The following is a 54,136-nucleotide window of genomic DNA, read 5'->3' as shown; positions in this document are numbered from 1 at the left end:
ACCATTGCGACATCGTCGAGACCGGCAACGACAGCTGGCGCTTCAAAAGCCGCGACGACGATCACGCAACCCGCGCTCGCACCGTCTCCGCAACCCCGACCAGCTCCGACGGTGCGAGCGCTACCGCCAAAACCCGCCGCTCGAAGGGGTCAAAATTGGACGCCGATACAGGGTCAAATTTGAACGCCGATTGACAGACCAGCAAGCCGGAGATCTCGTATCCACGGGTACCAGCGATGTTGTGAGTGGTGCTTTTGCCGAAGCCGGTCACCTTCGTTACGCTGGTGATGTAAACGTCGAAACAGTCCCGCTCTGCAAAGGAAGCTTGCGTCTTTTCATCCCAACAAGGCAGTTGTTCTTTGACCGTTTTGCCGGATCGCTGCTGTTGACTCAAAGGTGCTATTCAACGTCTAGCGTGATGTCCGGCTTCTGTCCGTTCTTCGGGATGCTAACCGGGGAAGTCGCGGAACTCCTTGACGAGATTAAACGGAATTTTCCACCCGGCGCCTCCGTCGCGCATCAGCATCTTGATGTCCTCCGTCCTGTTTTCTTTTCCGGTTTTTGGATCGGTCTCCAGTGTGTGGCCGTTGCTGTCCCAAGGTTTGGTCGCGCTCTTCGAGTAGTAGCCGAGAAAATGCCCGGCTTCATGGGCAGACGTGTTAGGCCCGCGTTGCGAGCTGATAAAGGCAAGGTCCAACGATCGAGCAAACGAGCCATTGGGGAAGGAGCCATTGGACAGAAGCTTGTCGACACAGAAAATGGTTAAGTGGGCGCCCCGGACTTTGTGTTTGGCGAAGAAGCCCTTCAGTTTTTCGACATCGATCATATCGGGAAAGGTCGCCAGGCTCGCATCCTTCATGCCAGTCGCGTTGGCGAGCTCCTGTTTGACGGCAGCCTGCGCGTCGTCGATGAAGAGCCAGTCGCTTGGCACTCGCTCGAAGCGGATGTTGGCCTGCGGCTTCCATATATTGTTCATCGTCAGCAATTCATCTTGCTCGCTGCAAGGCTTCTTGGCGTGAAACATCGGAGCGCCGCCACTGCCCGGAACCATGACATTGCGGTACGCCACCTTGATCTTGATTTCCGGCAGCACAACGACATGGAGCTTGGCTTCGATCTTCCGGTCGGCCGACCGGGCCACCACCTCCAGACCGGGAAAGCCAATCGGCTTGATTCGGCCATTGATTTCGAAAAACCGTGCATCGCCATTGAATGTGGCGGGAAGTGATGCCGCCCTGAGCTGCGGATCGATATCGGGTGTGGAGAATGCATTTCTGGCCTGCATGACGCGTCTAAGGGTATCGGCGCCATCGATCTCCTTGATTGCGAGGGCATGGGCGTTAGGATCGACTTCGAGCTTTCTTCCGGGATCGATCAGGGCCACGATGTTCGAGCCGCCGAACGGCACCACCACGCCTGGCGGGCTGCGGCGCTCATCGATGCCGGAGCGGCGGAAAACCTCCTGGAAAGCGGCCATGTCCGGTTCTCCTGTTCTAGTTCGGCGCGTCAACCCGAAGTTTTGCGCGCGGGCGGTTTGAATCAAAGCGCCGGCTCAGTCGAAAGTGTATGGTGTCGGGTCCGTCTGGGTCGTCAGGCCCGACAGGAAGAGCTACAGCACGAAGTAGGTGCGAAAATCGGCTAACCAGCTCGTTTTCACTTACCTTTGCATACCCTCAAAGCCCTGCGGGCGCTCGTGGCTTCGAAACCGGCAATAGGAATCCCACCTTGCCAGGTCCCGCCGATAACCGTTGAGTCCTATTGTGAAAATATCTTGTCCACAGCACCCAAATCGCGCTTCACGTGGTCAGCCTCGCGCCTCGGCACGGATTGGTCGCATCCGAACTGGGGCGGGTTCAAATGCCGGAATGTTCAATGAAGTTGCCAGCGGTCCAGCTCAATTCTGGTCAGAGTCACACGTCAACGGTGCCTGGGCTAAGGCGGTTTGAACCTGCCGACCGGAAACTCCGATCACCGTCCTAGTCGCCGTCCTTCTCGCGAACGACTCGAAATCCATTCGCCTGATAGCGAACATTGAAATCATATCTAAACCGTGCGGCTGAGCGCAGATATTTCGGGTCATTATTAAACGAGCCGCCCCGAAGCACCCGCTCGGGACAACCCGGTTTGACCGCAGCGGATCCATCAGTGGGCGTCCCTCGATAGCCCTCGGTCCAGCAATCCTCGACCCACTCTGCGGCATTGCCGGCCATGTCATAAATATCGAACGCATTTGGTTTGAATGATCCAACCTGCATGGTGGCATGGTGCGGTTCACTGGTGCAGCCCGCACAATTTGCGCGGTCCTTCTCCACTGACCGGCCCCAAGAGTAGGGTGAACTGGTGCCGCCTCGGGCGGCGTACTCCCATTCACTTTCCGTTGGCAGTCGGTAGGTCTTCCCGGTCTTTTGCGACAGCCATGCGGCATAGGTTTTTGCGTCGTTCCAATCGACATCAGTGACGGGCCGGCGGCCGCCTCCCGCTCCGGCATCGGCCGGCCGATAGGTGCAGCCTCTGTCCGTGACACAGGCGTCCCACTCATCGTATGTGACTTCGTACTTACCTATGTAGAACGGCTTGCGGATCGACACCTGATGCACAGGGCCTTCAAAAGGGAAGACCTCAGTCGAACCCATGTTGAAATTGCCTGAAGGTATCAGCACCATCTCCGGGCATTGGGAACAGTCACGAATTGTAGACCTCGGTGGCGGCGAGACCGGCGGCGCGGGCGTGTTGGTCACAGTCGGTGTTTGCGGCTTTGCCGGGCTGGCTACCGCGCCAAGGCGTTGCAGGCCTGCCCGCGCCTCGGAGGCATACGGACCGTTCGGATAGGCATCGAGATAGGCCTGAAAATCGGCCGCGTTGTTGCTGCTCTTGATCGTATCCCAGAAACCTCGTTCCACCGTATCCGGCGGGTTGCCCAATCTCGCGACGGCGCGCGACGCCGTGTCTGTTGGTTCGTTGCGGCCTGTAACGACAAAGTCAGCGGCCTCGAGCGACGCTTCCCAGGGGAGTTGCTTGTTGCGGCTTCCCTTCGCGACCGCAGCCCGGGTTTGGCCAAATGCTTCCTTGAAGGTTCGACCGGGGGCCTTGGCGGCTTTCACGAACTCGTCAGCAAACAGGCTGAGCGCTCCCTTTTGATCCTCCACGACCTGCCCGGGGAGTGCCGGGTAAGCTTGAGTGATGCCCTGGATAGGACTGACGTTGGCGAGCCCAATTGCCTTGACCGATGTCTTTTGCTGCCATGGATTTCTCCTCGCCGCATCAAGGATGACGGCTGAACCTCTGGGCCGGGCAACGATCAGCGGATCGAGAATGAGATCGCCATCCACCGCATTGGAGTGAATATCGAGGTCCGATGCAATGGTACCGTCGATCGGGATGAGGAAATTGCGGCCTTCATACTGGATGGCATGACCGGCGAAGTAGACGACGGCGGTGGCACCGCGTTCCAGTTTTTGGCTGAATTGTTGGATTACCGCATCCATATCGGCATGTCGCGCATCCTGCGCATAAACCACGTCAAAACCACCAGCCTTCAAAAGCTCAGCGATCGCTTTCGCGTCGGAAACCGCCGTACGGACAGGCGACTGCGGATAAGATCCATTTCCGACAACGAGAGCGACCCTCTTGTCGGCCTGCGCAGCACTCGCGTTCTGGCCCCGGGCGGCCGAAAGAAAAAAGAGCTGTGGGATGAACGCGCCAGCCGCAAAGGCGCACAAAACAACTAGCACCTTTAAAGTGCGGCCCATGCCTGACAGTTTCATCGCTTCATCAGCCCTGAACCTGGATCAACGCAAAATGCCCCAGACTTGGATCAGCGCAAAAACTCCGGTTCATATGCGGTCTGCTCAGCCTGAAGCAAACGAACGGGCGCAGTGTGCAAATATGCTGGTGAAGCTAACACGCTGGCTGAATGGAAACAAGAAGTTGCGAGATTCGGCGATTGCTCCTAGTCTCAGATTACCGGTGCCGCTCGGCAAGCCATTTGGCGGAACTCCGTTCGTGAAATTCGTTTGCACACTTTGCTTGATTGCTTGTTCCATGTGCCTGTCTCTGCTTCTTTCGCCAGAGGCGCACGCTGACGGGCGTGTCGCGCTAGTCATAGGCAATGCGGCATATGCCAATGCCACATTGCTCCGCAACAGCCGCAACGATGCTGACGACATCTCCGATCAATTGCGTCGCCTCGGGTTCGAGGTCATCGACGGTCGCGATCTCGATGGCCGTGGCATGCGCGCTGCATTGGCGCGTTTTGCGCAGAAGCTGCGGGGCACTGATGCTGCGTTGTTCTATTATTCGGGCCATGGGCTTCAGATTGAAGGTCAGAACTACCTTGTCCCTGTCGATGCCCAAGTCGATCCCGATTCAATCGTGACATTCGACCTCGTGAAGCTTGACGACGTTGTCGAAGCGCTCGGATATAGCTCGGGAACGCGACTTATGGTTCTGGATGCTTGCCGGACCAATCCGTTTGCGAAGGCTATAGCCCAACGCAGCGGCAATCGCGGCGGGGAAATCACCCGAGGACTTGCCCGGATCGACCGGACTCAGGGCATGTTGATCGCCTATGCGACCCAGGCCAACGCGGTGGCGGCTGATGGTACCGGCCGCAACAGTCCGTTTACAAACGCGCTGGTTCGCGAGATGCAGGAACCGGGGATCGAAGTCGGCGCGCTATTCCGGCATGTCGCCGTCAGTGTCAATCGTGAGACGCGCGGGCAACAAACACCGGAGCTCTCGGTCTCCTTGCTGGGGGATTTCTATTTGAATCCCCAAGAGAGCGATCTGGACGCATGGAAGAAGATGGGACCGCTGTCTTCCGCGAGCGTTGCGACATTGAAGGCATTCATCACGAAGTTTCCGTCGAGCAGCCTTGTCGACGCGGCCCGCGCCCGGATCGACACCATCGAGAATGCCAACGAGCGCGACCGACTGGTCAACGAATACAACGAGAAGGAGCGGCAGCTTCGGGTTGATCTGGAGCAGGCCGAAGCCGGCTTCCGAAAAGCCAGCGAGGAGTTGGCCCAATTGCGTAAGCGCGACGAGGTCAGGCAAGCCGACGACGAAAAGCGATTGAGTTCGAGCGCTCCCGCGCAACCGTCCAGGCCTTCGCCTCCCGAACCTGGCGCCGAGGAAAAAGATCGGCGTGATCAGCTCGCGAATGAAGTGGCGGCACTCGAGGCAAACAGGATCAGATTGGCCGAGCAACGCGCCACACTGGAGCGCGCGATGGCGGAGAAATTGTCGAAGGCGCAATCCGATCGTGAGCGCGCCGAGCAACGCCTTGCGATCGAGACTGCCCGGCTGCCGTCGGTCGCGGCTGACTCGAGGGCAGCCCCTGCACCGACTCGGCAGAAATCGACGCCCCGTTGCCAGGAGATTAATGCACGTGCGCAAGTGGGTGACATATCGGAATCCGATCGCATTGCCCTTCGCCAATGTCGCTAGTTCATTTTAGCCAAGGTTGAACAGACATGATTGATGGCGCTCCAATCGTCACCTGCTTCGCGATCGGCTTCCTGATGACGTCCATCCAGGCGTGCTATGCGCAGGCGACCTCGCCAACGCCTTCGCCGCCACAAGCCTCTTCGGCTCCGCCGCCACCGCCCACGCCGATCCCTTTCGACGACGCGCTGTTGCGGGCCGCCAACGATCTCTTTTCCAAGGCTACGGTGCCCGCGGGGTCGGACAAGGTTGAACTCGTCATCGATCCGTTGATTGACGCTGCGACCGGCGCGCAATCAGCTGCAACCCGGCTGATGCAGGAGCGCATCAAGGACCTCGTAGCCAAGTCATATCCCCGCTTCGCCGTGTTGCCATTTTCCAGCGAGGCCCTGAGCCGCGCTCCTGTTGTCCTGATCGGGACCTTTACGGCCATAAACAATGCCGGTGCACCTGACGGTGCTCGGGACACCTATAGGATCTGTCTTGCATTGGCAGACCTTCGCAGCAGGAGCATCGTATCGAAGGGCGTTGCGAGGGCAAGACCCGACGGCGTTAAAGCCGAACCCACGCCGGCATTCGCCGAGGCTCCGATCTGGACCAATGATCCGGCGATCGCCGTCTACATCAAGACCTGCCAGGGGACGAAGCTGGGCGACCCGATCGATCCCCTATATGTCGAGAGGATCGCCACGTCGGCTTATGTGAGCGACGCAATCCTCGAATACGACGACAAACGCTATCGAGAGGCGCTGGCGTTCTACCGGACGGCCCGGCAAATGTCGGGCGGCGACCAACTTCGTGTTCATTCTGGTATTTATCTGTCCAGCTGGAAGCTTAATCGCCGGACCGATGCCACCGAGGCATTTGGCAGTCTCGTCAAGTATGGCCTGACGGCCAATAAATTGTCTGTACGGCTTCTGTTCAAGCCGGGCACGACGCAGTTCCTCGATGACCAGAATATCACCGGTCCATACCCGATGTGGCTAAGTCAGATCGCGTCGCAGGCGATGCAGAACGATTCCTGCATCGATGTCGTTGGGCACACATCAAATACCGGACCGGCGCAAATCAATGAACGCCTGTCGGTGCTAAGGGCGCAGTTCATCAAGGATCTCCTGCAAAGTGCTTCTCCCAGCCTGGCTGACCGGCTGAAGGCGGTCGGCGCCGGATCTCGAGAATCGATCGTCGGGACGGGCCGCGATGACGCGAGCGATGCGATCGACCGCCGCGTCGATTTCAACGTACACCGATGCTGAATGCGCATTGAAGTCTCGACGCTGCCGCGCACTCTCAACTGTTGTCTTGTTTGGCCACGTTCATTTCCTTCATCCAGAGCGCACCGCGCTCCAAATTATCGGACTTAGGGGGTCTCTCATGGTATCGAAAGCCTTGGTCGCAATGACGACGTCCCTCCTTATTTTAGCGGGAGCGTTCGGCTCAGCGCATGCACAGCCAAAGCCCGCCGGCGGTCCTACAACCTCGCCTGCTGGTGCTGCGGTCTATTTCGTGGACATCAAGGACGGGCAGACCGTCCCGACGAAATTCACCGTTCATTTTGGTTTGAAGGGAATGGGCGTAGCGCCGGCCGGATCCGACAAGGGAAACTCCGGTCACCATCATCTCTTGATTGATGCCGAGCTGCCGCCGATGGACAGTCCCATTCCGAGCGACTTCAATCATCTGCATTTCGGTGCAGGTCAGACCGAAGCCGAAGTTACGCTCACGCCGGGAGACCACACACTACAGCTGCTGTTGGGCGACAAGAATCATGTGCCGACGTCACCGCCGCTGTTCTCTGATCGTATCCATGTTCACGTCGTCGATCAGGCTGCAGCCCCGTCGGCCCAGGCCATGCCGCATTCGGGACGTCACCCGTCGCCCTCAGGAGCGAAGGTCTATTTCGTCTATCCCGTGGACGGGGCGTACGTCACGCCAACGCCTGTTGTCCGTTTCGGCCTGGTCGGCATGGGCGTTGCTCCCGCCGGCTTCGAAAAGGCGAATACGGGGCACCACCATTTGCTGATCGATACCAGCCTGCCGCCATTTGATCAGCCGATCCCCAATGATTTCAACCATCTTCATTTTGGTGCGGGTCAAACCGAAGCCAAAATCAATCTGCCGCTGGGTCGTCACAAGCTGCAGCTGATCCTGGCCGACGAAAATCACATACCACACGATCCCCCGGTTTTTTCGCAGCTTATCAATGTTGTGGTGACCGCCAACGGTCGTAAGCCGCCGACGCGGAAACATCACCGAATATCGCACTATCATTAGGCACGAGACGGAGGCACGCGAACGCGCGCAGCCCACCGCAGTGGTCTCGCGTCTCGCTTTGAGTTGAGATCGATCGCCTCAGGCGACCAACAGGCCCAGCTTGCCGACCATCACAAGCGAACGTTCAACGCTCTCTCGAGTTGAAAGCAGCGGCGGCTCTACTGGCTTTCCGTCCTTGTCCTTTTGTTCGATCCGGATGCTGGAGCCAAATGCTTCGGTCATCTCGGCCGTGATCTGGTCGATCGTGTGAAGGCCGTCGAGCAATTGCAGGAAATGCCGGGTTCGATCGTCATCCAACTGCACTGTTTGGTGGAGCAGGTTGGTGACGTGCGGACTTGTCTGCGACTGTTTGCGGGCCAGTAAGCTCGCTTGCGGCCGGTCGGTAAGTTCCTTCAGCAGGAATGGCGGCGATACCAGGAAGGAGACCTCGCCGCTGCAGCACAGGATGTACATCGCCTCCGTCAGGACCCGTTCGTCATCGTCGGCGTGACGGCCATCCAGCAGCGCGCGCGCACCGTGCAGCAACTCGCCGAATGACAATGCGCGCGGCCACGCCCGGCCGAGGCACAGATGCGCTGCCTTCAGGAGGGGATTGGTCACCGTAATCCTGCTGCCGTTCTGGATCTCGAATTCCATTGCAGAATCGTCTGTCACACAGGCTTCGGGATCGACGGCGCTGGTCGTGCTCAAGAGGTGGTACCGCCTGACGAAATCTGTGTCGATCTGCCGGTCGAGGGAAACATTGTCGTGGCAAAACAAGGTGCGCCGGAAGCCGTTGCCGTCGATGAAATCCTGATACTGGTCGCGTGCCATGAACTCGCTTTCTGGGAAACGCTGCAGCGTGGCACGGACCTCCTCGGAGTAGCCGGCGAGATAGCGGCGCGAAAAATCGGAATCGCCCAGATACTGCAGGCCACGCTGGGCGGCATCCTCTGCGACTTCGTGCAACAGGAAGGCGGTCGCGCCATCGTCGAGATCGTCGTGAAACAACAATTCGTCGGGAGACTTGAGAACGCGGTTGTACTGATCCCGCATGATCGCGCCGTGAACCGTGTTGGCCTTCGAGCCTTCGCTCAGGAACTTCAGGATCGCGCGAGCCTGTCCGACCTTCTCCTTCATGCCGGTGAGGCGGCGGGTGTGATACCGCATCATGTCGCGGGCCATGTCGCGGAGGTGCGAGAACGGATGCGCATTGTAACTGACGTAGCAGATCCCGCGCGGTGACAGGTTCTGCTTAAAGATCGTCATCATCTTCTCACGCACGGCCGGTGGCACCCATGAGTACACGCCGTGCGCGATGATGTAATCGAACTGTCCGAAGCTTGGATCGACATTCATGATGTCGCAATGGAGGAGCTTGATGTTGTTCAGGCCAAGTGTCGCGATATTTTTCTGGCCGCGCTCGATCGTCACGCCGCTCAGGTCGACACCGACGAACTCGCTGTCCGGATATTGAAAGGCCATTGGCAGAAGATTGCCGCCGACGCCGCAGCCGAGTTCCAGTACTCGGCAGCACTCGACCGGCGCAGGTTGCATGCCGTAGACGGTGGCAATCGTTGCAAGATGGTTGGGGTGGGTGAGCCCGTAGACGTGGCCGGGATAGTAGACCTCGTCGTACCGTGTTGGGCCGGTCGTCGAAGGGCGATGCTCAGTGTGAACATTCATCGTGCTCAGTTCCACGAATATGCGAACTTGTCGTTCGCGATTGAGACGCGCGTCTGCTTGATCTCTTCCTTGGCAAGCGATTTTCTCAGGAACTCGCGCGACAGCTCCGGCAGCAATGTGTTGGTGATGATGTTGTCGATCATGCGCCCGCCGGAATCCGGATCGTTGCAGCTTGACACGATGTGCTCAACGACGGTGTCGTCGTAGCTGAAGGCCGCGTTGTGATTATCGCGTAGCCGACGGCCGATGCGGTCCAGCTGCAGCCGGACAATGCCGCCGAGCATCTCGTCCGAGAGCGGGAAGTAGGGGATCGAGACGATACGCCCGAGCAAAGCGGCCGGAAATACCTTCAGTAGTTCCGGCCTGAGCATCTTCCCGAGCTCTTCCGGTTCATTGCGGTACTTTGGATCGCGGGACAGCCCCATGATCAGATCGGTACCGACATTGGTCGTCAGGATGATCAAGGTGTTCTTGAAGTCAATCCGTCGTCCGTTGCCGTCCTCCATGACTCCCTTGTCGAACACCTGGAAGAAAATCTCATGGACGTCGGGATGGGCCTTCTCCACCTCGTCGAGCAGGATGACGCTGTATGGCTTGCGCCGGACCGCCTCGGTGAGGCGGCCGCCTTCTCCGTAGCCAACGTAACCGGGAGGTGCTCCCTTCAGGGTCGAGACGGTGTGCGCCTCCTGGAACTCCGACATGTTGATCGTGATCATATTCTGCTCGCCGCCGTAGAGCGTCTCGGCAAGCGCCAACGCGGTCTCGGTCTTTCCGACGCCGGATGGTCCGGCCAGCATGAAAACGCCGATCGGCTTCGACGGGTTGTCGAGCTTGGCGCGGCTGGTCTCGATACGTCTGGCGATCATCGTCAGCCCGTGGGACTGGCCGACGACGCGGCGGTTGAGGATCTCCGGTAACTTGAGCACGGTTTCGATCTCGTCCCGCATCATCCGACCAACCGGGATGCCGGTCCAGTCGGACACGACGGACGCTACCGACTGCTGGTCCACATGGGCATAGACCATCCGTTTTTCCGGATTGATCCCCTCGAGCGTCTCGAACTTGCCGCGCAGCTCCGCTCGTTTTGCATCTGAATCTTGATCTTCCTTGGGCTCGGACAGGATGTCACGAATGCTGCGGATGTCCTTGACGAGCTCCTGCTCCTTGGCCCAGTCGGCCTCCAGCGCGGTTAGCTTTTCTTTCAACGCGGCGATATCGCTGTCGATCGTAGCGAAGCGCTCGCCGTCCTCGATGCCCAGATCGCGGTCGCTGACCAGCGCGGATTTCTCAGCTTCGCGAGCCGTGATCGCGACACGCGTGTCCTCGATCAGGGCCGGCGTGGCGCTCTGGCTGATCGCCACGCGGGCCGAGGCGGTATCGAGCAGGCTGACGGCCTTGTCCGGCAGCTGTCGGGAGGGAATGTAGCGGTGCGAGAGGTTGACGGCTGCAATGATTGCGGCGTCGGAAATGCGGACGCCGTGGTGCTTTTCCATTGGGCCAAGAAGGCCGCGCAGCATCACGCAACAGGTCTCGACATCCGGTTCGTCGATCTGGATCGGCTGGAAGCGTCGCGCGAGCGCCGGGTCCTTCTCGATGTACTGGCGATACTCTGCCCAGGTGGTAGCTGCGATCGTGCGCAGCGTGCCACGGGCGAGTGGAGGTTTCAGGAGGTTTGCCGCATCGCCGGTGCCGGCTGCACCGCCGGCGCCAATCAATGTATGGGCTTCGTCGATGAAAAGGATGACCGGGGTGGGCGAGCTCTGCACCTCGTCGATCACCGAGCGCAGCCGCTGCTCGAACTCGCCCTTCATCGAGGCGCCAGCCTGCATCAAGCCGATGTCGAGGGCGCAGAGCCGGACATTGCGCAGCGGCGGCGGCACGTCCCCGGCGGCAATGCGTTGCGCGAATCCTTCCACCACCGCCGTCTTGCCGACGCCGGCTTCGCCGGTAAGGATCGGATTGTTTTGCCGCCTTCGCATCAGAACGTCTATCAACTGGCGAATCTCTTCGTCCCGACCCAGGATCGGGTCCATCTCACCCGATTTGGCCTTCGCTGTGAGATCCTGCGAGAAACGGTCAAGCGGTGTCGTGCCTTTCGGGCTGGTCTGATCCACGCCGTCCGTGCCAGCGCCTAAAAGACCCGAGCCGTCCATGGGCCGCATGGTCTCCTCGTCGGAGCCGGCCCAGATGGCGCGACGCTCGGCGGCCAATGCTTCGACGTTGACCTTGGCGAATTCCTGGGAGAGGTTGTTCAGCGCGCGACGGATGTCGTTCGACTTCAGCCCAGCCACGAGCAGGTGGCCGGTGCGGATCTGAGTTTCGCCGAAAAAGAGCGTGGCGTAGTGCCAGCCACGATCGAGGAGATCGATGACCGGATTGGCGATACCCGGCATGTCTGTTTCGTTCTTCCGAAAGCCGTTGATCGCGCCGGCAAGTTCCGACAGCAACCGCCCCCGGTCGAGCTTGTAATGGTCCACCGAGAGGCTTACGTCTGTGCGCTCCTGCTGCAGGATATGAAACAGCCAGTGCGCAAGCTCGACGTTGCGGTTCCCGGCGCTCTTGGCATGGCGAAGAGCCTGTATGAAGGCGTCGTAGCCGGCGCGGTTCAGTTTGCCCGTTACGGCTTCAATACTGATGTCGGTCACGGCGGCCCCCCTCCTGCTCAATTGCTCCGCCGATGTTTGACACCCAACGGAAATTGGCGCGAATCCCATGACATTGGGACAATCGGCGCGGTCGATAGGTTCAAATTGCCGAGGCATCGGCTGCGGCGTTCCGGCGGGCTCGCAGGCGCTCCCCGAGCTGAAAGCGGGCATCGCGGCGATATTCTTCAGTGGAGGTCCAGTTCGGGGAGACCCAGGTGGTCCATCCAAGCCGACCGCTCTGCCCTAGTCTGACGGGGACGACCTCTCCTGCTGGAATCGCGAGCTCGACCTCCCACTCCAATTCGTCGCCAATGTAGAAGAAAACGGCGTCGGCCAGCGGCTCCGACAAATTGCGCGCTTCGGTCGGTAGGAACTGCTCGTACTGGACAAAATTCTTGACGAAGACCCGAACCCTGATCTTGTCTTCGATGCTGAACACGCGTGAGCCGAGAAGCGCGTCCCGACCGAGGCTGGCGTGCGCCTCGCCGAGCCGGCTGCAGTGACTTGGATCGAACGCAAGCCAAGTGCCGACAAACTCGTCGATCTCGACCTTGACGTCGAACAGTCCCTGCAAGAACCGCGTCAGCCGTGACGCACATTTCGCCCTCGGGGCGACCAGTCCGACGAAGCTGAGCTTCGCCATGTCGGGTACGGTGTCCCGATTGGCGAAAACGTCTGAGCCGAGGCCGGCGAAGGAGCCGACATAGGCGATGAAGCGATCATCCGCGGGACGGTCGTGCTGCGCGATCGGCCGGGCGTCGGCCCAGGCACGAAAGAAGAGCTGCAGGAACCGGCCGTTGAGCAGGTCAAGAAAGCGCGGGAAGGCGTCGTCCCGCATCAGCCACCAGCTCAGACTTTCATCGGTCGTGGCAAGTGGCAGCGCACCTTGCGGACCCAGGAGGCCGAGAAACTTGACGAGGATTCTGAGCCGGCCATTCTGGTCGTCCACTACGGCAAGATTAGAGGCAGGGAACTCGAGGTAGGGCACTTGGCCGAGATCGACGTACTCTTCGCGGCGGGCGGCGCTGTCACCGATCCGAGGTCGATCCGGATTGGCTCGCTCGAGCTGACGCAGGGTATTGAAGAAATCGAACCGCCAGGGTTCGGCCTTCATCTGGTCGATCAGCGTCATAGCGGTCTCCGCGTGCCCATGCGCGGTGGCCACCGCATGATCTCGCCACGCTCCGGCGTCGAGACGATCGTTTGGGTGAAGGTGTTGAAGCCTGAATAGTCGGCGAAGAAGCGCTCCAGCACAGCTCCGAGCAGGAACACGCCGCTCCCCTCGAACGCCTTCTCGTCAAGTGTGACAGTGATCTCCAGGCCGCGCGCGGCACCGCTCCCGGTGCGCTCCCGCACCCGTCGCACGACGGGCCGGCTTTCGATGCTGCGCACGCCCCGGATCTTGCGTTCGGTGGCGTCGTCGTACTGGTCGGCAAACAGGGACAGCATCTCGCGCAGCGCTCCTGCGTTCTTGCCGCCGTTGCGCTCGACGAGGCCGAGATAGTTCAGGCTCAGCATGTTGATCAGCCGCCAACTGACGATCCCGCTGTTGGCGATTTCGCTGCGACTGCGCAACTGGGCGACCACCGGCTCGCGCGGCCGGGTTGGACCAGCAACGCACACCAGGTCGAGGGACGTGTCGTCCAGCAGGTGGAAGTCGGCGCCGCTCGCGCCGACCGGCAGGTGCTCAGTGAGGTGCCGATTGGAACACAGCGCTCGGACGCTGAGCTCGGCGGCCGAGTTCTGCCCGTTCAATTCGCCGGGCTCGAGCAGCGATAGAAACATGTCCGTCCCGGTGTAATCGGAAGATGAGCCGTACGTCTTCTCTTCCACCGTGCGGCGCCGGGGCAGGCGGCGGACGGTGAAGTAAAGCCCCTGTGCGCTGGTTTGGTCGACGCTTGCCGAATACAGCGGGCGTACCAGCCGCTTGTCCTTCTCCGCCGGGAAATGCGCGTAGACTTCGAGGACCTGGTGCGGCTCGTATTCGAGATAGCGACTGCGATCCGGCACCACGTGATATTCGTGGGTGTTCGACTTGACGGGGATTCGATCACTCGTCTTCTCGAACAGGTTGATCGCCGGTGCGGTGTAGAGCCTGAAGCTATCGGAACGCACCGCGGCGGCGAGCCGCGAATTGTGTTCATCGAAGGCGAAGACGATATCGATCGACTTGCTGCGCAGGCGCGGCATCACGCTGCGGAGTCCGGTCAAGTGAACGCCAAGGAACTTGCGCGGAAACATGAAATATTCCCGGAGCAGCTCTGAGCCGCGAAAGACGCGGTTGTCGTGCGGAAACAGCGACTCGGTTTCGTCGAAACCGATCTGCTGCACGCAGTCGTGCGGTGCGCGCGTCACCACCGGATCGCCGAAATCGTCGAGATGTCGGAAGTAGACGCCCTTGCAATTCGATATCAGTTGTTCGTAGAGCGCTATGCCATCTGATTCCGCACCGACGAGATAGATCGGGAGCTCGCTCATGCGGCAGCCCGCAAACCACGTTTCCGGCTTTGTCCGAGCCTCTGCATCCGACAGTTCCTCGTCAACCTGGGCCGCGGTGCGGTGGGTCAACGACAGCCTGAGTCCGGCGATCACGTCGCCGCCGACCGGGATTCCGAGTGCCTGCAGCGCGCCCGCGGTCGAGAAGTATTCGGCGCCTGTGATGTCGAACGGCCAGAGCGTGATATCGCGGCAAAGTCGAAATCGGCAGGCGAGGCTTCGCTCTCTCTCGCGGTAGGTGGCGTCGAAATAGGCGCCGCGCGCGATCTTTTTGCCGTCGCGCAGCGCCGGGTCGGCATAGGGCGGTTCTGCTGCGACCAGCATGGCCGACGGGGTAGGGGCAAGGTAGTTCGGAACCAGCTGTTCGAGCAGATTCGAGGTGAATTCCGGAAATTCGTGCTTTAGCTTCAACTGGACACGGGCGGCAAGAAACGCCGCGCCTTCCAGTAGCCCGGTGATCATCGGATCCGAGCGGTCTCTGATCAGGCCGCCCAGGCGTTCAGCGATGCCGGGATACTCCTCGGCGAAATCTCCTGCCTGCTCGTACAGCAGGGACAATTCGCGATTGTAGAAGTCCAGGAATTCGCGATTCATGCTAAAGTCGGTTGATCTGGATATCGCCGCTGTCGAGCTCGACGTCGGCGACGAATTCCACGGGAACGTTGAGCGGTTCAGCTTTCAGATCGGCGTGAACGATGAAGCGCAGCTTGAGCTGCTCGGGTCCGATCGAGGCGTCGCGGCGGACCCGGATTGTCTTGCGATCGAGCCTTGGTTCATAATTGAGCAGTGTGGTGCGCAGCGAGTCGCTGAGCTCGTCGTCCGTGACCTCGTCGATCGAACGATTGGCGATGTCGGGAAAGCCATAGTTCAGAATCGACGTTCGTACGCAATCCCGGCCGCTCATGTCTAGCGTGGATTCGAGAGCGATCGTATTGAGGAGGGTTTCGACGTCATGGGAGACCTCGCGCCGGAGGAGTGCCTCCGAGATCGGATGGCGTCCTGTGCTGCGCCGGCCTGCGATAATCCGTTCACCAGACTGACCGCGCAGATCGAGCTTCTTGCGCGCATCACGCGCTTCATGCGCCGCGCGAAAGGCGAGCATCAGCGGCGGAGAGAGCCGATCCTTTTTTGGCGTAAGCGTCAATCCGGTCCCCATGACGTTCGGCGCCTATGCCGCTTCGAAGGCGGCAATCGGCGTCGCACTTGACGTATCGTGGCCAGGCATCCGGCCGTAACCGGGGCCATTCGAAGGATGCAATTTGGGATATCGCCGCATGGCGCCGGTGACCGCTATTGGCAACCGGCGCCAGGCGAGGGGCCGAAGATCATGCCCATTCCTTGTTGGCAGGAACGTCCCAGCCGAAGGTCGGCGAGGCGCCGGCGGCACCCTTGTCCGTCTGGGTCTTGTAGGTCATCTTGACCTTGGCGAAGTTCAGACTCACGTTTTCAGTTAGGCGCTCTTCGCCGTGCGATCCGCCGGTCGACACGCTGGAGACCAGGACGTGCTTCATCTCGATCTTGAGATACTCCAGCGGGTTCTCCCCAGCCTTGCGCACAGTCAGGATCGCCGTTTCGATGTGCTTTCCGTTCGCGCAGACCTTAAACAATTCCGGGGTGGCCTTGTCCACGAAGTGCGTGAAGTGGAGATCCTGGACGTTGACCTTGCCGGCGCCGCCTCCGGATCCGCTGTGGAATGTACCGGCCTGGCTTTCGCCGAACGACCAGCTCAATACATCAATCTCGTCCTTGTGCTTGTCATCCAGCGACTCGCCCTTGATGGGATCGAGTTTCAAGAAAATATCGACAGCCATAGCTTAGTCCTCTCAAAAATCTGCAATTGACCGTTGCGATGACGTGGCGTCAGGAGCTCGGGCCTGGTAGGCGCGAGACGAGACTGAGGCCGACGTCCATCGCTTCGAGTTGGAAGTGTGGACGGAGAAAGAAGCGTGCGTTGTAATATCCCGGGTTCTCCTCGTTTGCTATGACCTCGACCTTCGCTGCGGCCAGCGGCTTGCGCGCTTTCTGAGCTTCTGACGATAGGGCTGGGTTGGCATCAACGTACTCGTTGATCCAGGTTTGCAGCCAGACCGTCAGCTCATCCTTTTCCTTCATGGATCCGATCTTGTCGCGAACCATGCACTTCAGATAGTGCGCAAAGCGGGACACTGCGAACATGTAGGGCAGACGTGACGACAGGTTGTCAGACGCGGTTGCATCCACGCCTTTCTCGCCGAAATACTTCTTCGGCTTGTAGAGCGACTGCGCACCGATGAAAGCCGCCTTGTCAGTGTTCTTGCGATGGATCAGCGGGATCAAACCCGCCTTGGCGAGTTCATGCTCGCGACGATCGCTGATCGCGATCTCGGTTGGACATTTCAGGTCCACGCCGCCGTCGTCGGTCGGGAACGTGTGCGTGGGCAGGTTGATGACCTCGCCGCCGGACTGAACACCGCGGATGCGGGTGCACCAGCCGAACTCCTTGAAGGCGCGATTGATGTTGACAGCCATCGCGTAGGAGGCGTTGATCCAACCGTACTTGTCGCCGGTATGCCCGTCGGTTTCTTCCTCGAAGGCGAATTCTTCCACCGGCTCCGACTTGGCGCCGTAGGGAAGGCGACCCAGCACTCGCGGCATGCAAAGGCCGAGATAGCGCGAGTCATCCTGGTCGCGGAGACCTTTCCAGGCCGCGTATTCCGGCGTGTCGAACACCTTGCCGATGTCGCGGGGATTGGACAACTCGGTCCATGAATCCATGCCCATCAGCGTGGGCTCGGCTCCGGCGAAGAAGGGAGCGTGCGCGGCGCCGGCGACCTTGCTGAGATCACGCATCAACTGCACGTCGGTCGGCAGATGACTGAAATAGTAGTCGCCGATCAAGCAGCCGAACGGCTCGCCGCCTAACTGGCCGAATTCGTACTCGTAGACCTGCTTGAACAACGGGCTCTGGTCCCAGCGGGCGTCTGGATATAGCCGCAGGTTGCGATAGAGCTCGGTCTTGGAGACATTCATCACGCGAATCTTGAGATTGGCGTCCGTCTCGGAATTAAAGACGAGGTAATGCAGGCCGCGCCAGGCGCTTTCGATCGCTTGGAACTCGGGCGCATGAAGAATCTCGTTCATCTGCGCGGTGAGCTTCTGGTCGATCCGCGCGATCATCTCCTCGATGGTGTCGAGGACATCCGACTTGATGACGCTCGTGTCCTTCAACGCCTCCTGAACGAGCGTGGATACCGCATTCTCGACTTCGGTCGCAGCGCGTTCCGTGCGGGGCTTGAAGCTCTGCTTGAGTAGGTTCGCAAACTCGTCGGCCTCGGCGGTCCCGACCTGAGTGACGTTCGCCTTTTGACCAGCTTCTTTTGCCATGGTCCCCAGTCCTTCTCTTTATTTCTATTTCTCGGCGTCGGGTTCGGTCGGTTGGCTCGCTGTCCGTTCTTTCAGCGCGGCCATCAGCTGCGGATCGCTAAGGAGCTTCTTCAGCTGATCCTCGGCAGCCACCTTGCCGTCCATGTAGCGGAGCAGGTTGGCGAGCTGTTCGCGGGCCTCCAGCAGCTTGGCCGTGGCTGGAACCTGTCGGGCGACCGCTACGGGTGAGAAGTCGGCCATCTTGTTGAAGCGCAGGGTGACGGAAATCTTCTCGTCGGCCGCTTCGCTTAGGCGGTTGGCCACGCGGGCTGTCACCCCGGGCTGGATGGCCGCCATGCGGTTGTCGAAATTGTCCATGTCGAATTCGAGGAACTTGCGCTCCTCGACCTTGGGTTTCTCCACGCCAGCGTTGTTGCCGGAAAGGTCGGAAAGGACGCCCATCACGAACGGCAACTCGATTAGCCGCTCAGCGTCGTGGGGATCTTCGTAAGTGATGTGAACGCGCGGTGCGCGGTTACGACGGATGAATTTTTGACCGCTGTCGGTAGCCATGGTTCCCCTCTTTGCGAAATCATCGAGAAGCCGGTTTGCCGCGACGCAGGTTACAAGAGCAGCTCAACTTGCGGTCGGCAAAATCTGTATGTCCTGTTAGTGACGTCGAGCGAAATGCGGGTTCAATACGATTTGTCGATTGTCTTGAGCGCGCCCTCGGGCAGGACGTCATTCAAAAGGCTGAGAAAGTCTCGCTGTGCTAGTTCGCGCGCGCGGTCGACCAAAAAGGGAATAGGGCTCGACGGTTCTGCGGTCCGGAAAAATGCGGCCACTTTTGCCAGCATGCCCAAGGCCTGTGCTCTATTTTCTGCAGAGAAAACAGTATCTTGAACTTCGCTCTCGATCCCGGACGAGGATGGGGTGGCAAGCTCCGCCATCCGTTCGATGGGCAGGTCGAAGAACTTGTCTCGCCCGATATTGATCGCGGCGCTCTCTACGTGGGCGGGCACCAGCATTCGCATCACTTCGATAAAAGATTTACCAACCATCTCCTGCGCCTGACGCACCAGCAGCAGGGCGGGATTCGACGGTTCCATTCGGGCGAAATAGTCCGCGGCGGCGGCAAGTGCCGCGGTGGCCTGCCCCGACGACGTCAGCGCACCGGTTGCCTCAATCGGGTCTTGCGTGTCGGATAGTTCAGCGTCGTCTGACGGCGCAGCCACAACGGCGCTCGGGTCACGCTCCGCGACGAGACCCGCAAGCCAGGCGGCCATGCCATTGACGACGCCGGAGACCCTGTCGAGGCTGATGGGTTGCCCCGAGTTCAACTTTTCGTGCCAGATCGTCTTGATGCCTGCAATTTCGGCAGCGACTGCCGAACAACGTGCACTCACCGCCCTCAGGGTCTCGAGATCTGTGTCGTCAATGATCCGCTCGATCATTGCAAGATCGGGACCGTCAGTGTCGGCGCCACCAGCGGGAATTTCTCCCTGGGCAACCTGATAGGCACGGTAGTTGAGGGTCCCCTGTCTGCGATTTTCGATCAGCGGCAGGAATTGGAGGGGATTGATCACGGTCGGAAACACGTCGATTGCTTCGATCGTGACTGCGCGAAGAGCGTAGTCGCCGTCTTCGGCCCTCGGATGTACAGCTTCCCACTGCTCCCTAAGCAACGTGGTCGTCGCCTTCAGGCAATTGAGAAAGCCGTCAAGATCCCGGTTGAGGATGGAGAACTTGGCCAGCAGCATGTTCAAACGCAGATCGCGGGTGCGCGCCAGAAGAGGTCGTGCGGCCGCAAACTGGCCCGCGACGTCGATGGCCTTCGGATCGAAGCGCCCGCGATCTCCATTGGCGTTGACTACCTCGAAGTACGACATCGGAAGCAGCGATTCCGCACCTGCGAAGAAGTTGAGGTACTGAACGTCCCCACTTGCGTCGAGATCGGGCCCGCAGGGATCGTCCGCGGCTACGGGCTGGGTCAAGGAGGCGACGTCGAGCATGATCGTCCATCTGCTGGGCCCCCGCCGAACCCCGTGACGTACCCAGGAGCGCGGGAGGGACTATGATCCGACTGTCTTATGGGTCAGATGCTTGGCGGTCCCGGTTCATTCCCGGTGATCATGACAGTTTCGCGTGAACCAGCAAGCTCTTGGAGGCGACTACTTGAAGGCCTGGGTGGTTCTGTGTACGGCTGCTGTGGCGCGTCAGGATGCCAACCCCGGGCGGACTTACCGGCCTGCCAGCAGCGGCCAGATGTCCGTGGTTCTTGCATGACCGCCTGATCTGCTCTTTGGAGCCGATCATGCGGCCGACGAGGGAGTTTAACGCCCACATGGGCCAGCTTACCCAAGATACCCGCCTCTGCGAGCTCAAGACGCCACTCGGCAAGGACGTTCTGGTTTTCGTTGGATACGAGGCTTCGGAAGGTCTCAGCGAACTCTTTGAGTATCGTATCGAATGTCTCAGTGAGGACGCCGATCTCGACTTCGACCGCGCAATCGGTCAGCAGTGCACGCTGAAGATGAAGCTTCATGAGAAGGAGCGCGAGTTCAGCGGCATTCTCACCGAAGCGCAATGGCTTGGGGTGAAGAACGACTATTTCAGCTACAGAATCGTGCTTCGGCCCTGGTTATGGCTGCTATCGCGAACCACCGATTGCCGGATATTCCAGGACAAGAAGGCGCCCGACATCATCAAGGAGGTCTTCGACGATCGCGGCTTCACCGATTACGAATCGAAGCTGACCGAGGAAGGTTCCTGTCCGAAGCTCGAATATTGCGTTCAGTACCGCGAGACCGATCTGAATTTCGTTTGCCGATTGATGGAGCAGCACGGCATCTACTACTTCTTCAAGCACGAGGGCGGCAAGCACACGCTGGTACTGGCGGACTCAAAATCGTCGCACAGTCCGATCAACGGACTCGCCTCGATCCCATACATACCGCTGACAGGTGCCGACCGGCGAGGCGAGCAACACATCTACGAATGGGTCTCGGAGCGCAGGTTTCGGACCGGCAAGGTCGAGCTCAACGATTACAATTACCAGAAGCCCAACGCGCAAATGATCAGCGACGCCAAGGGCAACGAGCATTACTCCCGATCAGAAATGGAATTTTACGACTATCCGGGAAAGTTCAAGGAAAAATCCGACGGCGAGCGCTACGCGAAGATCCAGCTTCAGTCCGAGCAAGCCATGGACCGGCGGCGCCGCGGCAACGGTGATGCAGTCAACCTGTTCCCCGGTGGATTGACTAAACTCGAGAAGCATCACAAGGACTCGCAGAACGTCGAATATCTGGTGGTACGAGCCACCCATTCGTTCTCGATCGAATCTTACCGCACGGGTGGTCCCAGCGACGCCGGTCAGCACGTCTATTTCGGGAGCTACGAGTTCTTGCCGAGCGACCGTCCGTTCCGGGCGCCGATGTTGACGCCGAAGCCAAGGATTAATGGTGTCCAGACCGCCAAGGTGGTGACCAAGGACGACAATTCGAGCGAGGAGATCGACGTCGAAAACCTCGGCGAAATCTATGTACGATTTTTTTGGGACCGGAAGAAAAAGCGGTCTTGCCGGTTGCGCGTTGCTCAGGTCTGGTCCGGCAAGAAATGGGGCGGTCAGATCATTCCGCGCGTCGGACAGGAAGTAGTCGTCGAATTTCTGGAAGGCGATCCGGACCGGCCCCTGATCATCGGCACCGTCTATAACGACGAGTACAAGCTGCCCTATGACCTGCCGTCCAAGAAGACGATCGCGGGATTGAAGTCCGATTCGACCAAGGGCGGCGGCGGCTACAATGAGTGGAATTTCGAGGACAAGAAGGGCTCCGAGAAGATCACGGTGCATGCCGAGAAAGACCATGACGTGACGGTCCGCGACACCGAGACGCGGACCATCGGCGAAGCCGCGCTCGGCGGCGACACCCGCAAGACGACCCTCGTCAACGGCAACGACAAGCTCGATATCGAGTTGGGCGGTCAGCATATCACTATGGCGATGGATCAGTCGGTCACCGCAGGCCTAACCATCACGCTCATGGCCAACGTCAACATCACGCTGCAGGTCGGCCCCAGCCAGATCATCCTGACGCCTGGGGGCATCGTCATCAACGCGCCGACCATCGCGATGACGGCGCAGGGAGCCATGGCGCTAACAGCCGGGGGCCCGCTGGGTGCCCACGGCCTGCCAACCCTTGTCGGTTGAGTGCTATGAGCCAAGTTAGGTTCGGTGCGGTGCGGGATCTCTTTCAGGCCTACCCAATGGCGCGACATGACGTCGGCAGGGCCGAGCCCGACAAGCCTTCACTCGATTTCCTGCAGGACGCCACCGATGCGTGCAATTGGAACGGGGCCATCTCCTTCTGCGCCTATCTGCTTCCCCGGCGCGTCGCCGTTGCCTGGGGATGCCGCTCGCTACGGCGGATGTTCGACCATTTCGATGCCAACGACGCCAGGTCGCTGAACTACGTCGAGGCCTGGGTCAGGCAGCCCGACGAGCAGTCCCGGAACAAGGCGTTGGCCGTCGGCAACGCCAACGATCCGGAACAGCCGGCGACATGGCTTGCGCTGGCGGCCGGATGGTCTGGCGGAAGCGTGGTCCCGGCGGAATTTGCGCCGGTCGAGGCCAAGCCCGATCAAGCTGCACGCGCGGTACGCGCGGCCCTGCTGATCGCCCTTTGCCGGCTCCCCCGCGAGTCCCGGGACCGGATAATGACGGGATGCCTAGAGGATGGTATTCAGTTGGCACGCGGCGAACCGCGCCCGCCGCGCTAACGAGACGAAGAGATGGTGCTTCGCTTCAAAATCGAGAACGAGTCGAACCTTCCGGACGGTGGCCCTGTATCGTTTACGGTCACCGGCAGGCGCTCGGTCGATATTGGCCGTGACCGTCATCTTGACTGGACGTTGCCTGATCCGGCTCGGACGATCTCCGGAAAGCATTGCGAGGTGCATTTTCGCGATGGCGGCTATTGGCTGCATGACGTCTCGACGAACGGCACCTTTCTCAATGGCGCCGACCAGCGTATGCGGGCACCGCACCGGCTGCGTGACGGAGACCGGCTCACCATTGGCCACTACATCATCGAGGTTTCACTGGAGGGTGAGGCGGGCGGGCATCCGCAGGACCGCGAGGCACAGCAGCACGTTCCTCTCGTCCAGCAACATGCCGATTATCAGGAATTGTGGGCGGCCGATCGCGACGTACCGCCGCCCATCGATCCGCAACAATTGAAGAAGCCGCGCGAGGCGGCGCGACCCGTCAATCCGGAGTTTCTGGATTGGGCGGCGAGCGTCCCGTCGCCGGGCGTGGATCCCTTTCGACGACCACCGCCGACGTCGCCGTTCCAGTCTTCCGCGCAGGACGACATGAGCTGGGCCGACGGCCCGGTCGCCGCACCGAAAGCCCCCATCGAACCGCCGCCCGCGATGCCGACGCCGCGCCGGCCCTCCGTGTGGGCCGATGCTGAAGCGGCGCCCGTCCAGCCGCCGCCACCGCCATATGTCGAGCCGTCGCGACCGGCGCAGGCGATGGACGAAACGCCGGCGCCCGCCATGACGGCCGGCGGTGCCGACTTCGCGCGGCTGGTGGCACGCGCCGCCGGATTGCCCGACAATTTCTTTGCCAACACGACCGATGCCGAGCTCGCCGGACAGCTGGGTAGCATCTTGCGCATGACCGTGGACAATTTGATGGCGCTGCTGCAAGCGCGAACTCAGGCCAAGCAGTTGACGCGCAGCACCAGCCAGACCACCGTTCAGGCGATTGAGAACAACCCGCTGAAATTCTCGCCGACCTCGGAAGATGCAATGCGGATTTTGTTCGGGCCGAAGACGCGGAGCTATCTCGACGCGCAACGCGCCTTTGCGCAGGGTTTCAGCGACCTCAAATCACATCAGTTGAAGACGTACATGGCGATGCAGCACGCGGTTCACGAGCTCATCACCGGCATCGATCCGACCCTCATCGCGCGCGAGCTCGAGCTTCAGCGCGGGGCCAAATCCTGGCTCGGTTCGAACAAGAGCAAATTGTGGGATGAGTTCATGACGCGCTGGAAGGCGCATCTCGGCCGCGACAACAGCGCGCCGATCGATACCTTTATGCTGTATTTCTCCGACTATTACGACCGCTCCGACAAAAGCGGTGCAAAGTGAACTAGCGGCGGCCGTCCGGTCGCCGACATTGCTAATGTGGATGTAGGAATGTCTTGGTACAGCAAGGTTTTCTGGTCGGAAGGTCTGTTTCTGCGGCCGCACCATTTGCAGCAGAATGATCGCTATGTCGAGCACTTGCTGGAAAAGCGCGTTCGCTACACGACGCCATACCCTTGGGGATTTGCCCAGCTCGAGATCAACACGGACCTCACTGAACAGAGTAAATTTGCGGTGCGCAACGCCTCCGGCGTCATGCCAGATGGCACGCCATTCGACATCCCAGCGGACAGCCCGATCCCGGACGCGATAGAGGTGCCGGATTCGGCTGCCGGCCAGATCGTTTGGCTGATGATGCCCGTCGCCGCACCGAACACGCGCGAAGTGGACGAAGATCGGACCGACAGCGCCAGCCGCTATGTTCGCACTTCGGAGACTTTCATCGACTCGACCTCCACGTTGCGCATCGAGGAAGAGATCGACATCGCCTATCCGCGGTTGTCATTCGAATTGCGCAAGACCAGCAAGCCAGGATACATGGGCCTCGGCATCGCGCGCATTCTGGAGGTGCGTGACAAGAACGTGCTGTTCGATGACAAGTTCGTGCCGCCGATGCTGGTCTGCGCCACACATCCGATCATCGACGGCTGGCTCAATCGCATCATCGGCTGGGTCGAGACCAAGCTCGATGAGCTCGCACGCTACGCGGTCGATCCATCGTCCGGTGGCGGATTGCAGAGCGTGGACTATCTGGTGCTGCAGGTCCTCAACCGCACCATTCCCGTGCTGACCCATTTTCAGCGCTCCGGAAGTATTCATCCCGAACGGCTGTACGAGGAGTTGCTGAGGTTCGCCGGTGAGCTTGCGACGTTTGCCACGCCGGAACGCCGCGCACGCAACTATCGGGCATACGATCATGATGACCTCGAAAACATTTTCACCCCCCTGGTAAGCGACATCCAGGACTTCCTGAGCGCGCGGCTCGGCCGGCGGGCGATCCGCCTTGAGATCATCGAGCGTGCACAGAATGCATTCGTGTCGCCGATCCGCGATCGGGCGCTATTCCGGAATGCGACCTTGGTGCTCGAAGTTGCGGCACGGCGGCCGCTCGTGGAAATCCAGAACGATTTCCCGCATCTGTTCAAGGTCGGCCCGAACACCAAGATGAACGAGATCGTGCACGCCAACTTGCCGGGGTTGACGTTGGTGCACTTGCCGACCCCGCCGCCGCACATCCGGGCCATCACCGATCACGTCTATTTCTATCTCGATCGCAAGTCGCCGCTGTGGCCCGAGTTCAGCACGGCGGCCTCGATCGGGATGCACTTCTCCGGCGACTGGCCGGAGCTTGAACTGTACCTTTGGGCGATCCTGGAAGATAGGCCATGAGCGACAGGGACAAGCCGGTCAATCCTTTCGGTCGGGGCGAGCGGACGATCATCCGTCCCAATCCCGGCGGGAAATTGCCGCCGGCGCCTGCCGCCCAGCCGCTGGCGGGAGAAGGGCCTGCGGCACGCCCTGCCTATTCGCCGTCGCCCGTGCCGTCTCCCGGCGCCGCGCCGTCGTCATCGTTTTCCCCGGTTCCGCAGGGCCCGAGCTACGCCGCTGCACCAACCACCCATCCGTCGGAGGAATGGATATCGACGCCGACGCAACCCTCCGCTCAGCAAGCGATGCTGCCGCCCGGACCGCCTCTGCGCGTCGACGATCTGGTCGCGCCGAACGCCAATCCGGTGATGCGCGCCGCAGGGCCCTTGTTGCAACTGCTGGGCCGCTTGCGGGTGGCGCTCATGCGCGCATCATTCGCAAGTCTGATGGAACAAGTAGCCGATGCCATAAAATTCTTCGAGAAGGACATCCGTTCGGCGGGCATCTCCGAGCACCAGGCCAATACGGCAAAATATATCCTGTGCGCCACCGCCGACGATATCGTGCAGCATATCCCGACCGAGGAGCGCCACGTCTGGACGCAATACTCGATGTTGAGCCGGTTCTTCGGCGAGCGGGTGGGCGGTGTCCGCTTCTTCGAGATCCTTGACCATTTGAAGGTTGATCCGCTGGTCAATTATCCGGTGCTCGAATTGCAGCATGCCTGCCTCGCGCTCGGCTTCCAGGGCATTCACCGCACATCGACGGGTGGGCTCGCCAACCTCCAGGTGATCCAGCGCAACCTGTATGAAACGCTGCGCCGGGTCCGTCCCAAGACGATGAGCGACCTGTCGCCGAACTGGCGGGGGCAGGCGCTGGCGGCTCGCCGGCAGCGCCTGCGTGTTCCGGTTTGGCTGGTAGCGGCCGTGGCCGCCGCGCTGCTGACGGGCTCTTATTTCGTCTTGCGCACACTGCTGGCCGGCCGGTCAGAGAATGCCGCCGAGGTGGCGCTGGCCCTGCATCCAACTGATCCGATCGAGCTCAAACGCAAGGTGATTGCGCCGCCGCCGCCACCACCACCGCCTCCGCCACCACAGCCGGACCGTATCACCCAGTTGCAGCGCATCCGCAACGCGCTCGCCAAGGAGAATACCGCCTGCGCCATGACCGCGGACCAGACCGCGAGCTTCATCGTGATCAGGGTCTGTGACCTCGCACTGTTCTCGTCGGGCCAGGCCACCATCCTCGACGGCTTCAAGCCGATTGCGGTCCGGGTCGCTGCAACCCTCGACAAGGAGCCGGGGCGAATCCGGGTTGTCGGCCATACCGACAGTTCGCCGATCCGCACCGTGCGCTTCCCGTCGAACTTCGAATTGTCGGTCGAGCGCTCCAAGGCGGTCGCCGCGGCGCTGAAGCCCGGCCTGACCGATGGTTCGCGTGTCGACGTCGAGGGCAAGGGCGCGGACGCGCCGATCGCTCCCAACACGACACCTGAAGGACGCGCCAAGAACCGGCGTGTCGAAATATTTATTGAACGCAGCGAATAGCTGCCACCACAGCTCACGCCGTTTGCGACAGGTACCGGTCAATGCTCGCCAAGGATATTATCCGCATCATTCTTTACGGAGTTGGGCTCAGCTCGCTCGGCTGCGTGATCTATTTCGCCGGTCCCTTCATCGCATTTGGCGACTGGCACCCACTCGAGAACCACATTATCCGCCAGATCGCAATTCTGCTGCTCACCACGGCGGCGGCTGGCATCGGCGGCTTCAGCTACTTCAAGCGACGCAAGAACGCCGAGAAGATCGCCGACGGGATCAGCGCGTCCGATCAGCCTGTCAGCGACGAACCGGTGCTCAAAGAGCGCATGAAGGATGCGCTCGCGACGCTGAAGACCGCAAGCGGAAACAAGTCGGGCTACCTCTACGATCTGCCCTGGTACGTCATCATCGGGCCACCCGGCGCCGGCAAGACCACAGCGCTGGTGAATTCCGGGCTCAAATTTCCGCTTGCACGCGGGGCAACGCCGGCGGCGATCGCGGGGGTCGGCGGTACACGCTACTGCGATTGGTGGTTTACCGAAGAGGCCGTGCTGATCGACACCGCCGGCCGCTACACGACCCAGGACTCCAACAGCAAGGCTGACAAGGAAAGCTGGCTGGCTTTTCTCGACATCCTGAAAAAGAGCAGGTCGCGCCAGCCGATCAACGGCGTTCTCGTCGCCATCAGTGTCGAGGATGTGCTGATGCTGCCGAAGCAGGAACTCGTGCTTCACGCCGACGCCGTCAGGATGCGCCTGCTCGAATTGCATCAGAGGCTCAAGGTCAGCTTCCCGGTCTATGCCCTCTTCACCAAGACCGATCTGGTCGCCGGCTTCACCGAATATTTCGCCTATCTCGGCGAGGCCGGTCGCCGTCAGGTCTGGGGCGCCACGTTCCAGACCGCCGACAAGACCCAGAATCTGGTGGGGCAGATTCCGGTCGAGTTTGACCGTCTGCTGGAGCGCCTGAGCGAGGAGACGCTTGATCGTCTGCAGGACGAACCGACGCCGCAACACCGCGTCCAATTGTTTGGTTTCCCCGCGCAGATGGCGCGCCTCAAGCCCCAGATCCACGACTTCCTCAACCAGATATTCGAGCCGACGCGCTATCACGTCAATGCGAACCTGCGCGGGTTCTACTTCACCTCGGGTACCCAGCAGGGGACGCCGATCGACCAGTTGATCGGGTCGCTTGCGCGGACGTTCGGCGCCGAGGAGGTCGGTTCCGGATCCTATTCAGGAACGGGCAAGAGCTACTTCCTTGCGGATCTCATTTCCAAAGTCATCATCGGTGAGGCTGACTGGGTCTCGACTGATCGTGCTGCGGTCCGCCGCGCGCTGATCATCAAGACCGCGGCGCTGTCCTTGATCAGCCTTGTCTCGATCGGGCTGATCGCGGCGTGGTTGACGAGCTACAAGCGCAATTCCGACCTGATCGAGCAGAGCCTGCAGGCGGACAGCGAATATGCAGCCGCCGGGGCGCCGCTCATCAAGCAGACGCTGATCGACGATCACGATCTCGACAAGGTGTTGCCGCTGCTCTATCGACTGCGCAACGCGCCCGCAGGCTACGGATTGCGCAACGAGGCGGTGCCCCTGTCGGCCCGCTACGGCCTCAGCCAGCATCAACGCCTGCTGTCGCCCTCCAAGGCCGCCTATCACGCCGCGCTCGAACGCATGTTCCGGCCGCGCCTGCTGTATCGCCTGGAGGAGCAGCTCAATGCGCGCATCAACGAGCCCGCGTTCGTTTACGAGGCGCTCAAGGTCTACCTGATGCTCGGCGGCCTGCAGTCGCCAGACCGCGAGCTGATCCGCTCCTGGATGCAGCGCGACTGGCAGGACAACCTCTATCCCGGCGCAACCAACGCGGAGGGAAGGCGCCTGCTCGATGAGAATCTCACCGCGATGTTCGACCTCGAGACGGAGCAGCCGCCGCTTGTCCAGCTCGACGGCCGGCTGATCAAGCAGGCGCAGAACTCGCTCGCGCGCCTCAGCGTGTCGCAGCGCGCGTACGAGTTCCTGAAATCCGAGGCGCGGTCATCAACCGCAGGCGACTGGATCGCCGCCCGGCGCGGTGGTCCTGATATGGCCATCGTGTTCGAAACTACGACGGGGCAGCCTCTGGACGCTGTGCGGGTGCCCCAGTTCTTTACGTATAGCGGCTTCGAGCAAAACTTCGTCGCGAAACTGCCGGGATTGTCGGAGCGCATGAAGAAGGAGCGCTGGGTGCTGGGCGATGCCGGCCAGCAATCGGCCATCGACCAGCAGTACGACAACCTCGCCGGCGACCTCTTGAATATTTATTCCAACGAATTTGTCACGACGTGGCGAACCGCACTGGGCAGCTTGCGTCTGAAAAAACTGCTCGCCGACAAGCCAAAATACGAGGTGCTGCGGGCTCTTTCCGCGCCAACCTCACCGATGCGGCAAATCCTGGAATCGGTGCGCGCCGAGACGGTGCTGACCAAGGAGCGGCCGAAGCCGGCGAACGCAGCGGCGCCTGCGGCGGCCGCGCCGGCACCGGCTCTTTTCACCAACGCCCAGGATGGACCGCCCGGGGCGACAATCGAAGCGCAGTTCAAGCCCTATCATGCGGTGCTGGAAGGCGACAGCACGCACCGTCCGATCGACTCGACCATCGCCAACCTGAACGATATCGCGCAGAACCTGACGCTGATGATCGAGAATCCACAATTGACCGCGCAGGCGACCGCTTCGCTTCAGACCCAGGTAGCAGCCCTGCGCAATAATGCCTCCCGCATGCCGCCGCCGTTCTCCGACATGTTGCGCGCGGCGGCTGCGGAGTTTGAAGGCAACATCGCGGCATCGACGGCCGGACAGATTCTGCAGACCTTGCGCGATCAGGTCACGCCGGTCTGCCAGCAGACGGTGAGCAATCGCTACCCGTTCGTCCGCGGTAGCAATCAAGAGGTTCCGCTCGCCGACTTTGCCAAGGTGTTCAGTCCGAACGGCGTCATGGACAAGTTTTTCACCCAGTACCTCGCGCCTTACGCCGACACCTCGAAATCGGACTGGGCTTGGCGAAAGGAAAGTCCCGTCGGACGATCGTTCTCTCCCGACACGCTGAAGCAGTTCCAGAATGCGGCCTATATCCGTGATGCTTTCTTCCAGACCGGCGGCAGCGTGCCTGCAGTATCGTTCGCGATCCGGCCGCCGGGCGCATCCGGACCCGGCGTGACGGTGAAGACGGAGATCGGCGGTACTACAATCGCGAGCCCGATCACGCCAGGCGCGCCGACCGCCTCGCCGATGTTCGGTGGTGCGCAACCTCCGCCGCCGCCACCGCAACCGCAAAGCAACCCACCGACAACCGTGCTCTGGCCGGGCCCATCGCCGCGAACCGCGATTTCGGTGAGCAACGATACCGGAGCGCCATCCATTCTCGAGCGCATCGGCCCCTGGTCGTTGTTCCGGATGCTGGAGGCGGGCTCTTTGGCTGTGAAGGCGGAAAGCGCCAGTGCGACTTTCATCGTTGCCGGACGGGAGCTCAACTATCAGATTTCGACCGGATCGTTGCGCAATCCCCTCAACCTGTCCGTGCTCCGCGAGTTTCGTTGCCCGACCGGAATATGACCATGCGTTGCGGACTATTCGGCAAGATCGGCGCCAAACGCGATTTCATCGCGATTGCAACGCCGCGCAGCTTCCTGGAAGCCTGGGAGCCGTGGGTGCAGGCTGGGCTGTCTGCAAGTCGCCATCAGCTTGGCTCGGGCTGGCAGCAGGCCTTCCTCACTGCGCCGGTGTGGCGCTTCTGGCTCGGCGCTGCGATCTGCGGCACCACGGTGACAGGGGCAATCATGCCTTCGCTCGATGGGGTGGGACGATACTATCCGTTGACGCTGCATGCGGTGAGCGACGAGATCGCCTTGTTGCCGCCGCCGGGCACCGACCCGCAGGATGAATGGTTCGCCAAGGCGGAGGCCTTTCTGCTCTCGACCCTGGACCGCGCCGCAACGTTCGAGCAGATCTCGCATTCGCTGGATCGTCTTGCGCTGCCGCGACTACAGCCATCGCTCTCCAATGGGTCGGACGTGACCGCATTGGGCGCAACGGGGGTGGCAGCGCTTTCAGACGTCGGCGCGTTCGCCCAGTCGTTCACCACGCTTGCTGCCGCAAATCCGCAGATTCATGCCGCTGCCAGTTTCTGGTGGACCGCCGGTGGGGAAGGCTTTCCGTCAATGGCGCTGGCTTGTCGCGGATTGCCGGATCCGTTTCACTATTCCACACTGCTGACCGGCGATCTCGGCCGTACAGACTCCGGGGCCGGGTGACGCGCGATGGTACAAGTCGCATCCCTGTTCGATGTTGGCAGCGTCACCCATGCAGGACGGGTGCGGACGCGTAACGAAGATTCCTGCCTGGTCCGGACCGATGTCGGCATGTGGGCGGTCGCAGACGGCATGGGGGGCCACGAGGCCGGCGATCTCGCGAGCCGCATCGTGGTGCAGTCGCTCGATGCAATAGGCATGACAGATTCCGCCGCCGACTTTCTGGCGGAGTGCGAGGAGCGGCTGTTCCGTGCGAACCAGCAGATACTGACGCTCAGCCGGGAACGGCAGGGCGCAACCGTCGGCACCACGGCGGCGGTTCTGCTCGTGCGCGACGGCTATTATGCCTGTATATGGGCAGGCGACAGCCGGGTGTACCTGATCAACCGCAGCGGCATCAACCAGGTGTCTCATGATCACAGCGAGCTGGAGGAACTGATTGCCGGCGGTGCGGTGTCGCGCGAGGACGTCAAGGACTGGCCGAGCAATGCGATCACCCGGGCAGTCGGCGTCGCCGACGATCCGGAGTTCGAAGTCGTGACAGGTCCGGCCGAGCCGGAAGATGTCTTTGTGATCTGCAGCGACGGCCTGACCAGGCATGTGCAGGACGACGAGATCCTGCAGTATGCAGCCATGCAGCGCGCGCAGGCGGCTTGCGATGATCTGCTTGCTTTGGCTCTGGATCGAGGAGGGCTCGACAACGTGACGATCGTAGTGGTGCGGCTGCTGACGCCTCGATCCTCGGAGCCGACGAGAACGCCGCTGGATCGGGAGCCGCAAGCATGAACTCCAACGATCCGTTCCGGTCGAACTATCGCAGTGTGCCGCCCGGCACCCGGCTCAACGGCATCTACGAGATCGAAGCGGTGATCGGTGCGGGCGGGATGGGCGAGGTCTACAAGTGCCGTGAGATCCAGACCGGATCGCCGGTTGCCGTGAAGATGCTGTTGCCCGACATGGTCGAAAACGAGGCGGCGCTTGCGCTGTTCCGGCGCGAGGCGGCGGCACTCCACAATCTTCCGCACGATGCGATCGTTCGCTATTTCCTGTTCACGGTAGAGCCTGTGCTGCAGCGGCCATATCTCGCGATGGAGTTCGTGAACGGCCGCTCGCTGTCGAACATGTTTGACGAAGGACCGTTGACCTTCGAGGCGCTGGTGAAGCTGATGCAGCGTGTCGCGTCCGGGCTGGATGCCGCCCACGAGCATGGCATCATCCATCGCGACGTCTCTCCGGACAACATCATCGTCCCGCTCGATGATGTGAGGCGCGCCAAGATCATAGATTTCGGTATCGCGCGATCGACCCAGATGGGTGAAAAGACCATTATCGGCTCAGGCTTTGCCGGCAAGGACAATTACGCGTCGCCGGAACAGGTCGGGCTGTACGGCAATGAGGTGACCGCCAAATCCGACGTCTACAGCTTTGGCCTCGTGCTGTTTCATGCGCTGACGGGACAGAAGCTCGACATGGGCGGGAGCCAGTTTCAGCTGGTTGAGAAGCGCCGGCGCGTACCCGATCTCGGTGCGGTAGACATGCGCATCAGGCCTTTGCTGGAGCAGATGCTGCAGCCCGATCCGGCGTTGCGTCCAACCATGGCGGAAGTCGCCAGCTGGACGCCGACCGGTTTGGCTCGCACATCCACCGCACCGTTGTCCGGCTTCGATCCGCTGGCGCGGCCCGAAAGTGCCGCGCAGGTGCGACAGGACGTGGCGCCATCGACCGCTCCAGGGCGGCGCGCCCCCTGGCTCGGTGTGAGCGTGGCGGCGGTGTTGCTTGTGCTCGGCGGGGGCGGGTATGCTTTATTCGAGCTGGTCCGGTCGGCGCCCGGCGTGCCGACTTTGCCGCCGCCTCCGAAGCTTGCGGGAACGATGTCGCCGACGAAGGCTGAACCCCCGCCAAAGCCCGAACGTCAGGAGACGGCGAAGCTGTCGCCACCGCCGACGGGGACACCCACTCAGCCCAGCGATGGGCCGGCTCGAGCCGACCGCATCCGCAAATACGTGGCCCAATATTCCGGCGGCGACTGCTTCTTCATCTTGCCAGTTGCGGTTAGTCAAACCGCCGCGGTGATCGAAGGCTTCGGTGCTTCGACGGCTCCGTTTGATACGTTCGACAAAGCGTTCAGGCGGGAGCAGGGATTTGAGGCGTCGGTCGGTGTCAGGCAGGTGACCGAGGAACAGTGCCCTGCCGTCAAGTTCCTGAGCCAGCTCGGGAGCGATCAGACGCGGGTGCCGCGCATCACCTTGTCGGCGACGGAGCTAAAGGGAGGCGAAACCCTCAATGGCACCATCGAGAACTTCGCGAACCGCGTAGTGGAGCTGCTCATGGTTTCGGACCGCGGCGAGGTGCAGAGCTTGTCCTACCTTTTGAGGCCGGGGATCGACTCGCTTTCGTTCACACTCCCGACACCGCGCGCGAACGGTCCGCAACTGCTGCTGGCTGTGGCCACGCCGCAGGTTCTTGACTCGTTGCGCCAGCCGCGACCGACAGCCGCTGATACATTCTTCCTGCAGGCGTTGAGCGATTCCCAGCGCAACCATGTGGCGATCACCGCGGCGGCACGCTACGTGTTGCTCACGAACTGATCAGCGCGCCCAGAGCATGATCCGGGAAAAGTTTGAAGCAGTTCCGCTGGGATCATGCTCAATCGACAAGCTAAAGCGCGATGGCAGTTCGTCCCAATATGATCGCGGATTAGAATTTTCCGATCACCAGGATCTTCAGGTCGGTAACCGGTTTGAAGTCGCTTGCCGTATATTCAGGCGTGCCCCCCGCAGACGATGCCTTGAGCCGACCTTGACAGAAGCTGACCAGGCGGTCGCTGCCGCCGGCGTCGATGGTCAGCTTGAACGATCGGATCGGACCTGCCCAGTTAGCGCCGGTCTTCAGCACGTATGATATGCGCCGCTCCTGCAGCTTGGCGCTATTTGCCTGGCCGTCGCCTGCGCGCTTATCAAGCTCGGCGAGGAATGCATCCGTGACGCAATATTGCTTCCGATAACGCGCGACCTCCGGGCTAAGCGCGCTGGTGCGGCGCAGGCTCGCGCGCAGGATCGTGTCTGCGCTGGAGCCGACGCTCGGCCGGTACTGATGTTCAACGACGACGGTGCGCGCGGGCGGGAACACCTGCTGACGCACGGCGGAGGTCCTGGTGACCCAGCCGGGTGCATATTGCTGCCGACCGTTGTCGCTCATGCCGGCAGGCATCAAGAGCCCGTCGTCCACCAGCCGCGTCCGGATTGTTGCGGGCAGGTCGGCTACCCGGATCTCCTGGCTGCCGATGGGCAGCAGCGGCAGCTTGAACTGGCGGAGCTGCGCGCTGACGTCCTTGTCGCCGATCATGGCGCGCTGATCGATGGTCAGCGGCGCCGGGCTGCCGTCGACCTTGGTCTCGAAGTCGACGAAGTTCACCGGGTCGTTCGACGGCAGAGCAATATTGTCGGCTTCCGACAGGTCGATGTCGGGCAGCGGAAAGGCCACAGTCAGCGTAACCGGCTTATTGGTGATGTTGGCGAACTGATACCGAACGCTGACCTTGTCGAGAGCGATACGCAGATCCTCGCTCTCCATGGCCACATCGTTGGTGCGAACGAACTGCAGCCCGCCAATCGACAATTCGGCAGCCGAGTCGTTGGCCCGTGCCGGCCAAGCGGTTGCAACCATCAACGCGGCCATCAGGGCCAGCGGCCGGAACGAAGGCCGGGGCGGCGGTTCATTCACCATGCTACTCTCCATATGGCGTGGCAACATCTGCCGGTTCCGCCCGGCAATGGATCAGTCGAGGGCCTGGTAAAGCTCGCCCCATTCGGACTTCCAGACGCCGTCCGGATCCCACACCACGATCGCGAGCTTGACGTCATTGGCAAGCCGGATCGCGCCGCGAAAGGCATCCTGGGCAGGCAACGGGGCGCTGACCTGGTCATTTGACAGCCGCCCGCCGCTTGCAGCGGCCGGCATCACGACCGATCCAGTGGCGCTGTCATTGTCACGTTTCAGGACCAGCGTGATGGCGTCGGGCTGGACTTCCTTGACCTGTTCAAATCTATTCCTTGTCATGGATTTGCACCGCAAGCTGAAGAATTCGGACTATCACCGTCCAGTGATAGAATTGAACGGGATCGAGATTGGTCACCACTAATTGACGCGCCGCATTCACGGCATCTCGGATTAGTCGGTCCGGCGCGACGATCGGTTCGGGGTACACTGAGGCGAATATGTTTCGTCCATTTTGCTGGACTTGGGTCTTCATCGCCGGTGCCGGCATTTTCGCCGCCGTGGCGCACGCCGAGGATACGGTCGTGCGCAGCTTCGCCGGCGGTTCGGCGCCCTCGATGGTAGGCATCGTTCCCGCCAGCGAGGACGTGGAACTGGGGGGCCCCCAAGCGCTCAGCGCCGACGGGCAGGGCAACCTGTTCGTGCTCGACCAGATCAACGGCCGCATTCTCGAGTTCGATCCCAAACAACCGAACTCCGCCCCAGACGTCCTGAAGATGCCGAAGGATGTCCAGCCGACCGACCTTGTAGTTCACAACGACGACATCATGGTTTGGGACGGCGGCGTGCGCACGTTGAAGGCAGCGGCTCACCAGTCCACGCGTGGGCTCGGCGACGAGATCCAGCTCGAGGAGGTCTCAAGCCGCGGCGTGGACGATCAGGTCGCCGCCTCCGCCTTCGCCCAGATGGGATCGCAGCCGCCAGGCAGCGCAACCGACCTACTCGACCAGAACACGCGCGCGGCCGTCATCGGGCAGGGGCGGCAGCCCGATCGGCAATACATCGCGTCCCGCAGCAAGGGCTCGGTGATCGCCGACATCCTCCCGGACAAGGGCAATTCCAGCGTACGGATCGAGATCCAGACCATGGTCACGAACGAGAGCATTGGCGCGCTCGGTCTGCGGGTGCGCGACCAGCTCGGCACGGTCGAATTTCTCGAGATTGACAACAGCGACCGCTTCTATGTGCTGGCCGAGGACATCCCGCCGTCGGGGAAGAACGCCTCGACCTTCGTCGCACGCTATGCCGCGAACGGTCGTCTCGAAGGAATCTACGAACTGCCACTCGAGAACACCCCGCTGACAAGGCGGTTCGTCACCGTCTCGGGTGATGGCGATGTCTATTTCCTGCGAACCAAGCCAGACGGTGTCGAAGTGGTTGGCGTTGGCTTCAAACCGCTGGGCAACGTGTCGGTCATCGACGTGCGGCCGTCGCAGACCTCAGCGAAGCCGGCCCTGGGCCCCGAGGGCCGGCCCGGCCACGACGTCAAGTTCAGCGCGCCTGCCGCGGTCCGGCCGTCCAATCGTCAGCAGGCGATCGAGACCGCGTTCGCATTCGAAGGCGTGCAGTGGAAGCTGACGCAGGCGAACTATGGCAACGATCCGGATAGCCAGTGCAGCGGCTTCAACCGCATTCGCCGGCCGTGGTATCTACAGGGCAAGGTGAACCAGGAGGTGCGCGGCGTACCCTATTGCTGGGGCTGCCACGGTTCGCTCGCAAACTTCCGGCAGCGGATCGAGAGCGGGACGCTGGCAGGCAACGTCTGCACCCGGAACGCGCCGCGGCCGGACGCAGCGGGCGTTGACTGTTCGGCGTTCGTCAGCGCCGCCTGGGGACTCTCGGTCCACTACACGACCGCCGCCATCCCGGCGATCGCGACGCCCGTGTCGAATCCCTGGGACCTCAAGCCTGGCGATGCGCTCAACAAGCCGGGCTCCCATGTGATGTTATTCCTGCGGTTCACGCCCGATCGCAAGGCGGAGGTGATGGAATCCTCGACCGGTGGATGCAATGGACGCGTCTGCCGCAACGTCTATCCGTTGGCGAGCCTGCTGGCACGTGGCTACAATCCGGTCCGTTTCCGTGCCTTCGCGGATGACCAGGCGACGGTCTCGGCGGACGCCTATCGAGAGGACAATCCGCCGACGGGGCGCAAATCGACGGCTGCCAAAGCCGCGACCAACAAGCCGGCGACCAAGAAGCGCTGAACCCCCGGTGTCCTCGGCGCTACAGATGACTATGAACTACCGCCTCGATCCGACAGTCTGGTTCCGGGGCGGCCTGCATGACGTCGAGGTGGATCAGGGATGCGAAGCTCCAGAGGATTTGACCACAGGTTCGGCCGCTTGTGCGTCGCCATCGCGCTCGCCGTGATGATCGGCCTGCCGCTGCAGCATGCTCGGGCGGCGGAAGCGCTTTCGATCGGCAATCCGGATGGCGGTGCCGTGCGTGGGCTCGTGATCGGCATTGATGATTATCAACACGTCCGCAAGCTGAAGGGGGCGGTCGCCGACGCCGCCGATATCGTCTCCAGCCTGAAGACGATGGGGGTTGGCGACGTCGTCGAGCTGACCAATGCTCAAGCGGACAGGGCGAGCGTGCTGCGCGAAATCAGCGCGATGGTGGAGCGGACAAGGAACAACGATCTCGTCTTTCTGTCGATTGCTGGTCACGGCACGCAGGAGCCGGAGCGCATCAAGGGCTCGGAGCCGGACGGCATGGAGAACGTGTTCCTGCTGCCAGGCTTCGAAACCACGCCGACTGGATCGGTCGAACGTATTCTGGGGAGCGAGTTCAACCACTTCATCCGGCAGTTCGAACTGCGCGGTGCGAAGGTGATTTTCGTCGCGGACACCTGCCACGGCGGCGGAATGGTGCGCGATATCGATCCACGGGCTGAGGAGATGAGCTTTCGCCAGGTGCCTCGCTACACGCTGCTGGTCGATGAATTAAAACCGGTGTCGGACAGCAACGATCCGAAGTCCGAGCTCGATCTCGATCACACCGCGTTCCTGGCCGCCGTTGATCGCAATACCAAGGCCCCGGAAGTGCGAATCCCCGGGATCGATGGCCTGCGCGGGGCTCTCAGCTACGCGGTGGCGCGGGCCGTAGAGGGCAGCGCGGACATCAATCACGATGGCAAGGTGACACTCAAGGAGCTCTTCGCCAACGTTCGCCAGGTCGTCTATCAGCTTTCAGACCAGCGCCAGAACATCGTGACGATATCGTCACCCGCCCAGACGCCGGAGACGGACGTCGCGTTCGAACTGACGCGCGGGGTGGTGCTCATTCAAGGGCCGGCTCCGAGAACCGCCACTGCTCAGGCAACGGTTCCCGCCGATGGGAAGGCGCCCCCCGCACCGGTTGCCACGACGAAGACTCCGACGATGCCAACCCTTGCCGCCGCGCCCAATTCAGCTCCCGGCAATCCAGTTCCGACCGGCACCGCGCTCGCCGGCACCGCACCGGCGCCCATCCGTCTTTCAACGCCAATCCGCCTGGCGGCGCTCGACGGCAAGATGAGCTATTTCTCGGGCGTGAGCACCAAGGATGTCACCGTGCAGGCGGTTCAGCCGACGGACAATCCCGACTTGATCTGGGACCCCGTGTCTCATGACGTGATCGCCTGGGGCGATGTGGTCGCTTACGGGATGGAGGTGGCCAATTTGCCGACGGTCGTGGATCGCACCGCGGCCATCCGCGAGCTCAAGCGAATGGCGACTCGTTCACCCCAGACGATGCGTATTTGGCCGGACGATCGACAGCAGCGCGCCGGCCAGACCATCGAAGTTGAACTGTCCGACGTCGCGGCGAGGGCGCTGTTGCTGTTCAATGTGTCAGGCGATGGAACCATCCAGATGTTGTATCCCGTGGGTACGGATGCGCCGTTGGCCAAATCGCCGAGCTTGCGGCTGCCGCTCAGGGTGGGCGAGCCTTTTGGCGCCGAGCAGATTGTCGCGGTGACCTCGCAGCAGCGCATGACCGACCTTGAGACCGTCCTGATCCAGCTGAATCGGCGTCGTGCATCGGGGCAACTGATCAAGAGTCTCGAGCGTTACCTGCCGGCGGACGCGCGGATCGCCTCGGTCGGCTTCTTCAGTGCTCCCTGACAGTTTGACCGGGGGAGCCATGTTGCCATCGGAGCCGATCCGCCGCGAGCGAATATACCTCGCGTTGCTGCTCCTGTTGACGGGCGGGCCCGCGCACTCAGCGCCATTGCCCCCGGAATCCCCGCATGCAAGCCCGGCGATCGCTTCATCGCTTTGGCGCATCCAGGTCACGCGCGGACAGACCAGTGCGGTGCAGAGCAATTCCGCGAACGTGTCCCTCGAGATCCTGCCGGGTCCGACGGTCGAGGTCGGCGGCAAGGTATCGTTCGGCGTAACTTCCAGGAAAAAGGGCTATCTCATTCTGGTCGATGTGGATGCGGAAGGACGCATGTCCCAGATCTTTCCGACTCCCGAGTTGGTGGAGCAATCGGACGAACGCGACATCAATCTTGTCAAACCCGGCGTCCAGTTCATCGTGCCGACGCCGACAGCGCGGCAACGTGGCTTCGAGTATGTCGTTGCCCCCCCGACCGGCGCGGCAATCATGGTTGCGATCATCAGCGAGCGGCGTGTGCAATTGCTCGATTTGCCGGATCTCCCGCGCAAGCTGCAGAGCCAAGCCGACGCGTTGAGCTACCTGGCGGCCTGGACCAGCGAGTTGCGTCTGCCGGACAGCGCCAACGGAAGACTGCTGTCGAACAATTGGTCGCTGGACGTCAAGTCTTATTCCATCAAGTAAGCCCGGGCCTTCGACTGGCTCAGAACTTGAAACCAAGCGTGAGCGTGCCGGATGTTTCCATCTTGCCGTCAACCGAGCAACTGCCGTTGAGCGCGATGTTGACACGCCCGAACTTCGCGACGTCGACGTTGACTCCGACGCGGGAGAAATCGGTTGGCGAACTCGGGATCATAAAATTCACGTTGTCGAGCGCCCAGAAGGGCAGCTTGCCCTGCAAGTCGGTTTTCCAGAGCAGTTCGACAAAAATATGCCGCAACGCGTCCGGGTCGACGATGATGGTACCTTTGCTGTCCCTGACCACAAAGCCCATCTCGTCGATGTGAAAGTTGCAGATCCGCTTCGCGACGGCACAGTGCACCGAGGTGAGATCGGGCAGGATCTTTGAATCGCCGAACCGAGCCGAAGCCTTGGGATCAATCGCCGGCCCGGTTCGCGGGTCGGTCGTCGCAACCGGTCTTTCTTCCGGAAATGTCTGCCAGATTTGCCGAAAGCCGATGCCCTCGGTTGCCAGGAACGAGGCATTGCCGGCGAAATGACCGCGGCCGGATCGTTCTCCACGAAAAAAAACACTGTTGCCGGCGGGATACTTCAGATTCGTCAGCACGTCGAGAAGCCGGTTGTGATCCTTGGCGACGAAATTGATGCCGTCGAGCACGAGCCGTCCTGCCTCCAGATGCGAACCGATGTGCTCGTCGAGATCGACACCAAGACCCTCCACCCGCCGGTAGATATTCCTGAACACCTCGGTGTCTCTCGCCGTAACGACCCGGGCCCGTCGCAGCGCGTCGAGACGCCGCTCATCATCTTTCTCCAGAATGTAGATCCGGCACAGCCCGGGCCGGTCGATCGCAATGTCGAGATGCACGTGAGGAGCTTTTCCGGTCTGCGTGAAGCCGACGCTCTTGACGCCTGCCTTCAGCCACGGGTCATAACCCGGCATGTCGATCTGGTCAGAACCGAGCCGCGGCGCCTTGCCGGCGGCAGCGAGCAATTGCCGCCAGTTGTCGCACATGAAGTCAAAGCCAAGCGGATTCCAGTACGGCACAAGGTCGTGGATTTTATAGAAGCCGTAGAGCTGAATGCCGGCTTCGTGCAGCTTCAGCGCGACCTTGTTCATGTCCGCCCGCATCGCGGCGCGGTCCTGCCCCGCGTTGCCGGCCATCGGTGCGGTGTTCGGGTCGAAGGGGCTGCCCGTCATCTGCGAAGGTCTCCTCGCGTCGCCACGGCGGAAGCTAACAGGTGGCCGGTTGGCCGCCTAGTCCGCGATGCCGCAGCCGTGACCGCAAAGTCTACAGCTTGCTCAACCGGCCGTAGAAACCGCCCCTGGCGATCATGTAATGAATGTCTTTCGGAAAAGGAAAAGCGTCGCGAACGCTTGAAATCGCCGTTTTGAGGAATTCACCGTGATGCGACGCGGGCTTGTGGCCGAGGGGAGCTTGGTCGGCGACCTGCGGAATCATGAAGCGGTCCACGTAAGCTGGATCCAGATCATTGACCCTGACCATCTGCCCGAAGGCTGGAAAAGCGTCATAGTGACCTACGCTCACATTGAGGTTCTTGAGGGCAGGGCGCGGCGATGGAGCACGATCGCCATCGGGCGTTGCTAGTCCGCGTCCGAGCAAGTCCAGCTTCACCGATTGCGAAAGCGTCGACGGACCGTAGACGATCTCGAGTGCGCAGGTGCTCTGCGCGGACAACCATTGGTACCAGAAAATCGCATCATCGGGATGTGCCATCGCGCCATAGAGGCAGTCAAATCCCCAGCAAGCCGACAGGTTGGGCTGATATTTTCCGAGGCTTCCGACCAGATTGCGCATCCCGTTCCCCCCGCCAGAATGGCAGGCGATGATGAGCTTACCGACCCGGAGTTGGGGTACGCTCTCCGAGCCAAGCTTGGTCCCGAAGCCGGAACCGGTTCCGAGAGCAGGAGCCAGCCACTTGGCAAGAGCCCCTAGTATTTCGTCGAGGTAGCGTTCGCCCCATTTGGCGGAGGCCAGATCCTTGACGCTGTAGTTGCCGGCGAAGCTGTCGCCGAGGGCATATTCGTAGCCCAGAAATGGCGCAATAAGCACAACGTCCCTGCCAGAATCCCGGACCTGTTCGCGCAAGCGCGCGGGATCATTGCGGAACAGGTATTCATGATCCCTGACATAGAATCCATGCAGCCAGAGCACGACGTCGAATTTGGTGGCGGTCGTGAGGTGCTTCGGCGGGAGATAGACCGCCGTCGGCCTCATGCCGGGCGCCTGCCGTTTGGTGAAGAGGGTCACACCTGGAAAGGTGCCGATATCCTTCTGCTCCAGTTCACACGTTGTCACTCAGATCGCTCCGCTTCGGGCACCTCTTCTGCGGCGCGCTAGTTGCAGACCTCGGCATTGGCATCGTTGCCCGGGCCGCCGCCGCCGCGATATTCGAGATGGCAGCCGCGGTTGACCGCGCGACAGCCGCTGTTGTTGCAGAATAGCTGTCCGCCACTCGAGCGGCGGCTGGCGCCAGCCGCAGCGGCAATGCCCGCAGCGCCACTAAAGCCGCCGGCCGCTCCGGCAGCCTCTCCGCCGGCTTGACGACGCTGCCGTGCGGGACGCTCGTCGCCGTCGTCACGCTTTGCGGTCGCAGGCTTGGCGGTCGCAGGCTTGGCGGTCGCTGGCTTGGCGGGCTTGGCGGCGCGCTGCTTCTCGCACTCGTTGTCGTCGTTGAGGAACGAGCCCTCGGCACAAGTGATCTTGCTGCACTGGTCGCCGTCGGCTCGGTAGCCGTGGTCGCAGATCATCGGACAGATCCGCGACGACCGGAGCTTGATCGCATCGAGCGCATCGACGTTGGCGAGCTTGGTGTCGAATTTGGTCCCCGCTTGGCGATTGAAGAGCTTCAGCGATCGCTGCGAAGCCGCATTCCATTCGCCATCGACGGCACCCGTGAAGCACCCGACGCGGCTCAATTCGCTCTGTAACGACTTGGCCAGTTCGGCTTGAGGGACATCGGTCCTAGCGAGATCGACTTGGTGCGGCCCGTCGCTCAAGGCAGCGATCGCGTCGCTCTGGACGGACTTAGCTGCCGGAGGCGAACCAACTGCGGCGGAATTGTCGGTCGCGGACCTCGGGTTGAGTGCAGCGATGATCGATGCCTCGGAGGCGGCCCGCTTCCGCTCGGCATCGGTCGCTTGCTGCTGGGCCACCTGCTTTGTCGTTTCGGCGGAAATGCGGGCGTTCTCCGCGGCCTTCAAGTCTACGGCCGCCCTTTCCTGGTCGGTGCGCTGGGCGCCTTCGGAAGCCAGCCGAACGCGCTGCTGTTCGGCCTGGCGCGCTTTCTCGGTTGCCTCAATCCGTGCGTCCTCCGCCTCGATCTGGTTGAGCTGAAGCTTTGCCAGACTGGCGTAATATCCGTCGGGATGCTGGCTCAGGAATACGCCCAGGGCGGCCTTGTTGTTGAGTTGCAACGCCAGTTCGTAGTCACGGCGGACCTCGGACTGGGGATTCTGCGCCGCGGGCTTCGGTTCCTCTTTCTTGGCGCTAGGCACGAGAGCAACGTCCTCGCCGCCCAACGAGCCGTAGACGTAGGGCTCCTGCCGGTTTCCTGTGGCTTGCAGGACATCGTCGCGGACAAAGCCGAAGACTCTGCGCAGGTCGAGGCCGGGCTTTGCGATGTATTTGACCAGAGCCGCCGCGTACGGGCTGTTCTTGCTATTGCCGTCGAGCGCCGTCAATCCGGCCTTTGCGGCGAAGGCGATCAGCGTATTGGACACGGTGGGCTCGACCCTCGCAAGCCCGCGACTGATCGATCGTGAGGCGACAGTTCGCTTCATGGTGTCGGCAAAAGGATTGTTGCGGCAAGCATCGACGATCACGACCCGTAGCTGCTTCGCAGGCTCGATAGCCAGCAGCACACGGTCCAGCGAGAAAGCCTCGTCATAAATGTCCGTATCGCGTTCAAGCCTTGCATCGGTCGGGATCAGATAGTTTGTGCCATCGATCTCGATCCCATGGCCTGCGTAGTAGACGAGAGCAATGTCGGCGTCGCGTGCTTGATCAGCAAAATCCCTCAGGGCTCGCTTCATGTCCGTCGCGGTGAGATTGAGCCTCGAGTCGACTACGTCAAACCCTGCGCCTTTCAACGTCGCTGCGATGGCGGCGGCGTCGTTGGCCGGGTTGGGAAGCAGGGGTGCGTTTTGATAGGTGGAATTGCCGACCACCAAGGCCACACGCTTCGTCGCGGAAGCCGGCTCAGCAGTCAGGACCAGCAAGGCGCCGAGGACAAGGGCGAATAATCTGATTTGCGTATAGAAGCTCATGGCGCAACGTCCAGTATCAGCCGAGTGGGGAGCGTCAACGGAGGTGGCCGCGCAGAATGCTTAAAAATGAGCTCTCGGCGGCCGCTTGTCTCCGTTTAGGAGTAGTCTCGAGCCCGATCCATTCCTAAATTTGTCGCGCATTTCAGTGAATGCGTTCAAAGGCCTGAGACGATTGTCGTGCCGGGCACGTTGGGCATGGTTGGCGCGTATAGGGGGCGTGCTGTAATTTAAACTGCTGATAATTAACGACTTTTTGGTCGTGTGCGATGGCTTCGTTGAAGCGTACAAGGGGCTAGGCTTGCCTAGAATCGGCGTTCCGCTGGCGGCACATCAAGCGGAAGTGAAATCCGGTGTTAGACCTGCGGATCGATAGCTTTAGCGAAAGCTCTTGGCCAGCTTTGGCCGATCGTCGGTCTTGCAGGGATCAGAAAAGGAGTTGCAGCGGCATAGGCGGCATATTACGGAATGCCTGCCTCAGGCTTCGCTTTTCGTTGATCATCCGTCGGCATTGACTCGTCACGACCACGATGTCGACGAGAAGGCGGAGGCTATCGCGTCGTAGCGGCGGAGGTGGCGGCCCCCCTTTATGCCGTTCTTCCTGCCCCTGAAATATTTGGCAGCCTTGCGCATGTCCGTTCCGCTGAGAGTTTATATCACGCCGTTTGCCGATAGAGGCGTTCTCGAGCCTGCGCAATGGGATTGCGACACGGCCAAGAAGGCGGTTGATGTCGTCAATACGATCTGGTCGAAGGCCAAGATTGCATTCGTGATCAGTGATTCCGTGAGGGAAAGGCCGCTGGACATGGCAAAGAGCCGGCGCAGCAGCGACGAGGTCCTGCTGGGTGTTCTGGCGTCCCGGCATGACCCCGACAATGCGGTCCACATCTACCTCGTCAATTCTATTCCAAATCTGAACGCCGGCGGGGGCTCGTTTCCGAGCGGCGCTCCCGAGCCGACGAGCTTCGTCCAGTGGTATGGCAATGACCACGCCAATGGACGCGCCTGGGCACACGAGCTTGGGCATCTGATGGAGCTCGATCATGTCGAGATCGATTATTCCAACGAGAAGCAGGCGGCGCAGCGCGTCAAGAACCTCATGGTGCCAGGGTTGAGTGCAGGCAGCGATTTGACCAGCCAGCAGATCGGCACGGCCAAGGGGTCAAAGCTTGTCAAGAGATTTGGCGGCTAACCCGCGTCCGAAGCTCCACCATGCGATTGATCCGCGCAGCGTCATCGCTGTCTAAATTAGATAAGCGGGCAGCCGCATTCGGAAAACGGGCTTGGTTTCTGTTCAAACACATGATCGAGAGCGCGACAAAGGCCACCCGGATCACCGACGTTGCGGTGACCAACTATCTCTGCCGACCTCCGAAATTGTGACCGGAACCGGGCGGCTCGCCGCGCAACGCGCTCCGAGTCTGAGCCACCCCTACCCAGCGTAACCCGCTCTCGAAATTTCATCCGAGGCTTCAGATAGTTCTCCGGCTGCAGCGCACCTCGCACCCGCAGCCGCCATCTACTCTGCATGGGGTTGTTTTCGACCTTTGTCGTTCGGCCGCGGATTGCGCATTCGCCGGAGCGCCGAATCGCATCGCGACCGCAGCCGCGAGCCTGCAGATCCGCGCCGGGTCCATTGAACGCCGTCGCGCTTCGCCGCGACCAAGAGGCGCATCCTGCGGTCGAAACCTCTGTTGGAGGAGCCCATGGCACCGTCCTACAAACCTGTCCCGCTCGTCGGCGCGGCATTCAGCTCAAATTCCAAGACCGGCGGCAGCGTTCCGGCCGCGTTCGACACCTTCCTCTACCAGCCGACTGGCGGCTTCAAACACGTCAAGCTCACGATTAAGCTCAAGATCAGCCTCAAACAGGCGAGGGGATTTCTGCCGGTCCAGCTGGACGCCGACAACAAGCCGTTCCTTACGACGCCGTGGACCGACGCCCAGTGGTCTGCGTTCGTCAACAGCGCGTCGGCGCAGGTCAACCTATGGAATAACAGGTTCTGGCTCGTTCCGCCGCCCGCCTTTTCGGGGCTCGACGAGGTCTACCAAAAGGATCCGTTCTTCAACAAGTTTCCGAACAAGATCTTTCGGCCGAACCTGCTGTGTGCACTAGAGGTCGACTTCTCGCCCGCAAGCGGTGCCCACAGGACCATCGAGGTCACCAACCTCAACGCCGCCTTTATCACCGCAACCGGCAGGGTGCCCGATCCCGGGGTATTTCGCTCCCATGCGTTTCTTTACGACTCGTTCGACGCGACCCCATGGGCGTTCCCTCTCGGCCACGCCCCCGGCATGCCGGCAAGCCACCCCGTGATTGCTCACGAGATCGGCCATGCCATCGGGCTCGACCACATCGGTGTGCTGACGAAGGCGCCGATCTGCCAGCTCGCCGCGAATCTCAACACGGCAAATGTCGACCGGTATCTGCCCGCGGGAAGCCCGCTCGCGGGCGGCACGAACGCGCTGGTCTGCTATGGCTCAACGAACGCGGCACTCGCGGGCAACATCATGGGCGCTGGCCAGGCATTCTCGAGCGAGAACGCGAGGCCCTGGCTGTGGGCCCTGTACACGCTGCTGGACAAGCTGCTCGACAAGCCCGAGCCGATCACAGAAAAGGCCAAGTGGCGGGTGGTCATGACAGATCCAGGGCCCGGCCGCTGGATCGATAACGGCTTGGACATCATCACGTCGGATCCCGGCCCCGTGCGAGTCACCGCCAATGATGACTCGCTGATCAGGATCAGCGGCGACGTCTTGTTCGACACCGACAAATCGAACATCAAGCCGGAGGCCAACGCGGCGCTGGAGAAGGCCGCAGCGGACATCAAGGCGAGAATCGGCCCGCGCCTGAGATATGTCCTCATCAACGGGCACACCGACGCGACAGGCTCGGCAGACTACAACCAGCGACTGTCGGAAGCCCGCGCCAAGGCGGCCGCCGATTGGTTCGTCACGCGCAAATATCTCGAGCGCGCCAAGATCCGGACGCAGGGTTTCGGCAAGACCCAGCCCCTTTCGCCGAACACGGATGAGCCGGGCCGAGCCAAGAACCGGCGGGTCGAGCTTCACATCGTGAACAGCTGACGCGCTGATGCGCGGACTGTTAATCGTAAATCCTTCTGGAACCTGTGCGAGCCTCGGACCGGTTCAACTAGTATGGAGACGCGCTCGCTGGGCCGCAGCCCGGATGGGCGGACTGACGGCTCGACCCTGTCAGCTAGGGGGCCCTGAATTATTGAGGAGGTTCGATACCGCCTCGACCGGTTAGGCCGGCGCGAATGGCTTGGACAGCATCACGCTGCGCGGCACTCCGTTCGCCGACCACCTGTGAGCGCTATCTCCAGTCACGTTGAGGATTGCGCAGCAGGGATCGTGCTGCCGCGCCAGGCGGGCGAACTCCCATCCGTCCATCCTGGCCCGAGATTGATGTCGGTCACCAAAGCGCGCGTCAGGAGTGTCGCGCCGAGCAGCCTGATCCCCTCCTCGCCCGATGCGGCGCTCAGGACGCCAAAGCCGTCCTCGCTCAAGTTTTCTCCAGCATCTCCCGAGGCCCCAGTATTAAGCGCGTCCTCTGGACGATCCTCACGGTCAACGGGCGCGATTACCGTAAGTGGGAACTCGCGCGCTCCGCTACGTTGCCAGTGGTCGGGGACCGCGCGGTGGGTGGTTAGTGGCGATACCGCGCCGCAGCAAATGGCGGTGGCGAGCCATTGGCGCGCCTGTTCTTACTGCGTAGGGTGCGCATTGAAAAAGTGAGAGGTCGATCATGCCCTTGCCGCGGCCCGTGCCTTTTGTAAGCCAAGCCTATGATCCCACAGGTTGCTGGTGGGCATGTGCACGCATGCTGCGCTTATACTACGGGGGCGGCTATGCCAGTCCGCAGCAGTTGCCGGAACTCGAGAACGAAGACGGCACTCATCAACGACTGGGAGGGGACGCGTATAACAAATTTATGAGAAACGAGGGTTTAAGCTTTCTTCACAAGGACGTTCCGACGTCCACAGCGAAAGATATCGACCAAGCGCTGACCGCGCTCGGGCCAATCATGGTCAGCTGGGGCGGAGGTCAACACGTATCGCTGGTCGTTGCCGTCCTCGGGCTGGAGTTGTACCACCATGATCCCGCCGTTGGACCCAATCAAACGATGCCGGTGAACAGGTTCAATATTTATCGCACCGGTGGAGGCGGCGTCATGGGTGGAATGCTGGTGCGCGACCCGCAGCTCAACCAGTGGGCTCGATACCAGAAAGAACTCGTTCTCGCATCAGACGGAGTGACAAAAAAAGATGGATGGCCGACGGGCTGGTGGCGCGTGTGGGACGGCAGCACATGGTACTATTACCTCGGCAACGACAGTATCGCGATGTCGAGTAAGACGGCGCCGTCCTCGCCCGGCCCCCCGGCCAAGCCACACAACACTGGCAGGTGGGTTTTCACTGATCCGAGTACGCTCGCGATCATTTGGAGGCAGGCCGCCGGTACTACGAAGCCGTGCGTGGAAACGTTCTGGAACGCGTCGCGCGAGTGCGAGCGGATGAACGCGAATTCGAACCTGTACTCACCGCTTGTGGCGACACGGTTCGGGAAGTGAGGCGGTGCCGGAAGTCTGTCCCCGGTGTCAGCGATGCGCGTAAATGCAATCACAGCGCCGCCGCGGCCATCCTTCACTTCCTCGAAAGCATGCCTTGATCTTGAAAATGCGGCCGGTACCGCGGATCATATCCGGTCGTGCGGCACCGCTGGCACCATCACCGCTGGTGACAGGGCCCGACAGCAAAAAGCCGCGCTGGTCGAGGGCGCGGCTTTTCCTCGGTCAAGCGCTTTCCAACATTCGCCGGGAAAGGGTTCGTATCGAGCAAGGGCGGCTAACGGGCGTCCCGCTTCCCCTGCCTAAGGCCCTTCGGCACATCCCGATCGCCGGCGGCTTTTCTGGCTTCGCGTGACGACGCCACCCTACCGCGCAGGATGGCCTTGGCCATGGAACGACAGCGGCAAGACGGACCGCTCTTACTGGTTCTTCGACTGGCAGGTGTTGGGAGGCCGTCGGCTATCCGCATCGACACTACGTTCCGGCCGAGGCGGAGATGCCGGAGGATGAGGAGGAGCGGAACGCTTTCGCCGCGACGCACGAGCGCGTCGAGTATCGCGACATGACCGCGGTCAAGAAGGTGACGTTCGGACGGCGCAGCGGCATTCGGGTGTTCGGCCCGAAACCGGGGCCGTGAACGCCGCATTCGATGCGGATATTGCCCCCGCGAACGAGTGGACTCAGTCCCAGACCTCGGGAGCTGCGCTGAACCTGTCGACGACCGCGCTGGCGATCGAGGCGAAGAACCCCTCGGAAGGAATCGGCAGGGCATTGCCGCCCGCGGCCTCGATCGCGGTCCTCACCTCCTCCGGCATTTCGGTGACGTACTGGATCTTGTCCCCGATGTAGAGCGCCGACCGCGCGGCGGGGTGGTGTCCGCTTACGAGCCGGATCGGCCCCCGCGACACGGTGCCGTTGAACCATACCGGCTTGGTGGTGGGCAGGGTCAATTGACCGATGTAGGAATTCTCCGCCTTCACGGCCGGAACGACGGTGTTCGCATCTTCGGTCACGAACTGCACGCCGGGGTGATCGATGCGGCATTTCGCATTGGTCTGCGTCGACTCTTCCGGATAGGCGTCGCGCATCCGGATGACGTCCGTACCTGGAATGGTGACGGGAACGCCGTTTGTGGCGGTGAAGGTGGGCATGTCTACTCCAATGGTAGGGCCGACGAAATGTGAAGGTGATGCAATGCTAGGTAGTCTATCAATCGGTTAGTTTTGCGCAACGGTGGGACGGGCGGCGGCGGTCGAAAATCGGCTCGTTCGCTAGGACGCGGTTCAGGGCATGACCGGCGCGCGTCGGGCGTCGACGCTTTCGCGCGTCGACGCTCTCGCCGTCGTTTCACGCATCGGCCTCAGCTGCAGGTGATCGGTTGTGCGCGGCGGCGCCCGTCGCTGCTGCGGCAGGCTGGCCGCATGTGCAGCTCTTCTCCTGCTGAACCGCGAGGGACACCTGACCGGAACAGACGCGCGTGCCCTTGCTCGAGACGGATACGTTGTTGTCGCCGCTCGGAAGCAGGATGCGCTTCCCGCACTGCGCGATCTCCGCATCGCCGATCGAGACCATGCCGGCTGGATAGGCGGCGCGGTGGTTGCTGAACGCGAGCAGCTTGTGGCGCGGCAGGATCGCCTTTAGCCGCTTCTTGCGCTCGAGGAGCGGCAGCGCACGCAGGTCCTCTCCGTCCGCGAACATGAGGTCGAACGCGCAGTACAAGAGCTTGGCTTCTTGGCGCAGGGCGTTCTGGAGCAATTGGAAATGGGATGCGCCGTCCTTGCCGATCGCGACGAGCTCGCCGTCGATCACCGCATCCCCATTCACGCGTTCAAGTGCTTTTGCGACCTCTACGTAGGAGTGGCTGATGATCTTCCCGTTACGGCTGTAGAGCGCGACCCGACCACCCCGGATTTCCGCGACCATGCGGAAACCATCGAACTTGTCCTCGAAAACCCAATTAACATCGTCGAACGGCGCGTCCGTCAGCGTGGCCAGCGTGGGCTGAAGGCGATAAGGCAGGGTCGATTTTCGGGCCATGGCAGGCGCTCTCTACAGGGCCGGCAAAGGCCGAAACGAGGAGGACGGAAGCCGGACCCGCGCGCTATCGCCAGCCGCTACCGGTCCCCCGGCCCGGACCACGCCCAGCACTCCGGATTTGAACGCAGGGCCCGTTTCCGCCGACGAGAGCACGTGCCGTTTGAGCCCGGCCTGGTAGCGGTCGATGAGGACGCAGGGCGTCCGGAGCCCGGTCAGCGCCACGACCGCCGTAGGTCCGATTTCGATGAGCGTCCCAAGCGGCAATCGCTCGAGGTCCAGCCCCGCGGTGGTGATGTTCTCGCCGAGGTCGCCGGCGCCGACCCCGAAGCCGGCTCTGAGGAGCGTTGGGAAGAGCTCGCACGGGATCAGGTGGACCTGCCGGAGATTGGGTAAACGGGGCCGGCGGCGGGCCAAATATCGGTGCCAGACGAACGGGCCGGCGTGGGCGTCGCCTTCGACACCGTGGCCTTCCACCAGGATTATGCGGTCCCGAGGTGGTTTGCTGAAGTGGTGCCCGCGATCGGCCGCGACCGCTGCTACCTTCCCCTGGAGCGAAAGATCGTGCGCCTGCAGCATCAGGCGGCGCGGGCGAGCGAGCGCCGCTTCTGGCGAAGGTAGCGCGTGATCTCCGGAAGCGTCATCGCGTTCAAGACCCGGTCGGCAGAAACTCCGCCCTTTCGGGCCATCTCGACGCCCCAGTGTATGTGGTCGAGTTCCGGAATCGAGTGCGCGTCCGGATTGATGCTCAGCATGCACCCGAAGTCGAGGGCCGCTTGGTGCCAGCGCCAGTCGAGGTCGAGCCGCCATGGATGGGCGTTGATCTCGACGACGACCCCATGCTTGGCGCACGCCCGCAGCACCTTCTCGACGTCGATCTCGTAGCCGGGCCGCCGCTGCAGCTGCCGTCCCGTCATGTGGCCAACGATTGTGGTGTGAGGATCTGATATAGCGCGAAGAAGGCGCTGCGTCTGCGCCTTGCGGTCCAGTTTGAAGCGGCCGTGGATGCTGGCGACCACAAAATCGAAGCGCTCCAGCACGTCATCCGGATAGTCGAGGGAGCCGTCAGCCAAGATGTCCGACTCAATGCCTTTGAGGATCCGGAAATCCTTGCCGAAGCGCTTATTCAGCCGGTCGGCTTCCCGGTGCTGCTCTGCGATCTCCTCGACGGAGAGACCGCCCGCGTAGTGGGCTGACTTGGAGTGGTCCGCTACGCCGAAATACTCGAAGCCTCGCTGGCGCGTAGCCTTCGCCATGGTCTCCAGGGTCTCGGTGCCATCGGAGGCATCGGTGTGGCAGTGGAGGATGCCGCGCAGGTCTTCGTCGGTGACGAGCTTCGGGAGCTTGCCTTTCAGAGCGAGCTCGACCTCCCCGCGCCCCTCCCGAAGTTCCGGGTCGATTGAGGGCAGGCCGAGAGCGCGATAGATCTCCTCCTCGTCGCCGGCGATCAGGGTCCGGCCCTTGTGTAAGCCGTCGGCCTCCAATCGCATCCCCTTCTCCGCCGCCAAGGCTTGGAGTTGCTCGATATGAGCGGCGGAGCCTGTCGCGAAGAGAAGGGCAGCGCCGAAGTGCTTTCGGTCGGACAGACGGATTTGCAGTCCGTCCCCCGGCGATGGCTTCGGTGCCTTTTCGGCCTTCGGTGCTTCCGCAACGATGGTGAGATCGCCGACGAGCTCGCAGCCTCGGCGGAAGTCGCCGGCGATCGTGACCCGTTTCAGCTCGGGTCGGGATTTACGGATCGAATCCTTGGCGTGTGCCAGCAGGGCGGCGGCACGGTGCAGGTGGAGGCGTCCTTCTCCGCTTTTCGCGATCGCCAGATTCTGCAGGATCTTGGTCTGCAGCGGGGCACCGAGCCCCTTGGCCTTCTTGATGCGATCGTCCTTCGCGGCGGCCTCCAATTCCGCCAGCGATGTGATGCCGAGGTCCTTGTAGAGCCGCAGCACCTTCTCGGGGCGGAGGCCGGGCACGGCGAGCATCTCAAGCACACCCGCGGGAATTTCCTTCCGGAGCTTTTCGAGACTCGGATGAGTACCCGTCCTGTGGAGCTTGGTGATGATGTCGGCGATTGCGTCGCCTACGCCCGGGATCTCGGTGAGGCGGTCTTCGGCAACGAGGACATCGAGGGGAACGGCAATGGCGGCCAGGCTATCCGCCGCCCGGGAATGGGCTTTTGCACGGTAGGGATTGCCGCCACGCAAGGCGGTGCGCTGCGCGTACTCTCGCAGAAGACTTGCCACAGAACGGGCATCGAGCGAAGCCATTCAGCGAGCCTCCCAGTCCGAGCTTTGCGGCGCCGCCGGAGCAAGGCGACCACCGGAGCGGTCACTTGGCCGGCGATCGAGAGAGGCCTCGAGCTTCTGGGCTGCGCGAAAGTCCTCGAGGTGCTGGACATTGGGGCCGTAGGCAGCCTCCTTCTTGAGGAGATTGTAGATCCGACCGGCCACCAGTTGCAGATGCTTCATCTTGCCCCGCGGCATGGATCTCGCCTTGCAGAGAGCTCGGACGGCGTAGGCGCGGAAATAGTCGAATGCGTCGGACATGATGTCTGTAAACGACAGTCTTCGTCGATAGTTCGTCCGCATCGGACGACTAATCCGCGACCAAGTGGGAACCGAGGGGTATGCGAAACTTTTCGGGCGTGCCACAGCGTATGAAAAGCCGATGTCAGCTTAACCGCCGATAGCGGACGCAGCGGAGCTGATTACGGCATGTCCGTTTTGGGCCATGTGTGGACGGCTCCGGGTTGGCAAGGAGAACCTTCACTTGCGGCGTTGGTCGGAGCAGCCATGTGTTCGGCCTTCTTGTGCGGTACTCATGACCGCTGGCCATAATGCCCTCCGCGGATCAGGTCCCGATCAAAAGCACGCATTCGAAGATGCCCTGGCCCATGTGGGTTGTCCTGATCGCCGGATCGACCGGCGCTGCATTGGTGCTGTTCGCCCTTCCAACCGTTACGTCACAGCCGGATGACCGGCTGTGATCTCGTTCACGCCGTAAGGCCGGCGGGTTCCTTGTTGGGTTCGTTCCTGGCCATCATCGCCCATGCCATCCTGGCGAGCTTATTGGCGAGTGCGATGGCTGCGACCTTGGTAGGGCGCCGTGCCAACAACGCAGTGAGCCAAGGCCGATGGCTTGTGCCATGGATCTTGGCATAGCGGATCACGGCGAGTGCGCCCGCTGTGAATAGGCTGCGTAAATAGCGATCGCCTTGCTTGCTGATCCGGCCAAGCTTGTCCTTGCCCCCACTCGAGTTCTGCTTCGGCACGAGCCCGACCCAAGCCGAGAAGTCCCGCCCCGATCGGAAGGTCTTGGCATCGGCAACGCTCGCGACTAGCGCCGTTGCCAGTGCTGGACCGACGCCAGGGATCGCATCCAGTCGCTTGCTCGTCGCGTTTGATCGATGCCAGGCAATAATGCGCCTATCGAACTCCAGGATTTG

41 protein-coding genes and 2 pseudogenes (1 of these 43 only partly in view) are annotated in these 54,136 nt (G+C 61.6%); 20 read left to right on the top strand and 23 right to left on the bottom strand.

Features of this window, described 5'->3' with window-relative positions; translation table 11 throughout:
• A pseudogene (locus N551_RS39710) lies at nucleotides 1-194 on the top strand (IS21-like element helper ATPase IstB); the annotation flags it as partial.
• 254 nt (nucleotides 195-448) lie between these two features.
• Here the strand turns inward: N551_RS39710 and N551_RS0118165 are convergent.
• Both N551_RS0118165 and N551_RS36645 read right to left on the bottom strand, forming a co-directional pair.
• The gene (locus N551_RS0118165; protein WP_027568124.1) at nucleotides 449-1,477 is read right to left on the bottom strand and encodes a hypothetical protein; all 1,029 of its coding nucleotides are present in this window, start codon (nucleotides 1,475-1,477) and stop codon (nucleotides 449-451) included.
• A 499-nt stretch (nucleotides 1,478-1,976) separates the two neighbouring features.
• A complete protein-coding gene (locus N551_RS36645) occupies nucleotides 1,977-3,764 on the bottom strand; it encodes an SUMF1/EgtB/PvdO family nonheme iron enzyme (protein ID WP_051462817.1) in 1,788 nt (595 codons plus the stop codon).
• Here N551_RS36645 and N551_RS36640 point away from each other — a divergent pair.
• The 3 genes from N551_RS36640 (at nucleotide 3,748) to N551_RS35760 (ending at nucleotide 7,719) form a co-directional block, all read left to right on the top strand.
• Nucleotides 3,748-5,448, top strand: coding sequence for a caspase family protein (locus tag N551_RS36640; protein WP_197031155.1), 1,701 nt, complete (start codon nucleotides 3,748-3,750; stop codon nucleotides 5,446-5,448). The genes N551_RS36645 and N551_RS36640 overlap by 17 nt on opposite strands.
• Before the next feature lie 26 nt (nucleotides 5,449-5,474).
• On the top strand, nucleotides 5,475-6,701 hold the full coding sequence (locus N551_RS0118150; RefSeq protein ID WP_245287806.1) for an OmpA family protein: 1,227 nt from the start codon (nucleotides 5,475-5,477) through the stop codon (nucleotides 6,699-6,701).
• Nucleotides 6,702-6,819: 118 nt separating this feature from the next.
• The gene (locus tag N551_RS35760) at nucleotides 6,820-7,719 is read left to right on the top strand and encodes a DUF4399 domain-containing protein (protein ID WP_245287805.1); all 900 of its coding nucleotides are present in this window, start codon (nucleotides 6,820-6,822) and stop codon (nucleotides 7,717-7,719) included.
• Between the two features lie 78 nt (nucleotides 7,720-7,797).
• Here N551_RS35760 and N551_RS0118140 read toward each other — a convergent pair whose 3' ends face one another.
• From N551_RS0118140 to N551_RS35755, 9 genes are all read right to left on the bottom strand, one after another.
• Nucleotides 7,798-9,384: a class I SAM-dependent methyltransferase gene (locus tag N551_RS0118140; RefSeq protein WP_035961538.1), complete on the bottom strand. Its 1,587-nt coding sequence runs from the start codon at nucleotides 9,382-9,384 to the stop codon at nucleotides 7,798-7,800.
• A 5-nt stretch (nucleotides 9,385-9,389) separates the two neighbouring features.
• Nucleotides 9,390-12,029, bottom strand: a complete 2,640-nt coding sequence (gene tssH / locus N551_RS0118135) for a type VI secretion system ATPase TssH (RefSeq protein ID WP_027568121.1) — start codon at nucleotides 12,027-12,029, stop codon at nucleotides 9,390-9,392.
• Between the two features lie 100 nt (nucleotides 12,030-12,129).
• Nucleotides 12,130-13,194, bottom strand: coding sequence for a type VI secretion system baseplate subunit TssG (tssG, locus tag N551_RS0118130; protein ID WP_027568120.1), 1,065 nt, complete (start codon nucleotides 13,192-13,194; stop codon nucleotides 12,130-12,132).
• Nucleotides 13,158-15,119 (bottom strand): type VI secretion system baseplate subunit TssF, encoded by a 1,962-nt coding sequence (gene tssF / locus N551_RS0118125; protein ID WP_027568119.1) that lies wholly within the window; start codon nucleotides 15,117-15,119, stop codon nucleotides 13,158-13,160. Before tssF ends, tssG begins: the two co-directional genes overlap by 37 nt.
• Before the next feature lies 1 nt (nucleotide 15,120).
• Entirely contained in the window at nucleotides 15,121-15,627 is a 507-nt protein-coding gene (gene tssE / locus N551_RS0118120) for a type VI secretion system baseplate subunit TssE (protein ID WP_035961536.1), read from the bottom strand.
• A gap of 223 nt (nucleotides 15,628-15,850) precedes the next feature.
• Nucleotides 15,851-16,336 carry a type VI secretion system tube protein Hcp gene (locus tag N551_RS0118110; RefSeq protein ID WP_027568117.1) on the bottom strand — a complete coding sequence of 162 codons (486 nt, stop codon included), beginning with the start codon at nucleotides 16,334-16,336 and terminating at the stop codon, nucleotides 15,851-15,853.
• 49 nt (nucleotides 16,337-16,385) lie between these two features.
• The gene (tssC, locus tag N551_RS0118105) at nucleotides 16,386-17,888 is read right to left on the bottom strand and encodes a type VI secretion system contractile sheath large subunit (RefSeq protein ID WP_027568116.1); all 1,503 of its coding nucleotides are present in this window, start codon (nucleotides 17,886-17,888) and stop codon (nucleotides 16,386-16,388) included.
• A 24-nt stretch (nucleotides 17,889-17,912) separates the two neighbouring features.
• Nucleotides 17,913-18,440, bottom strand: a complete 528-nt coding sequence (gene tssB / locus N551_RS0118100; RefSeq protein WP_027568115.1) for a type VI secretion system contractile sheath small subunit — start codon at nucleotides 18,438-18,440, stop codon at nucleotides 17,913-17,915.
• Nucleotides 18,441-18,562: 122 nt separating this feature from the next.
• Complete coding sequence (locus tag N551_RS35755) at nucleotides 18,563-19,879, bottom strand: ImpA family type VI secretion system protein (RefSeq protein WP_035961534.1); 1,317 nt, start codon at nucleotides 19,877-19,879, stop codon at nucleotides 18,563-18,565.
• A gap of 332 nt (nucleotides 19,880-20,211) precedes the next feature.
• Here N551_RS35755 and N551_RS0118080 point away from each other — a divergent pair, with 332 nt between their 5' ends.
• From N551_RS0118080 to N551_RS0118040, 9 genes are read left to right on the top strand one after another with little or no spacing between them, the layout of a single operon-like run.
• Nucleotides 20,212-22,080, top strand: a complete 1,869-nt coding sequence (locus N551_RS0118080) for a type VI secretion system Vgr family protein (protein ID WP_027568112.1) — start codon at nucleotides 20,212-20,214, stop codon at nucleotides 22,078-22,080.
• Nucleotides 22,081-22,136: 56 nt separating this feature from the next.
• On the top strand, nucleotides 22,137-22,649 hold the full coding sequence (locus tag N551_RS0118075) for a hypothetical protein (protein ID WP_245287804.1): 513 nt from the start codon (nucleotides 22,137-22,139) through the stop codon (nucleotides 22,647-22,649).
• Between the two features lie 12 nt (nucleotides 22,650-22,661).
• Nucleotides 22,662-24,029 carry a type VI secretion system-associated FHA domain protein TagH gene (gene tagH / locus N551_RS0118070; RefSeq protein ID WP_027568110.1) on the top strand — a complete coding sequence of 456 codons (1,368 nt, stop codon included), beginning with the start codon at nucleotides 22,662-22,664 and terminating at the stop codon, nucleotides 24,027-24,029.
• A gap of 48 nt (nucleotides 24,030-24,077) precedes the next feature.
• A complete protein-coding gene (tssK, locus tag N551_RS0118065) occupies nucleotides 24,078-25,415 on the top strand; it encodes a type VI secretion system baseplate subunit TssK (protein WP_027568109.1) in 1,338 nt (445 codons plus the stop codon).
• Nucleotides 25,412-26,941 carry a type VI secretion system protein TssL, long form gene (gene tssL, locus N551_RS0118060; protein WP_027568108.1) on the top strand — a complete coding sequence of 510 codons (1,530 nt, stop codon included), beginning with the start codon at nucleotides 25,412-25,414 and terminating at the stop codon, nucleotides 26,939-26,941. The genes tssK and tssL overlap by 4 nt, the downstream gene beginning before the upstream one ends.
• A 41-nt stretch (nucleotides 26,942-26,982) precedes the next feature.
• The gene (gene tssM / locus N551_RS0118055) at nucleotides 26,983-30,528 is read left to right on the top strand and encodes a type VI secretion system membrane subunit TssM (protein WP_027568107.1); all 3,546 of its coding nucleotides are present in this window, start codon (nucleotides 26,983-26,985) and stop codon (nucleotides 30,526-30,528) included.
• Complete coding sequence (gene tagF, locus N551_RS0118050) at nucleotides 30,525-31,226, top strand: type VI secretion system-associated protein TagF (RefSeq protein ID WP_027568106.1); 702 nt, start codon at nucleotides 30,525-30,527, stop codon at nucleotides 31,224-31,226. The genes tssM and tagF overlap by 4 nt, the downstream gene beginning before the upstream one ends.
• Before the next feature lie 6 nt (nucleotides 31,227-31,232).
• The gene (locus N551_RS0118045; RefSeq protein ID WP_027568105.1) at nucleotides 31,233-32,009 is read left to right on the top strand and encodes a PP2C family serine/threonine-protein phosphatase; all 777 of its coding nucleotides are present in this window, start codon (nucleotides 31,233-31,235) and stop codon (nucleotides 32,007-32,009) included.
• A complete protein-coding gene (locus tag N551_RS0118040) occupies nucleotides 32,006-33,811 on the top strand; it encodes a serine/threonine-protein kinase (protein WP_027568104.1) in 1,806 nt (601 codons plus the stop codon). The genes N551_RS0118045 and N551_RS0118040 overlap by 4 nt, the downstream gene beginning before the upstream one ends.
• Nucleotides 33,812-33,920: 109 nt before the next feature.
• On the opposite strand, the gene N551_RS0118035 is transcribed toward N551_RS0118040, so the two are convergent.
• Nucleotides 33,921-34,949: a DUF4424 domain-containing protein gene (locus N551_RS0118035; RefSeq protein ID WP_245287807.1), complete on the bottom strand. Its 1,029-nt coding sequence runs from the start codon at nucleotides 34,947-34,949 to the stop codon at nucleotides 33,921-33,923.
• Nucleotides 34,950-35,000: 51 nt separating this feature from the next.
• Nucleotides 35,001-35,282: a hypothetical protein gene (locus N551_RS0118030; protein ID WP_027568102.1), complete on the bottom strand. Its 282-nt coding sequence runs from the start codon at nucleotides 35,280-35,282 to the stop codon at nucleotides 35,001-35,003.
• A gap of 158 nt (nucleotides 35,283-35,440) precedes the next feature.
• Between N551_RS0118030 and N551_RS0118025 the strand changes: the two genes are divergently transcribed.
• The 3 genes from N551_RS0118025 to N551_RS0118015 all read left to right on the top strand — a co-directional run bounded on the left by N551_RS0118025 (nucleotide 35,441) and on the right by N551_RS0118015 (nucleotide 39,788).
• Nucleotides 35,441-37,207, top strand: a complete 1,767-nt coding sequence (locus tag N551_RS0118025; protein WP_027568101.1) for a hypothetical protein — start codon at nucleotides 35,441-35,443, stop codon at nucleotides 37,205-37,207.
• Between the two features lie 138 nt (nucleotides 37,208-37,345).
• A complete protein-coding gene (locus N551_RS0118020; protein ID WP_245287801.1) occupies nucleotides 37,346-39,109 on the top strand; it encodes a caspase family protein in 1,764 nt (587 codons plus the stop codon).
• Nucleotides 39,099-39,788 (top strand): DUF4384 domain-containing protein, encoded by a 690-nt coding sequence (locus N551_RS0118015; RefSeq protein WP_245287800.1) that lies wholly within the window; start codon nucleotides 39,099-39,101, stop codon nucleotides 39,786-39,788. Before N551_RS0118020 ends, N551_RS0118015 begins: the two co-directional genes overlap by 11 nt.
• 19 nt (nucleotides 39,789-39,807) lie before the next feature.
• Here N551_RS0118015 and N551_RS0118010 read toward each other — a convergent pair whose 3' ends face one another.
• The 3 genes from N551_RS0118010 to N551_RS0118000 all read right to left on the bottom strand — a co-directional run bounded on the left by N551_RS0118010 (nucleotide 39,808) and on the right by N551_RS0118000 (nucleotide 44,076).
• Nucleotides 39,808-40,986: a hypothetical protein gene (locus N551_RS0118010; protein ID WP_027568098.1), complete on the bottom strand. Its 1,179-nt coding sequence runs from the start codon at nucleotides 40,984-40,986 to the stop codon at nucleotides 39,808-39,810.
• A 91-nt stretch (nucleotides 40,987-41,077) separates the two neighbouring features.
• On the bottom strand, nucleotides 41,078-42,106 hold the full coding sequence (locus N551_RS0118005; RefSeq protein WP_027568097.1) for a hypothetical protein: 1,029 nt from the start codon (nucleotides 42,104-42,106) through the stop codon (nucleotides 41,078-41,080).
• A 38-nt stretch (nucleotides 42,107-42,144) separates the two neighbouring features.
• Nucleotides 42,145-44,076 (bottom strand): caspase family protein, encoded by a 1,932-nt coding sequence (locus N551_RS0118000; protein WP_027568096.1) that lies wholly within the window; start codon nucleotides 44,074-44,076, stop codon nucleotides 42,145-42,147.
• 628 nt (nucleotides 44,077-44,704) lie between these two features.
• Between N551_RS0118000 and N551_RS0117995 the strand changes: the two genes are divergently transcribed.
• Nucleotides 44,705-45,265, top strand: coding sequence for a hypothetical protein (locus N551_RS0117995; RefSeq protein ID WP_027568095.1), 561 nt, complete (start codon nucleotides 44,705-44,707; stop codon nucleotides 45,263-45,265).
• Nucleotides 45,266-45,779: 514 nt separating this feature from the next.
• Complete coding sequence (locus tag N551_RS36635; protein ID WP_051462812.1) at nucleotides 45,780-47,159, top strand: OmpA family protein; 1,380 nt, start codon at nucleotides 45,780-45,782, stop codon at nucleotides 47,157-47,159.
• A 260-nt stretch (nucleotides 47,160-47,419) separates the two neighbouring features.
• Here N551_RS36635 and N551_RS39320 read toward each other — a convergent pair whose 3' ends face one another.
• A complete protein-coding gene (locus N551_RS39320) occupies nucleotides 47,420-47,602 on the bottom strand; it encodes a hypothetical protein (protein ID WP_027568094.1) in 183 nt (60 codons plus the stop codon).
• A gap of 239 nt (nucleotides 47,603-47,841) precedes the next feature.
• Here N551_RS39320 and N551_RS0117975 point away from each other — a divergent pair, with 239 nt between their 5' ends.
• Nucleotides 47,842-48,666: a papain-like cysteine protease family protein gene (locus N551_RS0117975; RefSeq protein WP_081747873.1), complete on the top strand. Its 825-nt coding sequence runs from the start codon at nucleotides 47,842-47,844 to the stop codon at nucleotides 48,664-48,666.
• A gap of 493 nt (nucleotides 48,667-49,159) precedes the next feature.
• On the top strand, nucleotides 49,160-49,300 hold the full coding sequence (locus tag N551_RS38095) for a hypothetical protein (RefSeq protein WP_155809775.1): 141 nt from the start codon (nucleotides 49,160-49,162) through the stop codon (nucleotides 49,298-49,300).
• A 43-nt stretch (nucleotides 49,301-49,343) separates the two neighbouring features.
• Here the strand turns inward: N551_RS38095 and N551_RS0117965 are convergent, their stop codons facing one another.
• The 6 genes and pseudogenes from N551_RS0117965 to N551_RS0117935 all read right to left on the bottom strand — a co-directional run.
• The gene (locus N551_RS0117965) at nucleotides 49,344-49,814 is read right to left on the bottom strand and encodes a hypothetical protein (protein ID WP_027568092.1); all 471 of its coding nucleotides are present in this window, start codon (nucleotides 49,812-49,814) and stop codon (nucleotides 49,344-49,346) included.
• A 439-nt stretch (nucleotides 49,815-50,253) separates the two neighbouring features.
• Nucleotides 50,254-50,700, bottom strand: a pseudogene (locus N551_RS35745) (DNA ligase); the annotation flags it as partial.
• Between the two features lie 12 nt (nucleotides 50,701-50,712).
• Nucleotides 50,713-51,276, bottom strand: coding sequence for an MOSC domain-containing protein (locus tag N551_RS0117955; RefSeq protein WP_027568091.1), 564 nt, complete (start codon nucleotides 51,274-51,276; stop codon nucleotides 50,713-50,715).
• Nucleotides 51,276-52,958 carry a DNA polymerase/3'-5' exonuclease PolX gene (locus N551_RS0117950; protein WP_027568090.1) on the bottom strand — a complete coding sequence of 561 codons (1,683 nt, stop codon included), beginning with the start codon at nucleotides 52,956-52,958 and terminating at the stop codon, nucleotides 51,276-51,278. Before N551_RS0117950 ends, N551_RS0117955 begins: the two co-directional genes overlap by 1 nt.
• Nucleotides 52,959-53,237: a hypothetical protein gene (locus N551_RS0117945; RefSeq protein WP_027568089.1), complete on the bottom strand. Its 279-nt coding sequence runs from the start codon at nucleotides 53,235-53,237 to the stop codon at nucleotides 52,959-52,961.
• Between the two features lie 446 nt (nucleotides 53,238-53,683).
• Nucleotides 53,684-54,136: the final stretch of an IS110 family transposase gene (locus N551_RS0117935; protein WP_027568088.1), read on the bottom strand. Its footprint extends 555 nt past the window's final position; 453 of the gene's 1,008 nt are visible here — the last part of the coding sequence; the start codon falls outside the window, past its right edge; it ends in the stop codon at nucleotides 53,684-53,686.

Source organism: Bradyrhizobium sp. URHA0013, from assembly GCF_000518345.1.
In the GTDB taxonomy this organism is placed as follows: domain Bacteria; phylum Pseudomonadota; class Alphaproteobacteria; order Rhizobiales; family Xanthobacteraceae; genus Bradyrhizobium.
The sequence above is the reverse complement of the archived record's forward strand: the minus strand, read 5'-3'. Positions and strand labels throughout refer to the sequence as shown.

Coding starts and splice junctions, on each gene's coding strand:
- N551_RS0118165 (WP_027568124.1), bottom strand. CDS start 1,477: ATGGCCGCTTTCCAGGAGGTTTTCCGCCGCTCCGGCATCGATGAGCGC.
- N551_RS36640 (WP_197031155.1), top strand. CDS start 3,748: ATGCCTGACAGTTTCATCGCTTCATCAGCCCTGAACCTGGATCAACGC.
- N551_RS36645 (WP_051462817.1), bottom strand. CDS start 3,764: ATGAAACTGTCAGGCATGGGCCGCACTTTAAAGGTGCTAGTTGTTTTG.
- N551_RS0118150 (WP_245287806.1), top strand. CDS start 5,475: ATGATTGATGGCGCTCCAATCGTCACCTGCTTCGCGATCGGCTTCCTG.
- N551_RS35760 (WP_245287805.1), top strand. CDS start 6,820: ATGGTATCGAAAGCCTTGGTCGCAATGACGACGTCCCTCCTTATTTTA.
- N551_RS0118140 (WP_035961538.1), bottom strand. CDS start 9,384: ATGAATGTTCACACTGAGCATCGCCCTTCGACGACCGGCCCAACACGG.
- tssF (WP_027568119.1), bottom strand. CDS start 15,119: ATGAATCGCGAATTCCTGGACTTCTACAATCGCGAATTGTCCCTGCTG.
- tssE (WP_035961536.1), bottom strand. CDS start 15,627: ATGCTCGCCTTTCGCGCGGCGCATGAAGCGCGTGATGCGCGCAAGAAG.
- N551_RS0118110 (WP_027568117.1), bottom strand. CDS start 16,336: ATGGCTGTCGATATTTTCTTGAAACTCGATCCCATCAAGGGCGAGTCG.
- tssC (WP_027568116.1), bottom strand. CDS start 17,888: ATGGCAAAAGAAGCTGGTCAAAAGGCGAACGTCACTCAGGTCGGGACC.
- tssB (WP_027568115.1), bottom strand. CDS start 18,440: ATGGCTACCGACAGCGGTCAAAAATTCATCCGTCGTAACCGCGCACCG.
- N551_RS35755 (WP_035961534.1), bottom strand. CDS start 19,879: ATGCTCGACGTCGCCTCCTTGACCCAGCCCGTAGCCGCGGACGATCCC.
- N551_RS0118080 (WP_027568112.1), top strand. CDS start 20,212: ATGGGCCAGCTTACCCAAGATACCCGCCTCTGCGAGCTCAAGACGCCA.
- N551_RS0118075 (WP_245287804.1), top strand. CDS start 22,137: ATGGCGCGACATGACGTCGGCAGGGCCGAGCCCGACAAGCCTTCACTC.
- tagH (WP_027568110.1), top strand. CDS start 22,662: ATGGTGCTTCGCTTCAAAATCGAGAACGAGTCGAACCTTCCGGACGGT.
- tssK (WP_027568109.1), top strand. CDS start 24,078: ATGTCTTGGTACAGCAAGGTTTTCTGGTCGGAAGGTCTGTTTCTGCGG.
- tssL (WP_027568108.1), top strand. CDS start 25,412: ATGAGCGACAGGGACAAGCCGGTCAATCCTTTCGGTCGGGGCGAGCGG.
- tssM (WP_027568107.1), top strand. CDS start 26,983: ATGCTCGCCAAGGATATTATCCGCATCATTCTTTACGGAGTTGGGCTC.
- tagF (WP_027568106.1), top strand. CDS start 30,525: ATGACCATGCGTTGCGGACTATTCGGCAAGATCGGCGCCAAACGCGAT.
- N551_RS0118045 (WP_027568105.1), top strand. CDS start 31,233: ATGGTACAAGTCGCATCCCTGTTCGATGTTGGCAGCGTCACCCATGCA.
- N551_RS0118040 (WP_027568104.1), top strand. CDS start 32,006: ATGAACTCCAACGATCCGTTCCGGTCGAACTATCGCAGTGTGCCGCCC.
- N551_RS0118035 (WP_245287807.1), bottom strand. CDS start 34,949: ATGGTGAATGAACCGCCGCCCCGGCCTTCGTTCCGGCCGCTGGCCCTG.
- N551_RS0118030 (WP_027568102.1), bottom strand. CDS start 35,282: ATGACAAGGAATAGATTTGAACAGGTCAAGGAAGTCCAGCCCGACGCC.
- N551_RS0118025 (WP_027568101.1), top strand. CDS start 35,441: ATGTTTCGTCCATTTTGCTGGACTTGGGTCTTCATCGCCGGTGCCGGC.
- N551_RS0118010 (WP_027568098.1), bottom strand. CDS start 40,986: ATGACGGGCAGCCCCTTCGACCCGAACACCGCACCGATGGCCGGCAAC.
- N551_RS0118000 (WP_027568096.1), bottom strand. CDS start 44,076: ATGAGCTTCTATACGCAAATCAGATTATTCGCCCTTGTCCTCGGCGCC.
- N551_RS0117995 (WP_027568095.1), top strand. CDS start 44,705: ATGTCCGTTCCGCTGAGAGTTTATATCACGCCGTTTGCCGATAGAGGC.
- N551_RS36635 (WP_051462812.1), top strand. CDS start 45,780: ATGGCACCGTCCTACAAACCTGTCCCGCTCGTCGGCGCGGCATTCAGC.
- N551_RS0117975 (WP_081747873.1), top strand. CDS start 47,842: ATGCCCTTGCCGCGGCCCGTGCCTTTTGTAAGCCAAGCCTATGATCCC.
- N551_RS38095 (WP_155809775.1), top strand. CDS start 49,160: ATGCCGGAGGATGAGGAGGAGCGGAACGCTTTCGCCGCGACGCACGAG.
- N551_RS0117965 (WP_027568092.1), bottom strand. CDS start 49,814: ATGCCCACCTTCACCGCCACAAACGGCGTTCCCGTCACCATTCCAGGT.
- N551_RS0117955 (WP_027568091.1), bottom strand. CDS start 51,276: ATGCTGCAGGCGCACGATCTTTCGCTCCAGGGGAAGGTAGCAGCGGTC.
- N551_RS0117950 (WP_027568090.1), bottom strand. CDS start 52,958: ATGGCTTCGCTCGATGCCCGTTCTGTGGCAAGTCTTCTGCGAGAGTAC.
- N551_RS0117945 (WP_027568089.1), bottom strand. CDS start 53,237: ATGTCCGACGCATTCGACTATTTCCGCGCCTACGCCGTCCGAGCTCTC.